Here is a 57,128-nt window from a genome sequence, read left to right as displayed (position 1 = left end):
GCGGGCAATCAACAGGGGGGAAATTGCTGCCACCGCTTCGATAACCCGGTTCTAGGCCTGCCCGGCTTGCTGCTCAATGAACATTCGACATCGGGGAATCGCAACAATCGAACGGCCTGTCGCCGAAATGGTATTTACGGGCGACGGGATGAACGGCGCGGATCCCTGAAGGTGAATGCGCTGTCGGCAACCGACACCCCGTAGCGGTTGTTGCTCAGGCGAACCGTGGTGCGGTGATTCTGCGAATCGAGCGCCACCCAGTGCGTGAGACGCAGACCGCCCGGAGCCGATCCGTCGCGTGCGAAGATCAGCGTGATTGTGCCGAATTCCGGGCGATTTGGATCGCGGACCTCGATGCTGACGACATCGCTGTGACTGGTCGGGACCAGCTTGCCGTATTTCTTCACGTCGCGGCTCGGGTCGAGCAGCGCGCCCAGCGGCGAATTGCTGATCGGCCAGCGCTGGACCTGGTTCACCTCGTAGTCGATCATGTACATCGACTTGCCGTTCGAGACGACCAGCAGCGGCACGCCCTTTTCATATTCGAAACGGATCTTGCCGGGGCGCTTCAGCGTCATCACGCCCGAAACGGCCTGGCCGTTGCGGTCGGTCTGGACGAAGTTCGCCTTCATGGTGGAAATGCCGCGCAATGCCGCGACCGCACGGTCGAGATCGCCGGCCGCCGCCTCGACGGGGGCCGGTGCGGCATAGAAGGATGCGGGGACGCCCACGGATAGCGCAAGCGCCAGTGCGGAGGCGACGGGACGATTCTTGAAGATAGACAAGGTGCTCATGCTCCTGAATTACAGTCGGAGCATTGAACTGTCACTGAACTAAAGGCGTTCCCGCCGTTCAGCTTCCGGACCGCACGGCCCGGCAAGATCACTTGATCTTGGCTTCCTTGAATTCGACGTGCTTGCGCGCCACCGGATCGTACTTCTTGAAGACGAACTTTTCGGTGTGGTTGCGCGGATTCTTCTTCGTCACGTAATAGAAGCCCGTGTCGGCGGTCGAGACGAGCTTGATCTTGACGGTTGCGGGCTTCGCCATGGCGTGTTCCTAAAGATCTTTCGAAAAGGGTCCGCCCCACGCGATGGAGAGACGGCCTAAATAATAAGGGCGGCGCGTGTCGCACCGCCGTCCGGCGCGCCCTTTGTGTGATTCACGGGGAAAAGTCAAGCGCCGGGCGCAGCAGGCATTACCATTCGACCTTGCCGCGTTTGGCCTTCACGTCGCCGCGCACCTTCTTGGCCTTGAGGCGTTTCACCTTGCCCACGCGGTTCACCCTGCTCTTCTTGCGTTTCCTGGGCGGATCAAGCGCTTGATTGACAAGTTGGATCAGACGCTCCCGCGCCGCCTCGCGGTTCTGTTCCTGCGTGCGATACTCGTTGGCGGTGAGGACGATTTCGCCGTTCTTGGTGAACCTGCTGCCCGCGATTTCCTTGATTCGCTCGAAGGTTTCCGGGCTCAGGCCGAGCTGGAATACGTCCACCCGGAGCTGCACCGCCGTGGCGACCTTGTTCACATTCTGCCCGCCCGGGCCGGAGGAAGCGATGAATTTCTCCTCGGCGATCTCCAACGCACGGTCGACGATTCTACCCATCCGCGAACCCGAGCGCCGCGAACTCGCGCGGCAGCGGCGCGGCCGCCTCGATGGCGGGCTTCTTCTCGCGCGGGACCACCAGGCCTGCCGCATGCAGCATGGTGCGCGGCGCGCCCTTGCCACTCCCGTAAACCGGATCGCCCAATAGCGGCACGCCGAGTCCCGCCTCGCAATGAATCCGGATCTGGTGCGTCCTTCCGGTTTCCGGACGGAATTCGAGGAGGGCCTTTCCATCATTTTCCATCAACTTGCGCCAGTGGGTGATGGAGGGCTTGCCCTTCCTGGCGGCGATCATGCGCCAGCCTTTTTCCGCGCTGCTGATCTTGGAAAGCGAGAGCTCGATCGTGCCCTCTTCGCCCTCGGGAATACCTGCAACGACACCGACATAACGCTTGGTCACGAGCCGGTCCTCGAAGGCCTTGGCGAATCGCTTCAACGCCTTGGGATTGCGCGCCAGCAGCAGGCAGCCGCTGGTGTCCGTATCCAGCCGGTGGACCGGCGAGGGATCGCGCTGGAAGCCGAGACGGAGCTGTTCGAAATGGTCTTCCAGACACGGCCCGCCGCGCTTGGGGCGGTCCACGGAAATGCCCGCAGGCTTGTTGATTACCAGCGCTTCGCCGTCTTCGAAAATAATCGGGATGTCGGTCATACGGCTTTCAGTTCGGCGCGCACCATCTGGCGTAGCGCATTTCCGAGGAAGAAACCGTCCTCGAGATCGGCAATGGTGAGTTCGGCTTCGCGCGCCTTGCCCCCATCGAGGAGCGACTGGCGGAACACGCCGGGCAGGAGGCCGAGTGCTGCGGGCGGGGTCAGCCATAGGCCATCGCGCTCGACAAAGATATTGGTGACGCACCCTTCGGTCAGCAGGCCGTCCTCGCGCACGAACAATGCCTCGGTCGCACCATGCCGCCGGGCGATGGCCTGCGCATCTTCATAAAAGCCGCGGTCGGTGGTCTTGTGGCGCAGCCGCCAGTCACCGGAATCCACCGGCAGCGGGAGGATGATGCACGTGGCGGGATTGGGCCAGGCATCGGGCATGCCCTGCACCTCCAGAGCAATGGCGCCGCTGCGCGAAGCCAGCAGACGGATGCGGCCCGGCTCGTCGAGGACGAAACAGCAGGCGTGAAGCTGGTTGCGCGCTTCATGGCGGTCGAACACGAAGCCCAGCTCCGCGGCGCTGTCCTTCATCCGCGAAAGATGGGCTTCGAGCAGGGGGATGCCTTCCTCGGGGGTGAAGCGCATGGTCTCGATCAGGTCGAACTGCGACGCCTTGTGTTCGGGCGACGACTTGCTGGCGAATGCGCCTTTCAGGAGCGCCTCGCGCCATTCCGTACGCGGCTCGCTGTCGGCAACGATCGCGCCGCCCACGCCGAGCACGGCCTTGCCGCGCGCATTCTCGATTTCGGTCAGCCGCAAGGTGCGTATTGCGACGTTGAAAGCGGCATCGCCGTCCGTCCCGATCCGCCCGATGGCACCGCAATAGGGACCGCGTGGTTCGCGCTCCACCGCGTCGATCAGCTCCATTGCGCGGATCTTCGGCGCACCGGTGATCGAACCGCAGGGAAAAAGCGCACGCACCAGATCGACTGCACCCATATCCTCGCGCAGTTGGGCATGTACCACGCTCACCATCTGGTGGACCGTCGGATAGCTCTCGATCGCGAAGGGCTCGTCCACCCGCACGCTGCCCGCCTCGGCCACGCGGGAGAGATCGTTGCGCATCAGGTCGACGATCATGAGGTTTTCGGCCTTGTCCTTGACCGAATTCGCAAGTTCGTCGGCCAGGGCTTCGTCCTGCCCGGCATCGGCGGAACGCGGACGCGTGCCTTTCATCGGCTTGGCCTTTGCCTCGTGGCCTCTCAGGGACACGAACAATTCGGGCGACAGGCTGAGCAGCCAGTGCGATCCGTCGAAGATCACCCCACCATAGCCAGCCCGCGCCGCAGGTCGCAGCGCGGCATAGAGGCCCAGCGGGTCACCGGTGAAGTTACCTGCCAGCGGAAAGGTCAGGTTCGCCTGGTAGATATCGCCTGCACGGATCGCTTCCTGCAACCGCTCGAATGCAACCTCGTAGCCGCCGGGCGAGATTTGCGGCTCCAGCGGGCCGACGCTCCCCGCACCCTGCGCGCGAGCAGCAAGCCATGCGGGCATATCGGTGGCGGCAATGCGCTCCGGTGCGTTGAAAAGGCCAAGCCAGACCAGCGGCCCTGCGCCGCCCGTCTTGCCTTGGGCAAGCTTTGCCAGCCGTTCTTCCAGCGCCAGCCCCGCCTCATAGGCGATATAGCCTGCCAACTCCCCGCCTTCACGTCGTGCGGTTTCGGCAGCGTGAAGCACGGCTTCGACCTCGCCGGGACGATTGGCGATGAAAACCTGCTGCGGGTTCTCATACAGCAGGGCATCGGCAGCGCCGCTCTCGCGCGCATCGTCCAACAGTATGAAAGGATGCCGGCCCGCCATCGTGCCAATGCCTTTACAGCCCTCGTGCTCCAAGTCGAGCCATTGCTTGACCTTGGCGCCCTGCCTGCGCCACATCGGCACATACATCGAAAAAGAACGGGAAGAATATGAGCACGATTTTCCTCGGGTTGGATGCGCATGGCGAAAAGCAGTATTTGCGGCTCGAACAGGCCAATCGCCACGGGCTGATTGCGGGCGCAACCGGGACCGGAAAGACCGTGACATTGCAAGGCCTGGCCGAGAGCTTTTCCGCCAACGGCGTGCCTGTATTCGTTGCTGACGTGAAAGGCGATCTGGCCGGCATATCCATGGCCGGTTCCTCGCAATTCAAACACGCCGACAAGCTGGAAGGCCGCGCGAAAGAACTGGGCATGGACGACTATGCCTATGCCGATAACGCCGCGGTCTTCTGGGATCTCTACGGCGAACAGGGTTTCCCGATCCGCACGACGATTTCGGAAATGGGGCCGTTGCTTCTCGCCCGGTTGCTCGATCTGAACGAGACGCAGGAAGGCGTGCTCAACATCGTCTTCCGCTATGCCGACGAGAACAAGCTCCTGCTGCTCGATCTCGGCGACCTGCAATCGATGCTCAGTTTCGCCTACGACAATGCGAGCGAGCTTTCGGGCACATATGGCAATGTCTCCAAGGCCAGTGTCGGGGCAATCCAGCGGCAGTTGCTCAGTTTCGAAAGCCAGGGCGCGGATATGTTCTTCGGCGAACCCGCGCTGGAGATCGACGATTTCCTGAAGGTGGACGAGCAGGGCCGCGGCATCATCAACGTGCTCGCCGCCGACAAATTGATGCGCGGACCCAAGCTTTACGCAACCTTCCTTCTGTGGCTGCTCGCCGAGCTGTTTGAGACCCTGCCCGAGGTTGGCGATCCCGATAAGCCGAAGCTGGTGTTCTTCTTCGACGAGGCGCACCTGCTGTTCGACGACGCTCCTGAAGCGCTGGAAGACAAGGTCGAGCAGGTCGTGCGTTTGATCCGGTCGAAGGGGGTCGGCGTCTATTTCGTGACGCAGAACCCGATCGACATTCCCGAAAAGATCGCCGGGCAACTGGGCAACCGTATCCAGCACGCATTGCGCGCCTTCACCCCGCGCGACCAGCGCGCGATCAAGGCGGCCGCCGAGACTTTCCGCATCAATCCCGAGCTCGATGTCGAAGAAGCGATTACCGAACTCAAGGTCGGCGAGGCTCTGGTCTCTACTCTCGACGAGGACGGTGCGCCGACGGTGGTTCAGCGCACGCTGATCAAGCCGCCGCATTCTCGCCTTGGCCCCGTCACCGAAAAGGAGCGCAAGATCGTCAATTCGGTTAGCGAGCTGGACGGGAAATATGACGATGCCGTCGATCGCGAGAGCGCCGAGGAAGTGCTTGCCGCCAAGGCTGCCGATGCTGCCGCGACCGCCGAAGAGGTGGCGGAGAAGGGGCGGGAAGAAGTGGCGAAGCGTAGCCGCAAATCGACTTCGATGTGGGGCAGGGCGGGCAAGGCCGCGGCCACGGCTGCGGCAGGGTCGCTGACCTCGATCGCGGTGGCGACGGTACTGGGCAAGAAATCGAGCGCCAATCCGCTGCGGACCGGCGCCACGGCATTCGTGCGCAACATTATCGGCGGATTGATGCGCTAGAGCGGGAGGCGGAATTCCGCCCGCAATCCGCCGCCGGGACGGTTCGACAAATGCAGTTCTCCGCCGTGTTGTTCGGCCACGGCGCGTGCCAGCGTCAGGCCTAACCCCGCCCCGCCGGTGGCGCGGTTGCGGCTTGCCTCGCCGCGGGTGAAGGGCTCCAGCATGTCGGCGATGCGGTCTTCGGGGATGCCCGGCCCGCTGTCCTCTACGCGCAGCACGGCGGCATCTCCTTCTTGCAATACGGATACCCGGGCGCCGCCGCCATAACGCAGGGCATTCGAGACGAGGTTGCGCAGCCCGCGCTTGAGCCAGGTGAGGTGGATGGTCGCGACGATGCGCTGCGTTTCCAGATCGACCGTCTCTCCCATGTCCTCGAATTCCTCGACTACCGAGGCAGCCAGTGCAGCAAGGTCGGTCCTTTCCGGCGCGGCGTCCGACTTGCCGACGCGGGCAAGCGCAAGGATTTCGTCGAGCGTAAGCGTGATGTCCTCGATGCTGTCGACCATGCGTTCGCGCGCCGCGGCATTCTCGACGCTTTCGACGCGCACGCGCAGGGCGGCCAGCGGAGTCTTGAGATCGTGCCCGATCGCGCCGAGCATGACGTCCTTTTCGGCCAGCATGGCACCGATCCTTGCCTCCATCGCATTATGCGCGCCAATCAAACGGCGGACATCTTCCGGCCCGTGTGGCTCCATCGGCTCGGACTGGCCGGGCCGCCGCGAGAATTCCTCGGTTCGCGTCGTCAACTGGGCGAGCGGTCCGGTGATCCGGCGCAGGACGAGCCAGAGGACGAAGGAGAGGAGCAGGGTAAGTATCCCGGCCTGGAGCAAGGGAAAAAGCGGGCCGTATCTTTCATGCGGCTTGCGGATCGGGGCGCGGACCACGTCCCAGCCATTGCCGTCCGTAATCCCGGCGACCGCGATGGAATCGGGCAGGTCTTCCGGCGCATAACCACGGCGAAGGGCAAGGCGCTGCAGGAAACGCTGCGCGATCGGATCTGCCGATACGGGCCGCTCGACCAGCCTGATATCGGTGAATTCGCGGCCGTTCTCGCGCAATGTCTCCGCAAGGCGTTCCTGCAGTTCGGGCATCGCGCGATCCTGCGGCAAGGTCTGGAAGCCGGTTTCTCGTGTGAAATCGGTGCCGGAGAACCGACGGCCCATCCGGCGCGGGCGGTCCTGTTCGCTACGGCGGGACACTTCCCGGCCAGGGCTGATCCGGGCCACAAGTTTTTCCGCCCCGCCTTCCCGGATGCGGGCCGAAGCGACGAGGCGCAGGCCCAGCGTGTTTACCAAGCCGGTTTCGGCGCGATCCTTTTCGATGCTCCACGCCAGAAATCCGTTCACGCCCTGGACGATGAACAGCGTGAGCGCGACTGCCAGCGTAACCTGGCCGAGCAGGCTCTTCGGAAGCCAGCGCGTCACCGGCTATCCTGCGCCATCCGCGTAACTTCGGCGGCGAAGCGATAGCCGCCACCGCGGACGGTCTGGATGAAATGCGGGTTGCGGCTGTCTGCTTCGATCTTTCGGCGTAGCCGGCTGATCTGGTTATCGACCGCACGGTCGAACAGGTGCGCTTCGCGGCCTTGCACCATATCGAGCAGCTGGTCCCGATCGAGGACGCGGCGCGGATGATCGCAGAAGGCGCGCAGCATACGGAATTCGGCGGTCGAAATCGGCACGAGAGTGCCTTCGGGATCGATCAGGCGGCGCTTCAGCGGGTCGAGCTTCCAGCCCTCGAATGCGTACAGCATGTCCTCGGCAGCATCTTCCGGAACGCGCTCGGCACGTCTCAGGACCGAACGGATACGCGCCACGAGTTCGCGCGGTTCGAAGGGTTTCGTCACATAATCGTCCGCGCCGATCTCGAGACCGACGATCCGGTCCATTGCTTCGCCCTTGGCGGTCAGCAGGATGACCGGCGTTTTCTTGGTCTCGGCGAGGTGGCGACAGAGCGAAAGGCCGTCCTCTCCCGGCATCATGATGTCGAGCAGGACGAGGTCGGGCGTTTCCGTGCCGAGCAGACTGCGCGCCATGGCTGCGCTGTCCGCTTCACGCACGACGAAACCCTGGCCGGTGAGATATTCGGCCAGGGGCTCGCGTAGCGTTCGCTCGTCGTCGACGAGCAGGAGGGTGGTGGGCGCGTTATCGTTCATGGATCGGCTTTCGCGCCTACCGTGAGGCTTGCGAGATGCGCAAGCGCCTTACCGGTCGGCTTCGCGCTTCGCCTTCCCTTCGGCGCGCATCTTCTGATGGGCGGCTTCGCGCTCGGCGGCGGTAATCCTCCCGTCGCCATTGGTATCGACCCTAGCGAAATGGGCGGCCTGTGCGGCGTCGAACTCGGCTCGCGTGATCGATTTGTCGCCATCGGCATCCGCCATGCGGATCATCATCATGCCGCCGCGACGACCACCGCGTTTGCCGTGATGGCCACGCTTGCCACGCGCTTCGCGATTTGCCTGCATTTCTTCCTGGGTGAGGCCGCCGGAGTTATCCGTATCCATGTTGGCGAAGCGCTCTGCCATGCGCTCGGCGCGGCGTTCGGCGCGTGCTTCCCGGCGTTCCATCCGCGCATCGCGCCGTGCTTCCATCTCGGCTTGCGACAGTTCGCCGTCGCCATTCGTATCGGCCTTGGCGAACATTTCAGCGCGGCGGGTGGCGCGGTCTTCGGCGTTGATCACGCCGTCGCCATTTGCATCCATTCTGGCGAACATGGCAGCGCCATGGCTGGCCATTTCGGCGCGGGTGACACTGCCATCGCCATCGGTATCGACCTTGCCCATCGGCCCCTGCGAAAGAGCAGCGGTTCCAGCCAATGCCAGTGCGGCGGCGGAAAATCCAATTGCGGTCTTTTTCATCATTCTCTCCAAACTGGGAGAGCTGCGGCGGTCCGTCGGGAGGAGGGGGAGAAACAGGAGGGCCCGCCGCAGCTCGTGTTCCCTTCTAGAGAGGCATTGTCGCAGCTTTATCCCGAAGACAGGCCGAATTGTATCGAAGTGTCGCGTTCAGCTGTCCGCGTTCATTGCCGCGCAAGCCTCAGCGCGGGCGGTGCTGCGTTCCTTCGCCTGCGGTTACGAAAATGGCGGTCGCCCGTTCCGCGACGTCGGCGATGTGCCATACACCGGGCGGATTGATCGCATATTCGCCTGCATGGAGGGTCATGCTCTCGCAGCGACCGTCGGGGAATTCCTGATGCAGTACCATCTCGCCCTCGGTACAGATCACCAACTCGTCGCCAGCCGGATGCATTTCCCAGCTCGGCCAGCCTTCCTCGAAAGTATGCTGGCTGACCAGCCGTCCTTCCCGGCCATCGGCTCCGTGCCGCTCGTCATAGGCCTCGTACCACTCCATCCCGTCAAAAGGAGGCTGGGGCACGGCGGTAGCGCCGAGGCCCAGATGGACGAAGCTGTCGGCGAGACGGCGCGGGCCGGTCATCAGGCGACCTTGTCCATCAGGAAGGCATTGAGCTTGTTGCCGTCAGGATCGCGGAAATAGGCGGCGTAGAACAGCATTCCGTTCTCGTCCGGCTCCCCGCGCGGACCCGGCTCTCCCTCGTCGCTGCCACCATTGGCAAGCGCTATATCGTAGAGGCGCTGGACCTGGGCACGGTCCTTCGCCTCAAGCGCCACCATCGTGCCATTCCCTACGGTCGCCTTTTCACCATCGAAAGGTTTGGTCGCAGCGATACCGGCACCGCCATCCCATTTGCCCCAGGCGATGAAGGTTTCGAAATCCATCATTCGGCCAACCCCGAGTTCCGCAGCGATGGCATCGTAGAACTTAGCTGCTCTTTCGAGATCGTTGGTACCGACCGTAACGTAACCGATCATTAGCTTACTCCTTGGAAAACGACTCGCGACCAGCGGAACGTTACGTGAACAAATGCCGTCCTACAAGGGCTGACATTCGCGTTCGAGCCAGGCAAGATCCTCGCCCTCGAGCTGCGGCGCCAGGATCTCGCGCGTTTTCGCGTGATAGTCGTTCCACCACGCTATTTCACGGTCGGTAAGCATCGATTTGTCGACCAGCCGGCGATCGAGCGGGACATGCGTCAGCGTTTCGAAGGTGAGGTACTTGCCTTCGCTGCCATCTATCTTCGCATCGATGACAAGCACCAGGTTCTCGATCCGGATGCCGAATTCGCCTGCTTTGTAATAGCCCGGCTCATTCGAAAGGATCATGCCCTCCTGCAATGGAGTTTCGGTGCCGGGAAATGCGCCGCCCGGCTTAGAGATACGCTGCGGACCCTCGTGAACGGAGAGATAGCTGCCCACACCGTGGCCGGTGCCATGGCCGTAATCGACCCCGGCCTGCCACAGGTGCATGCGCGCAAGAGCATCCAGCGCGCCGCCCGATGTCTTGTCCGGGAAACGCGCAAGGTCGAGCTCGATATGGCCCTTGAGGACGCGGGTATTGCGATCGACCATTTCGGCGGTGGGCTCACCCGGACCAACCCACACGGTACGGGTGATGTCGGTCGTGCCGTCGGGATACTGCCCGCCCGAATCGCACAGATAGATGCTCGACGGCGGGATCTTGATATTGCTGTCTTCGTCCACCTTGTAGTGCGGCAGCGCGGCATGGCCGGCTGCGGCGCTGATGGTGTCGAAACTGGTATCCTTCATATCCGGGCTCAGGCCGCGAAATTCGCGAAGCTTGGCCGCCGCAGTGAGTTCGTCCACCTCGCCCGAGGGCGCGTTTTCCGCGATCCAGCGCAAATATTTCACGACAGCCGCACCGTCGCGCGCCTGCGCGTCGCGGTGGCCCTGCTGTTCCGCGGGATTCTTGATCGCCTTGGGAAGCACTGCCGGATCGGCATCGCGCACCACCTTCGCGCCGCCCTGTTCGAGCGCGTGGAAAATGCCCGCCACTGCGTGATTGGGATCGACCGCGACGGTCTTGCCCTGGAGACCTGCAAGCGCAGGCTGGAAATCGGCCCGGTCCCGCACGCTGACGGCATTGCCGAGGTGCTTGGTCAGTTCGGGGGTCACCTTTTCAGGGGCTATGAATAGCTCCGCCGTGCCATCGGCATGGGCGAGCACGTAGGACAGCGCGACGGGCGTATTGTCGACATCGGCACCGCGCATGTTGAGCACCCAGGCGACCGAATCGAGCGCGGTGATAACCGTGGCGTCATACCCTTCCTGCTTGAGCCAGTCGGCGATCTCCGCGCGCTTGTCGGCGCTGGAACGACCTGCGAACTTGTCGTCATGCGGCACGGCGGCTGCAAGCGAAGGCTGCGGACGGTCGGCCCAGACCGCATCGATCGGATTGCCGTCGACCGGAACCAGTTCGATACCCTTCTTCGTGAAGAGCTTCTGCGCTTCTTCCGCCCATTCAATGCCGTGAAGCCAGGCATCGTAGCCGATTTTCGCCCCTTTCGGCGCATGTGCGGCGATCCATTTGGCGGGCGAAGTCGCAGGCACATCTTCGTAATCGTAGAGCTTGCCGTCCACCTGCTCGCGCACCTGGACGGTGTAACGCCCATCGGTGAACATCGCCGCCCTGTCCTTCAGCACGACGGCGCTGCCCGCGCTGCCGCCGAAGCCGGTCAGCCAGTGGAGGCGCTGGGCATAGGAGCCGACATATTCGCTCATATGCTCGTCGGAGATCGGAATTACGAAGCCATGAAGGCCGCGCTTGTCGAGTTCGGTGCGCAGCGCATCGAGGCGGGCTTCATGTGTCTGCATCAGCATTGGGAAGAATCCTTTCGTCGGGGCCGCTCGGCATTTGGGCGAAGCGGCGCTTGTCGCGGCTTGGTGCCGCGCATAATCGCTCCCCATCAATAGGGAATTGCGGCCTCTCTTTCCACCTTTGCGCCGCATGAGGAGGGACCATCCGTGACTTTCATTCGACTGGCTGCGTGCCTATCTGCCGCAACGCTGGCATTCGCCGCGCCTGCATATGCCCAGAATAGCGAAGGGAACTCCGTGACCTCACCCACCTCTCCGCCCACTGCCGAGAAGCGCGACTACAGCTACACGCACCACGGGATCACCATCTCCGATCCCTATCACTGGCTGAAGGACCAGAGCTATCCGACGATCGACGACGAAGATGTGCTCGATCATCTGAAGGCGGAAAATGCCTGGTTCGAAACGCGCATGGCGCCGCAACAGGCGCTGGTCGACGAGCTGTACGAGGAAATGAAAGCGCGTGTGAAGGAGGACGATTCCACTGTCCCGCAGCGCCGCGGAGAATGGCTTTACTGGTCGGAATTCGAGGAAGGCAAGGAGTATCGGAAGCATTACCGCAAGCCTGTTTCCGGGGGCGATCCGGTCTTGATCCTCGACGAAAACGGGATGGCCGAGGGTCACGACTATTTCCGCCTCGGCGCTTTCTCGATTTCGCAGGACGGGCGTTATCTCGCCTATTCCACGGATACCAACGGGTCGGAACGCTATACTGCGCGCATCAAGGATCTCGAAACCGGCGAATTGCTGGCCGACGAAATCCCCGGCATCCGCACAAATCTCACCTGGGTCGCGAACGACAAGGCACTCGTTTACGGCGAAGCCAATGAAAACTGGCGCACGCTCAACGCGAAGGTCCACTACCTCGGCACTCCGGCGTCCGAAGATATCGAGATCTACACGGAAGCCGACGAAAGTTTCGGGGTGGGCACCGGCTTGTCCGCACAGGAAGACTGGCTGATCATTGGAACCGGGGACAACGAAACGAGCGAGGTACGCCTCGTGCGGGCAGACGATCCGACCGGTGAGCAGATCCTCATTTCTCCGCGCATCAAGGGCCGCGAATACGATGTCGATGTGCGCGACGGCACACTCTACATCCACACCAACGACGATCATGTGAATTTCCGCCTCGCCACTGCGAGCCTCGACAATCCCGGCGATTGGACCACGCTGATAGCGGGTTCGGACGAATTCTATCTCGACGGCTTCGAACTGTTCAAGGACTTCTACGTAACCGAAGGTCGCCTGCGAGGCCTCGACCAAATCCAGCTCCGGAGCTACGCCGATCCCAATCTGGTGAAGCCGGTGGCCTTCACCGAGGCCAGCTTTTCGACCGGCCTTTCCAACAATCCGGAATACGATCAGGACAGACTGCGCCTGTCCTACGCCAGCATGGTCACGCCGGACTCGGTCTATGATTATCATGTCGCGACAGGCGAACTGGAACTGCTGAAGCAGCAGGAAATACCGAGCGGCTACGATGCCAACCTTTACGAGGTCGAACGCATAGAAATTGCCGCGCGTGATGGAACGATGATCCCCGTCTCGATCGTCAGCCGGAAGGATCGCGAACAGGGCGGGCCGCTGCATCTCTATGCATATGGCGCCTACGGTTTCGCATATCCTCCCAGCTTCTCGACCACGCGCCTGAGCCTGGTGGATCGCGGCTATGCCTTCGCCATCGCGCATATCCGCGGCGGCGACGATCTGGGCCGGAACTGGTATCTGCAGGGCAAGCTCAACGAGCGTACCAACACCTTCAACGATTTTGTCGATGTGGCAAAGGGACTGATCGCGAAGGGGTACACGAAGCAGGGCAAGATCAGCGCGAGTGGCGGTTCTGCCGGGGGCGAACTGATGGGAGTGGTGGTCAACACCAATCCCGAGCTCTGGGGTGCGGTTGTGGCGCATGTCCCCTTCGTCGATGTGCTGAGCACCATGCTCGACAAGGACCTGCCGCTGACGCCGGGCGAATGGCCCGAATGGGGAAATCCGATCGAGAGCAAGCAGGCCTTCGCCTATATCCTGTCGTACAGTCCCTATGACCAGGTGGTCGCACAGGACTATCCGCCGCTGCTCGTAACCGCCGGTCTCAACGATCCGCGCGTAACCTATTGGGAGCCCGCCAAATGGGTCGCCAAGCTGCGCGAACTGAAGACCGACGATAACGAATTGCTGCTCAAGACCAATATGGGCGCGGGACATGGCGGCAAATCGGGACGTTTCGCATCGATCTACGAAGTGGCCGAGGAGTATGCCTTCATTCTCTGGCAGATGGGCGAAGCGGATTGAGCTCGAAGTACCAGCAAAGATTTAGGGCAAGGCCCGAGCACATCGACGAGCTCGGGCACGTCAACAATACGGTCTGGGTCCGCTGGATCCAGGATATTGCCGTGGCGCACTGGGAGAGTGCGGCACGACCGGAAGACAGCGCCCAGTTCTTCTGGGTCGTGACGAGGCACGAAATCGATTACCGCGGGAACATATCCGAGGGGGAGAACGTCACCGGCGAGACCTGGATTGAGGGAGGGCCGCGCGGGGCGACTTCGATACGCCGTGTCGACTTCCGCAACGAGGCAGGCAAGGTGATTGTTTCTGCCGCCACGACCTGGGCCATGCTGGATCGTCAAACCCAGCGGCTGGTCCGCGTGAGGCCGGAGATACTCGGCCCCTTTCGTTCCTGACGGCTAGGCTGCGGCCGGGCGGGGATGTTCGGCGAGAGCCTCTACCTCTCCCAGAGTCTCGGAATGGGTCCGGTTACGTCCCGCGCATTTCGCCGCATAGAGCAATCGGTCGCCCTGGGCGTAGAGCGTCTCGAAATTCGCTTCGGGCTCTGCGGCGATGGCCTTGAAATCAAGATAGCCCATGCTGGCCGTGACGGGGAATTGGACTTCGTCCACCTCGGCCATGATGCGTGCGGTGACGGCCTTTCGGCGGCCTTCCGCCTTTTGCGCCGCATCCTTGCCGCGCAAGAGGAGGAGGAATTCTTCGCCCCCGATGCGGAAAGCGATGAGATCTTCCTCGTCCCCGGGGCTGAGTGCCCAGGCCGCGCTGCGGATTACGCGGTCGCCGACGGGATGCCCCAACTTGTCGTTGATCGCTTTGAATTGATCCAGATCGACCACAGCCATCGCATGGAATCCCTGGCGAACCAGATCGGCATAGCGCGCCTCTAGTGCACGCCGATTGAGCAAGCCGGTAAGATCGTCCAATTCGCTCAGAACTTCGAGATCGCGAGCTGCCATAAGTGCCTTGTCGCGTTCGCGGCGCAGAGTCATGAAGCGTTCGGCGACCGCTAGGGCCGTCGCGACGACTTCGAACAACAGGGCGAAGTTCTGCGGCCAGGTTTCATCGAATTCGAGACCTAGCACCGGCAGATATACACTGATCGCCTGAATGACGACGATCGAGGCGAGAGGCGCAAAGCCGAGGATAAGGTACGGCGCCATCTTGCTGCCGTGCCGTCGCGCTTGCCCCAAGATGGCGAAATAGGCGGCAAGAAGGATCAGGAATACGCCAAAATAGACGTGGTCGATCCATAATCCGAATGCTTCGGGAAAAAGCGTGGTCGACAGCCCGTTGAGTAGCGTCAGCGCCACCATTCCCACTAATATCTTCCTGTGTCCTCGGGTCAGGTGCAGGGGCTCGACAAAATTCAACGCGAACAGGAAAGTCGCGATCACCATCAGATCGAGGCTGAGATAGGTAATGATCAGCTCGGCCTCGAAAGACAGTCCCGAAACGAGCGGAAGCAGGCCGGAGACTGCCGCGGTCTGCAACGAAGCCATGATGCAGAATGCGGCATGGAACAGAGGAAAATTCTCACGAAGCGCCCTGAAGAATACGAAATCGAAGATCATCGGGGCGAGGAACAGGCCGCATAATAGCGCTGCGAAAAGATGGATTACCCCGGCCGTTGCGCGCACCGAGGGTTCGACAACCAATTCGCCTTCAACCAGAGCTTCGGGCCAGTTGCCGTTGTCGAGGACCATCACCATGGCTTCGGTCGGTTCGTCCAGCCGGGGTAGCTCGGCAAGCGACTTCAGGCTCGAGGTGCCTAACTGTGTATCCCTGAAGGTGTAAACACGGGTGGCATGCCCTCCGTCACTGCCCAGCGCGATAATGGTGAGTTTTTCAAACGGATAACGGTCGAACTCTATGAAATGCGGCGGTTTCTTCGACCATGGCCCCTTTTCGAAATCGAAGCGGATGAAGTGCCGTTCCTGCTCCCAGTCGAATTTCGCTCCTTCGCAGGTCCAGCCTGCAGCGTCGACCGCGCGCACCTCAACTCCGACTGAACTCTTGTCGGAGGTATGGCAGATGGATCCGGCAGGGAAGGGTTCACGCGCTGAAACAGGCGATGCCGCAAGCAACTGCATCGCCAAGAAGGCGATACAGATGAGGCGCATCACGCGCATAATCGGTATGGAGAGCACCCCGCCCATTGCTGCCGTTTACATGGCGGCACTTAAAGGAAGGTTACCGAAATACGCTGAGGCGTTAACCCTTGCTGGAGAGCACCTCGGCTACCGGACGGTAATCGTAATTCAACTCCTGCGCCACAGCCTCATAGGTCACCTCGCCTTTATGGACGTTCAGCCCCGCGGCCAGGTGGGGATCGTTGGCCATGGCATTCTTCCAGCCCATGCGCGCGATTCGAAGGGCGTGGGGCAGGGTAACGTTGTTGAGGGCATAGGTACTAGTGCGCGCCACTGCGCCAGGCATATTTGCAACGCAATAGTGCACGATATCGTCAACGATATAGGTCGGTTCAGCATGCGTGGTGGGCTTGGAGGTCTCGAAGCAGCCACCCTGGTCGATCGCCACGTCGACGAGGACCGCGCCCTTCTGCATGTCCTTGAGCATCTCGCGCGTGATCAGCTTGGGTGCGGCGGCGCCCGGAATCAGCACGGCGCCGATGACGAGGTCTGCCCCGCACACGGCATCGTGAAGGTTCGCCTGGTTCGAAAAGCGTGTTGCGGCGCGCGCTTCGAAATGCGTGCCGACCTTTTCCAGCACATCGGGATCGCGGTCGAGGATGGTTACATCGGCACCCAGCCCGACCGCCATTTGCGCCGCGTTGAAACCGACCACGCCGCCGCCGATCACCACGACCTTGCCCGGCATCACGCCGGGTACGCCGCCAAGCAGTACGCCGCGTCCGCCATGCGCCTTTTCCAGCGCCGTCGCGCCCGCCTGCACGCTCATCCGCCCGGCGACCTGGCTCATGGGCTTGAGGAGGGGAAGCTGGCCGCGCGGCCCGGTGACGGTTTCGTAGGCGATTGCGGTCACGCCGCTTTCGACGAGATCCCTGGTCTGCGCGGCATCGGGCGCAAGATGGAGATAGGTGTAAAGGATCTGGCCTTCGCGCAGTTTCTTGCGCTCGCCCGCCTGCGGTTCCTTGACCTTTACCACCATTTCGCATTCGGCGAAGATTTCATCGGGCGTATCGACGATTTTCGCGCCTGCTTCGATATATTGCTGGTCGGTCGCATCGATACCGCTTCCGGCCTGCGTCTCGATCCAAACCTCGTTGCCCTGAACGATCAGTTCCTTCGCGCTCTCCGGTGTCAGACCGACGCGATATTCATGGTTCTTGATTTCCTTGGGACAACCGATGCGCATGGGGAATACTCCTTCTCTGCGCCGGGCCGTTACAAGTGATACCATCGCCCTGCAAGCACGGCAAAACCACTCGCAAGCTTATTGCGGCAGCGCAGCCCATTCGATTTCGATACTGTCGGCTTCGACGCTCTGGACTTGCGAAATCTCGATCCCGGCATCCCGCAAACGGATCGCCAGTTCTTCGGTTTCCTTCTCGGGTCCGCGCAGGACCAGAGGCAGCCCGATTCGCCTTGCGGCCCAGGAAATTGTGCGTTCTGCAACTGCGCCCCGATCGGTAATTCCTTCTTCGTCCAGGCCGATCTCGGGGAGCCTTTGAGGAGGAGGCCGCAAATGGACCGTCCATCCGGGAGTCTTGTCGGCGACGCGTTGTTCGAGTTCACGATATCCAGCAAGCGACAGGCCGGGCAGTGGCCTTGCCGCCGCCGATACCCTGCGTGTCTCCCGGTCGACCAGCACATCCCCGCGCTCGACCCCTGCGGCCATCGCCATGCGTTCGATCATTGCGGCAATCTGGCGTTCGGTCGCAGCAGCCTGTTCTGCCGCGCGGGCACGCGCGAGCTCTGCCTGTTCCGCTGCGCCGGGATCGGCACCGACGCGGAATTGCTCGATCCTCACCGTCAGGTTCGTGCCCAGCCGCTGACGCAGAACGCGGTCGATATCCTCATTGGCATCGGTATCGAATTCGGGGGTTAGGACCGTCGCCGTTATGTTCAGAGGATCGCTGTCCCAGTCGATAGATTGTTCGCTGATCCTTGCGCGCTCTCCGAATTCGGCCTGAACGACATTGGTGACGATCCGCTGTGCATTGGCCTCCCAGGCGATTTGCCGGAGAGACAGGCCAAGCGGGATGGCGAGAGCTACCAGAATAGCGAAAATGCCGAAGTTCTGGAACCAGCCCTGCCTGCTGGAAAGGGTGGTCCGGAAGCCATAGAGACGCGCCATGATCGTTGCGGTCAAAGCTATGGCGAGGAAGTTCGTGAAGAACAGGCCCAGGGCCCCGAAGAACACCGTCCAGTTAAAGGTCGCAAGACCGAACCCGACTACGGCAAGGGGCGGCATCAGCGCAGTCGCGATCGCCACGCCGACGATCGTCCCCTCGCGTCCCCGGATCATGGCGTAGGAGCCCGCGATCGAGGAAAACAGCGCCACCATCAGATCGAACAGGTTGGGCCGCGTACGCGCCGCGATTTCCTCGGTAACAGTTTGCAGAGGTGAAACCACCACGATGAGCGCCGCGAACAACACGGCCGCAATGCTGCCAAGTGCAAGTGACCGAGCGCTGATCTTCAGCCACTTTTGCTTGCCCGTTGCCAGGGCGAATCCGACCCCGAGGATCGGACTCATCAGAGGCGAGAGAAGCATGGCGCCGATCACTACTGCCGGGGAGGACAGCAGCAGTCCGAGAATTGCTATCCCGGCCGACATCATCACCATCAGAATGTAACGTGGCGTAGCCGGGCATTCGGTCGCAATCTTTGCGACAACGTCCTGGTGATCTACTCCCGATCGCACCCTGTTGCGCCAATACTGGCGCAATGGAGCGATTGCGCGCCCGATCGGGGAAAATACCCAGCGTGCGGCACGTTCGGCCTCTTCATCGGCGGATGGATCTGCAGCGTTGACGTTCATCGGCGCTCTTTAGATCGGGTTTCCGTCCTGGTCGCGGAATATCTCGCGGCGGCCGACATGGTTTGCCGGTCCGACCAATCCTTCCGATTCCATTCGCTCGATCCACTTGGCCGCGGTGTTGTAACCCACGCCCATCTGGCGCTGTAGCCAGCTGCCCGAAGCTTTCTGGTTTTCGATCACGATCTGGCAGGCCTGGCGATACTTGCGCTCTTCCGGATTGTCGGAAGCGGTGAATTCGTCTTCGAAATTGAACCCGCCATCCTCCGGTTCCTCGGTCACGGCATCGACATAGTCCGGCTTGCCCTGTTCGCGCCAGTGATCGGCAACACGCTCGACCTCGTCGTCGGCCACGAAAGGACCGTGAACCCGCACGACCGCCCCGGTATTCGGCTTGTAGAGCATGTCTCCCTTGCCCAGCAGCTGTTCCGCCCCCTGCTCGCCGAGGATCGTGCGGCTGTCGATCCGGCTGGTCACCTTGAAGCTAATGCGGGTAGGCAGGTTGGCCTTGATCACGCCGGTGATGACATCGACAGAGGGGCGCTGTGTCGCCATGATCAGATGGATGCCTGCTGCGCGGCTCTTCTGTGAGAGGCGTTGGATCAGAACTTCGATTTCCTTGCCCACGGTGACCATCAGGTCGGCCAGTTCGTCGACAATCAGTACTATCAAAGGCAGCGGTTCGTAATCGAGCTGTTCTTCTTCGTAGAGTTCCTCACCCGTTTCCGGATCGAAACCCGTCTGCACGCGACGGCCGAGCGGGCTGCCCTTCTCGATGGCCTTTTTGACCTTCTCGTTGAAGCCCGCGATATTTCGGGAATTGACGCTACTCATCATCCGGTAGCGCTTTTCCATCTCCTCCACCGCCCATTTGAGCGCGCGGACCGATTTGGCCGGTTCGGTGACCACCGGGCTGAGGAGATGCGGAATGTCGTCGTAGGTCTTGAGTTCCAGCACCTTGGGATCGATCAGGATCAGGCGGCATTCGTCGGGCGTGAAACGATAGAGCAAAGACAGCAGGATTGCGTTCAACCCAACCGATTTGCCCGAACCCGTCGTACCGGCAACGAGCAGGTGCGGCATGGCGGCAAGGTCGGCGATGATCGGTTCGCCCGCAATATCCTTGCCGAGGATCATCGGCAGGCTGCCCTTGTGATCGACGAAGGCGCTCGAAGTCGCCAGTTCCTTGTAACTGACCATCTGGCGGTCGGCATTGGGCAGTTCGATCCCAATCACCGTCTTGCCGGGGATAGGACTGACGCGTGCGCTGATCGCACTCATGTTGCGGGCGATGTCTTCCGCAAGCCCGACGACGCGGCTGGCCTTGATGCCCGGCGCGGGCTCGAGTTCGTACATGGTCACGACCGGACCTGCGCGAACGGCGGTAATCTCGCCTTTCACATTGAAATCGTCGAGTACGTTCTCCAGCAGGCGCGCGTTTCGCTCCAGCGCAATCTTGTCCAGCTTTGCGACCTTCTGCTCCGGCTGGTCGGCCAGCAGTTCATGGCTCGGCAATTGATAATTGGCGAACATATCGCGCTGGCTGGGCTTGGCCGCAACGGAAGTCGCAGGCGCTGAAATGGGGTCTGCGATCTCGGGCACGCGGCGCGGGGCGCGTACCGGCTCGTCTTCCTCGGCCTGTTCGGCCGGCGGTTGTTTCGCCCGCTTCTGCTTCTTGGGGGCTAGCGGAAGATCAATGTCCGACAAGGGCGTGCGCCGTTTGAGGAATTCCGGCAAGGTGAAGAATTGCACCCAGTCGATGGCGAAAACCCTTGTGACGAGCGCAAGCCCACCACCAAGCGCAGCAAGTCCGAGCGCAGCAATGATCCAGCCCGAGAAATCGCCGCCGAACCGGGTGGCAATGGCTTCGATGCTCCCCGCGCCGAGAAGGCCGGCAGTCCCCCCGCCGCCCGCAGGGAATGGCCCGGGGCTTCCTTTGAAGAGCAATGAGATGACCGTGCCGAGCAGGACCATCGCGAGGAGGAGCATGGCGAACGGGCTCCACCATTTCCCCGGGGTTTCTTCCTCGTCGGGGTCTTCGACTCCGGTCCACAGCCTGCGCGCAGAAATCCAAAGCAGCGGCAAGAGCAGGAGTGCCGGCAATCCGAACCACAGGTAGGATTGATCTGCGGTCCAGGCCCCACTCGCCCCCATCCAGTTTGCGATATCTGCGCCAGATGCAGCGGTTGAAGCGCTGGGATCGGTTTGGGTGTAGCTGACAAGCGCCAGGGACAGGAACAACAGCAGCGCAAACAGCGCGCCCGCGCCGACCATATGTATGGCACGCCTCAGCGAGCGGCGAAAAGCCGCGCGCCAATCCGGTTTGGCGCCTGCGCGCGTTGCCATCTCGAATTTCCCTTCTGCCGCCTGAACTACATTATGAATCCTCGGAGAGTCCGAGGTCAAGCGCTCTTCGTCGAGGCGAGACCGTCGATCGCACCCCAACGCGGCCAGTGGAGTTCACGGGCCCGCTCATGCGTCATGCCGCCGAGGGCAATGACCGGTACGGGCGATTGCTGCGCCAGAGCGTGAAATCCCTTTATGCCGAGCGTCGGCGCATCGGGATGCGATGCAGTCGCGAAGACGGGAGACAGGAAAATCGCATCCGCCTCCACCTGGGCTGCCCTGCGTAACTCGTCCTCATTATGCGCTGTCGCCAGACGCAATCCGGGCCCTGCGCGCCTGACATCGCCATAGGTCCCGTCGGCGCCCCAATCCTCCTCACCCGAGAGAATGACCACGTGTCCCATCTCACGAGCGCATTTCGAAAGTTCATCGAAGCGATGCCGGCGCGCTTCGGATTCCAGATGATAGTGGCGAAAAACGAACCCGGAGTCACGGGGCATCGCCTTGAGGGAATCCTGCAGCACGGTGTCGTTGCGTGCATCGGAAAGCAGCCATAGCAGGGGAAGGGTCTGGTGCGAGGACATGCACACGCTATAGCGCGGGGCGATGGAAAAGGCAGACACACCGCTCCACAGCGTACAGCAAAAAATCCGGGAGGCCTGCCGCCGGGCGCGGCGCGGCGCGGATGAGGTGACATTGATCGCGGTCAGCAAGCGACATCCTGCTTCTGCGGTCGAACCGCTTCTGTTCGAGGGTCATCGCCACTTCGGCGAGAACCGCGTGCAGGAAGCGCAGGAGAAATGGCCCGCGCTGCGGGAGCGACATCCCGGGGTGCAGCTTCACCTCGTCGGCCAACTGCAATCGAACAAGGCGGAAGATGCTGCGGCATTATTCGATGTGATCCATTCTCTGGACCGGCCCAGCCTCGTCAAGGCGCTGGCTAAAGCATTCGACAAGACCGACCGGCAAGTACCATGCTTTGTGCAGGTAGATATCGGTGATGAACCGCAAAAAGGCGGTTGCCCGGTCAGCGAACTGCCCGCCCTGCTTGCGCAGGCGCGCGATGCGGAAATTCCTCTCGCAGGTTTGATGTGTCTGCCGCCTGCCGATATCGAACCGGCCCCGTTCTTTGCGCTGCTCGACAAGCTGGCGCGCGATCACGGTCTGGAAGGTCGGAGCATGGGCATGAGCGGCGATTACGAAACCGCGATCATGCTCGGCGCAACGCATATTCGTGTCGGAACAGCGCTATTTGGCGAACGGCCAGCCAACTAAAAAGGGGCACCCGAAGGGCGCCCCTTTCCTCTCCAGATCCGGGATCAAGTTAGAATTCGGCCCGCACCGTCACACCATAGGTCCGCGGCTCCGCAAGGAACGCAGAATAGGTCTGCTGCGGGGCAATGAACGGCGTGTTGAAGGCCACCTGGGTGTAGTCCTCGTCGAACATGTTCTGCACCCAGCCTTCGATCGAGAAACGATCCGCAATGTTGGTCAGACCGATGCGTCCGTTCACTACGATGTAACCGTCCTGTTCCTTGCCGTACAACAGGTCGGAACCGGTATTGTAATCGCCGGTCATGCGACCATTGATGAAGACCAGACCCTTCATGCCCGAATTTCCGATATCCGGGGTCCATGTGAACGAGCTGGTAGCAACCCATTCGGGAGCGTTCGACAGATTATCGCCGGGAAGCAGGCGGAGCGCCGGGTCGAGAGGGGCACCCGAATCGCTGCCGACGAGATTATCCTCATAACTCGTGTCAGCGTAGGTAATGCCCATCGTCATATTCACATTGCGCGTCGGGCTCAGGCTCGTTTCGAATTCAACACCCTGTGAAATCACGCCGGGCCCGACACTGTCCGGATCGCAGGCGCCCGTTGCGGGACTTGCATCCCGATCCAGCCCGCCAAGATCGTCGTCACAGCCATTGATGTTCTGCACGAGGAAGACCGACCCGTTGAAGGTATTCAGCTGGAAATTGCTGAACTCCTGCCGGAAAGCGGTGAGCCCGAAACCCCAGAGTCGCTCTGAATACTTGAGGCCGATTTCAAAGGCATCGACCGTCTCTTCATCGAACTGCAGCGAGGCAGGATCGATGTTCGCGACGTTAAAGGTCACCGGGTTGCCGAGCGCCGAACGGTCGAGGTTGAAACCGCCCGCCTTGTAGCCACGCGAATAGGAGCCATAGACCATGAGATCGTCGACCGGTTTCCAGCTCAACACCGCGGTTCCGGTAAATTCGTTCTCGTCACGCGTGTCGGCGATGGAGACGCCATCCAGCTCGGCAGTCGAGTTACCCTGGCACGACAGGGCGATCAGGCCGCCGGCAAGACCCGCAAGGGGCGTTGCCAAAAGGCCCGAAAGAAGTGCGCGGTTCTGCGGGCAGATGACGTTGTCGTTGCTGAATGTCGCGTCGAAATCCTTGGTTTCGCTGGTGTAACGCAGGCCAAGGGTAAGATCGAGCGTGTCGGTGATGTGGAAGATATTGTGCGTGAAAAACGCGAAATTTTCGCTCGTTTGATTGTAAACATCTCCGGTGCCGCCAAGATCGTTGACATTCGACAAATTGGTGATGCCCTGAAGGATAACCGGCGTAGCCGCGCCGAACGCTCCTGCGCCGCCATTGGCCGCCTGCAGTGCGCCACGCCCGAAGGCGCCGAGGCAATCCTGCTCGGACGGATTTGCAAGAGCCGGATTGATTGCCAGGGCGATACGGCAGCTCACGAATGTGCCATACTGGTCGCCGAAGCGCAGGTTGTCGCGCACCTGCAGCTCTTCGTTAGCGTAATAGCCGCCGATCAGCCAGTCGAGGCGGTCATTGAAGGCAGTGCCGTTGAGCCGGAGTTCCTGCGTGAAGGTACCGAACTCGCGCGCGCCGGCATTGTTGCCGGGCTCGCGATAGAGAATATCCACCTGCGTATAATCGGTATCCGAACCCTGCGTGTTGGAATATTCGCGATAGGCGGTGATCGAAGTGAGCGTGGCATTGCCCAGGCTCCAGTTCAATTCGCCGGAAATGCCGTAGTCCTCGGTTTCGCCGGCATAGCTGCGGCCAGGGGTGACATAGATATCCCGATTATAGGTCGACTGGTTGAGGGCCGCCGGGTTCTGCCCGAGGCCGAGCAGGATATTGGTAATCGGGTTGCTGGTGCTCGTCAGCGCCGGGGAGCCTGGCACGGGACGGGCGAAGGGATCCAGACCGGGCGAAACGCGCGCAAGCGGGGCAACCTCGGGCTGTACGAAAGTCGCGGCGCAGCAAGCCTCGTCCTTCTTGGAATAGTCTCCGACCAAGCGGAAGCTGATATCCTCGCTGGGCTCGAAAAGGGCCTGCGCGCGCACGAGATAACGGTCACGATTGTTGACGTCCGTATCGTTGACCACGTCGTTGTAAAAACCGTCGCGCTGGAAAAATACCCCATCGATCCTTGCGGCGACTGTCTCGCCGAGGGGGGCGTTTACGCCGCCTTCTACACGAATGGCGTCGAAATTCCCGTAGGTGAAATCGGCATAGCCGCCGAAGTTGAATTCGGGTTCGGCGGTGTAAATCGAGATAAGACCGGCAGATGCGTTGCGACCACCCAGAGTTCCCTGAGGACCGCGCAGGATTTCGATGCGGTCAAGCGGTCCGAGTTCGGACAGGGCATTGCCTGAACGCGAACGATAGACGCCATCGACGAAGACCGCGACCGAGCTTTCGAGGCCCGGGTTGTCACCTACTGTGCCGATGCCGCGGATACGGGCGGAGCCATTGGCCTCGTTACCGGTCGAAGAAACGAGCAGCGACGGTGCAACCTGGTTGAGTTCACGAATGTCGCTGGTGCCGGAATTTTCCAATGTCTCGGAAGATACGGCGGAAATCGCGACCGGAACATCGGCCAGAACCTGCTCGCGCCCCTGTGCGGTCACGACGATCACGGGCGCCCCGTCATCTACGTCCGCATTGTCGACCATGTCGCCTTCTTCGGCGACTTCCTGTGCCATCGCCACCTGGGGCAGCAAGGTGAAGCCAGCGCCCAGAATGGCGAGTGTGCGCAACGAATGCTTAGTCTTCCTCATCGGGAAACCCTCTCCTCTGTTTATCTCTCGCAATAATCAGTGGCTGATTCGCAACCCAAGTGCAACAATGTTCCTGCAAACGTATGCTAAGCGTCTTCCAACCGTGCCTGCATTGCATCACCTGCCGCCTCTGCAAGCCTCGCTTCGAGCCGGTTCTGGCGTTCGCCCTCGGCCAGTTTATCGCCCGTCAGGTCCGTTACGTAGAATGTATCGACCGCACGTTCGCCGTAATTGGTGATATGGGCCGAATGGACCACCAGCCGGTGCTCGAACAACACGCGGGCAAGGCGATTGAGCAGCGCCGGTCGGTCGCGGGCATTGACCTCGATCACCGTAAACCGGTTCGAAGCCTTGTTGTCGAACAATACACGGGGGCTCACATCGAAGGCCTTCGACCTGCTGTGCGGCAATGGCCTCTGAGCCAGCCTGGGTGTCAGGTCGATCCGGTTGGCAAGCGCATCGGCAATGCTTTTCTTCAGCCGGTCGAGCTGTTGTTCTTCGCGGAATGGTGCACCATGCGGGTCCTGCACGAGGAAGTTGTCGAGCGCCCAGCCGGATCGCGTGGTGTGAATGCGCGCATCGATGATGTTCCCTCCGGCGAGGTGGATACCGCCCGCAATCCGGTAGAAAAGGCCCGGATGGTCCGCAGCAATCACGGTTACCAAGGTCGCGCCGCGCGCTTCGTAGAATTCGCAGTGCACCGATAGCTGGTGTTCCTGCTCGCGCGCCGCAGCATAATGCACGAGATTGAGTGCGATGATATCGACCGGTTCCGCGATCCAGTAGGCATCGTCGAGCGCTATGCCGAACTCCTCCACTAGGGCTGCTTTTTCTTCCAGGAGGTCGGCGACCTGCGCCTTCTTCGCGGCTACCTTCTCTGCGCGCCCTTGCCTCATGTGGCCGAGCCGGAGCCTTTCCGAAGACGCATCGTAGAGTTCGCCCAGCAGTTGGCCCTTCCAGCTGTTCCACGTGCCCGGCCCGACTGCCCGGATATCGACCGCCGTGAGAATGGCGAGGTGGCGCAGACGCTCGATGCTCTGCACCTGCGCCACATAGTCCTCGATCGTCTTGGGATCGGTGAGGTCGCGCTTCTGTGCGGTATGGCTCATCAGCAAGTGGTTCAGTACCAGCCAGGCGACGAGTTCCGTTTCGCTCTCCGACAAGCCGAACCGAGGGCACAATTCCTGCGCCACATCCGCACCCAGTACCGAATGATCGCCGCCGCGCCCCTTGGCGATATCGTGCAGCAGGACCGCAACATAGGCGACCCGGCGCGAGCCTACCTTGTGGATCAGCCGCGAAGCACGCGGATGATCGTGCTTGAGCTCGCCCTTCTCGATCTTGTTGAGCAGGCCGATCGCGCGGATGGTGTGTTCATCCACTGTGTAGTGGTGATACATATCGAACTGCATCTGCGCATTGACCCTGCCGAAATCCGGCACGAACCGGCCGAAAACGCCCGCCTCGTTCATCCAGCGCAGCACCAGCTCGGGATCGTTCCGCCCGCACAGCAGGTCGAGGAATATGGCGTTGGCACGCGGGTCTTCGCGCACCGCCTGATCGATCAATTTGGCATCCCTGTTGGCCTGCCGCATGGTCTCGGGGTGAATTTCGAGACCTTCGGCTTCCGCAATCTGGAATATCTCGATCAGCCGCACGGGATCCCTGGCAAACCAGTCGTCCGAAGGCGCGGCGATACGCCCTCCGAAGACCCGGTATCCCTTCACCATGCGCGGCTTGGGCTTGAACCCGGCGAAAAACCCTTTCCGCGCAGATCGCTGGGCAAGATCGTCCTCGATATGGGCGAGAAACACGCCCGTCAGGCTGCCCACGCGCTTCGCCTGCATGAAATAGAACTGCATGAACCGTTCGACCGCGCTCTTGCCGGGGCGGTCCGCGTAATTCATGCGCTCGGCCACTTGCCGCTGAAGATCGAAGGTCAATCGGTCCTCGGTACGCCCGGTAAGGATATGCATGTGGCACCGCACGGCGAGCAGGAAACGCTCCGCCCGGCGGAAGCTGCGGTATTCCGCATCCGTCATCAGACCGGCATCGACGAGTTCGGAGGCGCTGGAGACGCGGTGGATGAACTTCCCGATCCAGTAGAGCGTCTGCAAATCGCGCAGGCCGCCCTTGCCGTCCTTCACATTGGGTTCGACGACATAGCGGCTGTCGCCCATGCGCTTGTGGCGCGCGTTTCGCTCTTCCAGCTTCTGCGTCAGGAACGCCTGCTCGCTGCCTCTGACGACCTCGCGCGTATAGCGCTGCTCTCCTTCATCGTAGAGCGAACGATCGCCCCAGACATAGCGCCCCTCGAGCAATGCGGTACGGATGGTAAGGTCGTCCTTCGCCAGCCGGATCGCCTCGTCGAGAGTACGGGTGGAATGGCCGATCTTGAGGCCAAGGTCCCACATCAGATAGAGCATGGCTTCGACCACCTGCTCGCACCAGGCGTTCCGCCGTTCCCCCACGAGGAAGGCGATGTCGACATCCGAATATGGCGCCATTTCGCTGCGGCCATATCCGCCGACGGCCATGACCGCGAGCCGTTCGCCGGCGCTGCGATTGGGGTTGGGATAGGTGTGCTGGGTGACGTATTCGTGGATTACGCGAACGAGCTGGTCGACGAGAAAGGAATAGCCGCCGGCCACGGCATGACCCGCTGACGGATGCTCTTCCAGACGCCGCTCCATTTCGCCGCGCCCCCGGTCGAGTGCCTGCTTCAGCAGCTCGACGACCGGCTGGCGCGACGAATTTCCATGCTCCTCGACCAGCGCTTCGATCCGGGAAGCAATTTCGCGCCGGTCGAAGATCGCGCGCTGGTCGGTGATGACAGGTTCGGTCAAGCGGCGGTGATACTCTGGGCGTAGGTGGATTTCACGCTGCGCTTGTCGACCTTCTGCGTACCGAGGCGCGGCAGGTGGTCACTCGAATGCCAGACGTGGGCGGGAACCTTGAAAGCCGCGATATGCTCGCGCAGGAAATCCTGCAGTTCTTCGGGGCTCAGATCCTTGCCTTCATGGGTGAAATAGACCGCCGCCGGGATTTCACCGAACCGTTCGTCGGGAACGCCGAACACGCTGCATTCCGCAACTGCCGGATGCGCATAGATCGCTTCTTCCACCTCGATACAGGAGATATTCTCGCCGCCGCGGATGATGATGTCCTTCTTGCGATCGACGATGAAGAGATACTCGTCTTCATCGAGATAACCCAGGTCGCCCGTGCGAAAATAGGCATCCTTGGTGTAAGCCGCTTCTGTCGCCTTGTCGTTCTTCCAGTATCCGAGGAAATTGGCAACGGACCGGATGCAGACTTCGCCCACTTCGCCCGTTGCCAGCTTGTTGCCGTCATCGTCGAGGATGGCCATGTCGACCAGCGGCTTGGAGGGCATGCCGGTCGAACCGGGTTTCGCCATGTAATTCTCGTTGAGATTGCCGCAGCCGACCGCGTTCGTTTCGGTAAGGCCATAGCCGAGCAACGGAAAACCGTTAGGGAAGGCCTCCTTGATCTTGGTTACATGCTCGGGCGGACGCGGGGCGCCGCCTGCGGCAAAGCTCTTGCACTGCGACAGGTCGAACTGGTCGCGTTCCGGATGCGTTGCCATTTCGTAGCTCATCAGGGGAACGCCAACGAAATAGGTGATCTTTTCCTCGTCGAGAAGTCTGAGCGCCTCGCGCGCATCCCATTTGGGCATGAGCACCAGCTTGCGCCCGAGCGCGAAGCTCTGGAGAAACAGCGGCACTTCGCCGGTGACGTGGAACAATGGCACCGCAACAAGCGCGCTCGGCTGGACGGTCGGCGCCTCGCCGCGCTCGGTCAGGATCTGGAGGATCATCGCGGTCTGCGCGACATAGTTCATGGTGCCGGACACGACACCGAGATGATCGGAATAGGCACCCTTGGGATTGCCGGTCGATCCGGAGGTATAGAGAATGGTGGCGAGATCGTCAGGCCCGATCTGGCCCAGCATCTGCATTGCGGTGTCGCCTTCCGCCCAGATCGGGGCAAGCCCTTCCGAAGGGACGCCATGATCGAACACGACGATCTTCGACTTGATGTCCTGGCCTTCCATCCGTTTGGCGCGCTGCGGATCGGCAAGCACCAGCGAACATTCGCACAGGTCGATGCCGTAGGCCATTTCCTCGCCGGTCCACCAGCCGTTGAGCAAAGTGGCGCAGCCGCCCGCCATCAGCGTGCCCATATAGGCCAGTATCCAGTTGACGGAATTGCGCGCTGCGATGCCGACGCGGTCTCCCTTCTTCAATCCGTGCTTCGTTACCAGACCATGCGCAACGCATGCCGCGGCGCCATAGACTTGTCCGAAGGTCAATCGCAGCTCGCCATCGACGATGAAAAGGTCGTCCTTCTTCTCATTGGCGAAATGCGCGAAATAATGCGCCAGGCTGGGCGGTGCGTTCTTGAAGGCGGGCATCTCCACGCCGCGGCGTTCGATGGGGGTGGTTTCGAACATCTGGCCCGGTGCAGTCACGGCGGCGGTGAAGCGATGGATATCCTTGTCGAGATCGGTCGGCATTTTCGTGTCTGGTCCTCTCCATTGACGAGCGCGGGCAAAATCGCCCCGTTCCCGCCATAAGCTGGGAACAGTGCGAGACAGGCTTTCCCCAAAAGGCCTGCTATGCCAAAAGCCGCCCCCGAGACGGGTCGCGCGATGCGGCTTTCGATATTCTCTAAGGGGATAAGACCTTGCTGTCACTACTGGCTGCGACTGCGGCTGCATCCGAACCGATCCAGTGGGCGGAACTGGGCCTGCGCCCCTATCTGTTCGAGATCGGCAGCTTCCAGCTGCGCTATTACTCGCTGGCCTATCTGCTGGCGATTCTGTTCGCCTATTGGCATTTGTCGAAAATGATCAAATCGCCCGGCGCGCCGATGGCGCAGCGCCATGCCGACGATCTGTTCTTCTACTGCACACTGGGCGTGATCATTGGCGGCCGATTGGGCTATGCCGCGTTCTATCAGCCCGACCTTTTCGGCGGTGTAGAGCTGTTCCAGCTCTGGAACGGCGGAATGAGCTTCCACGGCGGGGTGATTGGCGTGCTCGTCGCCATCACCTGGGTTGCCTGGCGCGGCGCGCTGAACTGGCTGCGCGTATGCGATTACATCGCGGTCAACGTTCCGATCGGTTACATGCTTGGCCGGATCGCCAATTTCATCAATGGCGAGCTCTACGGCCGCCCGGTCGAAGGCGATCTCGCTTGGGCGATGGTCTTTCCCGGTGGTGGCGAGATCGCCCGCCACCCGAGCCAGCTCTATCAGGCGGGGCTGGAAGGATTGCTGCTCGGCGTGCTGCTGATCGCGCTCTTCTGGACGACACGGGCACGTTATCGTGCGGGCCTACTGGTCGGACTGTTCACGATCGGAATGGGTGCCGGGCGTTTCATAAACGAGTTTTTCCGCGAGCCCGACGCCCATCTTGCCTACCGGGTGGCCGAAACAGGCCTCAGCCAGGGCCAGTGGCTTAGCCTTCCAATGATCGCAGTCGGCGTGGCGGTGATGATCTATGCCTTAGTCAAACCTCCGGTCGGCGGGACAAAAGGCTCGACCACACCCCAGACGGCATGAGCGGCGCCGGGTCCTCAACCGACCTCGCCGCTACCTTTCGCCGGTTGATAGAGCGACACGGGCCCATGCCCGTGTCGCGTTACATGGGCGAAAACAATGCGCGCTATTATGCGGCTCGCGATCCTCTTGGCAGCGCAGGCGATTTTACTACCGCGCCCGAAATCAGCCAGATGTTCGGGGAGATGGTGGGATTGTGGCTGGCCGATCTCTGGAACCGCTCGGGTCGGCCCGATGCTACCTATGTCGAGCTGGGTCCCGGACGCGGGACGCTGGCACGCGACGCCTTGAGGGCGATGGCCAGCCAGGGAATCGCTCCCCCGGTCCATCTGGTCGAGGGGTCTGAGGCCCTGCGGAAACTGCAGGCCGACACGCTAAGCCAGGCACAGTTCCACGACAGTATCGATACCCTTCCCGAAGACCGGCCGCTTTACATCGTGGCTAATGAATTTCTCGACGCGCTGCCGATCCGGCAGCTTGTCATGACGGAGCGGGGCTGGCGCGAACGGATGGTCGCTCTCGAAGACGACCGTGTCGTCTTCGCCGCCGGGCGCAGCCCGATGGACGATGCCGTGCCCGAACATCACCGCAGCCATCCCATCGGTACGGTGATCGAAACCTGTCCCGCCGCCGCCGCCACGGTCGAAGAGATTGCCCGCCGGATCGACATTCAGGGCGGCGCTGCACTGTTCATCGATTACGGTTATCTCACGTCGCAGACCGGCGAGACGTTGCAAGCCGTCCGCGCGCATAAGAGAGTGGGCGTATTCGATGCTCCGGGCGAAATGGACCTTACCGCGCTGGTCGATTTTGCGACTCTCGGGGAAATGGCGAGACGCGCAGGCCTCGCTGTCAATACTGCCACGCAAGGGGCGTGGCTGAGCGCAATGGGAATAGACCTGCGCGCGCAGGCGCTTGCACAACGTGCCCCGGATCGCACCGAGGAGCTTGCCCGCGCGCGCGACCGGCTGATCGGACCGGACCAGATGGGCGAATTGTTCAAGGTCATGGCGCTTACGCCGCGCGGTGCGCCTCGCGGGGCGGGCTTCGGCTGACGTTCGTCCCCTATCTGGCATTTCCGCGACAAGCAGATCGAAGGAATTCCATGAAGAACCTCCTTGCCTTTGCCGCCCTGGTCACAGCCTCACCCTTGCTCGCCGCGCAGCCGGTCGAAGGCAAATGGATGACCGCCGAAGGCGACGCAGTGATCACTATCGGCGATTGCGGAGAGCGTCTTTGCGGGCGGATCACGAAATTCCTCGTTACACCGCCGCAAGGCGCGGACCAGCGCGACGTCAACAATCGCAATCCCAAGCTCCGCAACCGCAAGCTCCTAGGTATGCCTGTACTGACAGGTTTCATCGAGGATGGCGACGAATGGCGCGGCGAAATCTACGATCCGAAAAGCGGCAAGACCTATCGCTCGATCATCCGCAGGAAGAATTCGGCCACGCTTGAAGTGAAAGGCTGTCTCGGTCCCTTTTGCCAGACCCAGACCTGGAAACGCACGCGCTGATCTACAATCCGGCTCGCTCCGCCAACTGCCGCGCCGCTTCTTCGAAGGACAGTTTGTCTTCCTCGCGGTCGACGGAATAGTTGGCCTCGCGCATGGCACCGACATCTATGGCACCGATCAGGGGTTCGAGCGCGGCAATGATTCCCTCATTGCTCCCCGCAGATGGGCTAAGCAGGAGCACCGCGTCGTAGTTCGGAAATGCCCCGCGCGGATCGTCGAGGATGGTAAGATTGTCCGCCTCGATTCGCCCATCGGAGGTATAGGCCCCGATCACATCCGCTTCTCCCGACCGGAGCGCGTTATACATGAAAGTGGGTGAAAAGTTGCGGCGTGCGGCGAAGCGCAGACCATAGGCGTCGCGAACTGCGATCCATTCGGGCCGTTCGAAGAATTCCGGATCGCCGCCAACTGTAAGCTGCGGCGCGACCCGTGCCAGATCCTCGATCGAACCCAACCCGTAGGTTCGCGCACGTTCGCGCGTCACGGCGAGGCCATAGGCATTCTCGAAGCCCAGCCGCCCCAACACATGCATTCCGGTGTTTGCCGTCTCCCACTCGGTAATCTGCCGGTACATCTCCTCACGCGGGAGATTGTCTTCGCGGTTCATCTGGTTGGCCCAGATCGTGCCCGTATAGTCGACATAGATATCGACTTCGCCGCTCGCCGCTGCACTATGCGCCACAGCCGAACCCAGCCCGTCGCGATATTCGACGGCAAACCCTTCCTCCTCCAGCCGCTGCCCTATGAGACGCGCCAGGATATATTGCTCGGAGAAACCCTTGGCCCCGATCACGACCGCATCTTCATCCTCGCCGCTGCCGAATTGTGCGAACAGCGCCGCGCCAATGCCCAGTGCCACAGCCACGAGACCCCCGAGCCAGAGGCTTCGCCGCCGATCGCGAAACCCGCGTTCGATCGTTCCGAGAATGGTGTCTGCCAACAGCGCCAGACCTGCGCTGGCGATGCAGCCAGCAAGGACCAGCGCCCAGTTCTGCGTCTGCAGCCCGGCGAAAATCGGATCGCCCAGGCTTTTCTGTCCGATAGTCGTCGCAAGCGTTGCAGCCCCGATGGTCCAGACCGCTGCCGTACGAATACCTGCCATGATATAGGGGGCGGACAAGGGTGCCTCGACCAGCCACAGGCGCTGGCGGAAGCCCATTCCGACCCCATGCGCCGCTTCGATGACGCCCGGATCGAGATTGGCCTGTGCGGTCACGGCATTGCGCAGGATCGGCAGCAGGGCATAGAGCGCCAGGGCGAGCAGAGCTGGAAGGAAACCCAGCGTCGGCAGTCCTTCTCCTAACACCGATCGCAGCGACAGCAGGATCGGGAAAAACAGCGCAAGCAAGGCCAGGGCCGGAATAGTCTGGACGAGGCTGGCGAAGGCAAGCGAAATGCGGGCCACTTTCTCCGACCGGCTCGCCCAGATAGCCAAGGGCAGCGCGACCACGATCCCCAGTGCGATGGCAGCGGCTGACAGCAAGACATGGGCGGCCAGCTGGTCGCCAAGACCCATCAAGGCGCTCCACACCCCGTTCACCGCGACAGCTCCGCCAGCCGTTCGGCCTGGTGCCGGGGCACCGCGACAAGCGCCTGCGCTATCTCACCGCCTCCACCGCCTACCAGCGCCTGCGGATGCTCGTCCGCGACGATTTGCCCCTCATCCATCACCAGCACGCGATCGGCCAGCAGCAAGGCTTCGGCCATGTCGTGCGTGACCATGACGCTCGTCAGGCCGAATTCCTTGTGAAGCCCGCGTACCCGCTCGCCGAGCGCGTCGCGCGTGACAGAGTCCAGTGCGCCGAAGGGTTCGTCCATTAGCAGCAAGTGCGGATCTCCGGCCAGCGCACGCGCCACGCCGACGCGTTGACGCTGCCCGCCCGAAAGCTCCTCGGGCATTCGCCGGGCCATCTCTGCTTCCAGTTCCACCAGCTCGAGCAGCTCTGCAACGCGCGAAGTGTCGATTTTCTGGCCAGCCAGCCTCGGCCCGATACCGATATTCTCGGCGACCGTCATATGCGGGAACAGCCCGATCGACTGGAAGACATATCCGATCCGGCGGCGCAGGGCGGCCAGCGGGAGACCGGCAACATCCTCGCCCTCGAACAGCACGCGTCCCGCGCTGGGGTCTACCAGCCGGTTGACGGTCTTGAGCAGGGTCGACTTGCCCGAACCGCTTGCCCCGACAAGCGCAACGAACTGGCCCGGCTCGATTTGCAGAGAAACACTCTGAACGGCCTGCGTTTCTCCATAGGATTTCGCGACGTTCTCGAATGCGAGCGCGGGGCCTTTCGAGCCCCTCACTCTTCTTCGTCACCTTCGCTCGGATCCGGTGCCCGATAGGTTATGCGCGTCAGTTCGATCCGGCGGTCTCCCTGCCCGGTAGCAACCATCCTGTCGTCATTCACGCTGCCCGGCTGCCAGCAGGTTTCAACACTATTTTCGCCATCTGGTCTCAGGCATATCTGTTTGCCGTTGGGGCCGTCCGAATAGGTCCATTCCCCCTCCTGCCAGGGGTCGCCGTTACGCAAGTCGCGATAGCGCCCCCCGGCGTCGAAAAAGGTGGCGTAGCGCGCGCCGTCTTCGGAAGTGACGCGCCATGCCGTCTCGGCGAAGCCCTCCGGAGCAGATTCGCCGTCTGCTTCTTCTCCAGACATTTCGAGCGCGGTATCGTCCTGAGAGACTGGCTCGTCCTCAGGCGGCGTGCAAGCGCCCAGACCCAGCGCCATGATAGTCGAAATCCTGAAAAAACCCCGCAAACTTCCCTCCATCCGGTCGAATGGGGCGAAGCATAGGAAAAGGAATGCGGATTGGCGAGTGTCAGTCGCTCAGCGACGAGACCGGGACCGAAATCTCTACATCGAGCCCGTCGTCGGAATAAGAGCGTGTGAACCGCCCTCCCAATTGTCCTTCGATCGCCATCCTCAACAGCCGCGACCCGAAGCCTTCGCTGTCTTTTTTCGGCGCGGTTTTACAGGGCGAAGCCCGTTCTTCCCAGTCGACGCGGATCTGGCCCTCGGCTTCGGTCACAGTCACGGCAACATGACCTTCCTTACAGGATAGTGCACCGTACTTGGCCGAATTGGTGGCGAGTTCGTGGAAGATCAGCGCGAGCGGTGTCGCTGCACGCGCACCTATCTTCACGCCGGGCCCCTTGATCGAGAAACGCTCGCCGCCCTTGGTGTCATAGGGAGCGAGCAAGTCGGTCAATAGCCCCGAGAGCGTTTCTCCGCGCCTATCGCTCATCGGCCTGACATAGTCATGTGCCGTTCCCAGAGCGCGGATGGCATCGGTCAGCTCAGCGGCAAAATCCGCCACCTCTTCACGCCCTCGCGAACGAATGGCGATCAGGCCGGAAACCACGGCGAAGATATTCTTGATCCGATGCGAGAGCTCGCGTGCCAGGAGATCCTGCGATTCCATCATGCGATGGGACTTGTCGATATCGAAGACGGTACCGAACCAGCTGATCGCCTGCCCCTCTTCCACCACAGGTACAGCACGGGACTGGACCCAGCGATAGGACCCGTCCGCCAGGCGGAGGCGCCATTCGTCCTCGAACAGTTCGCCCGCCCCGACCGCGGCTTCAAACTTGGCCAGCGTCGATTCCCAATCATCGGGATGGATCGCTCCCTGCCACCCGGCGGTCGTGGTCGGCGGTTCGAGCCCGGTCAGCTCCTTCCAGCGCGCATTGATATAGGCGAAATTGCCCTTGTCGTCGGCGCGCCAGGCGATGCCGGGGACGGAATCGATCATCCGGCGAAGCCGCGCTTCGCGCAAGGCGATTTCGCTCCTTGCTGCCTCGCTCGCCCGCCTCTGGCCGAAGCGACGCATTACGGCGGCCGCCAGTACCGTCATTCCCTGATGCTGGAGTTCGGTAAGTCCTTCCGGCCGCGGTTCGGTATCGATCACGCACAGCGCGCCCAGCGGAGCGCCTTCTTCGGACACGAGCGGGAAACCGGCGTAGAACCGGATGTTCGGTTCACCGGTAACCAACGGGTTGTCCGCAAAGCGTTCGTCCTGCGTGGCATCGCTCACTATCATCGGCTGCGTTTGCAGCATCGCATGGGCGCAAAAGCTCGTGGAGCGCGGTGTTTCACTGACTTCGAGACCGACCTGGGCGAGAAAGCGCTGCCGCGTCTCTTCGACCACGGTGACTGTGGAGACCGGAGTCTGGCAAAGCGCAGCCGCAAAGGTAACGAGCTGCTTAAGTTCGGGATCGCCGAGGAGCCCTTGTGTGCCAAAGGCTGCAAGCACGTTCAAACGCTCGCCCTCGTCGCAAAATGGCGGAGCAGGTGCGTTGCCCTGGGGCCAGAGAGTCTCTTCGGAAGTGAACATGTCCATCTGCGCACGCTGCAATAGGCGATAAATAGCAGAGATACAACGGTTTTACCTATCGAAGAGGGAGCGCTTGGCCAACCTTCTTTCGGGCGCCGATTCAGAGATTTGCGCCCTTCATCACGCTCGGCTATCGGGCGGCGTAGAAAATGCAGGACCGATTGCCGTCCGCCAAGGAGAGACGATTTTGCGCGCTACCCCCGATTTCGATTTCCAGCTCGGCGAAAGTGCCGACATGATCCGCGAGAGTGTCGGCCGCTTCGCCGATGAACAGATCGCGCCGCTGGCCGAGAAGGTCGACCGCGAAGACTGGTTTCCGCGTGACGAACTCTGGCAGCAGATGGGCGAGCTGGGCCTTCATGGCATCACCGTTCCGGAAGCGGACGGCGGACTGGGCCTCGGCTATCTCGAGCATGTGATCGCGGTCGAGGAAGTGAGCCGCGCGAGTGCATCGGTCGGCCTCAGCTACGGCGCGCATTCCAACCTCTGCGTCAACCAGATTGCCCGCTGGGGCAATGCCGAACAGAAGGCGAAATACCTGCCCAAGCTCATCAGCGGCGAACATGTCGGCAGCCTAGCGATGAGCGAAGCGAGCGCCGGTTCCGACGTCGTTTCGATGAAGGCCAAGGCCGAGAAAGTCGAAGGCGGCTACGTACTCAACGGCACCAAGTTCTGGATCACCAATGCGCCCTATGCCGATACGCTGGTGGTCTACGCCAAGACCGCGCCCGAGGCCGCCAGCCGCGGCATCACCACTTTCCTGATCGAGAAGGAGTTCGAGGGCTTTTCCATCGGCCAGAAGATCGAGAAGGTGGGCATGCGCGGCTCGCCGACGTCGGAGCTGGTGTTCGACGATTGCTTCGTGCCGGACGAGAACGTGATGGGTCCCGAAAACGGCGGCGTGGGCGTGCTGATGAGCGGGCTCGATTACGAGCGCGTGGTGCTCGCCGGATTGCAGCTCGGCGTGATGCAGGCCTGCCTCGACACGGTCATTCCCTACCTTCGCGAACGCACCCAGTTCGGCAAGCCGATCGGGTCTTTCCAGCTGATGCAGGCCAAGGTGGCCGACATGTATGTCGCGCTGCAATCGGCGCGCGCCTACACCTATGCCGTCGCCAAGAGCTGCGACGCTGAGAAAACCACGCGTTTCGACGCGGCAGGTGCGATCCTGCTGGCGAGCGAGAACGCTTTCCGCGTGGCGGCCGAGAGCGTCCAGGCGCTGGGCGGGGCAGGCTACACGCTCGACTGGCCGGTCGAACGCTACATGCGCGATGCCAAGCTGCTCGATATCGGCGCGGGCACCAACGAGATCCGGCGTATGCTTATCGGGCGTGAACTGATCGGGGCGGCGGGATGACCGCACCCGTTCTCACATCCACGCTCGACCGCGAGGCGCCCGACGCCAAGGCACGTTTCGAGCATAACAAGTCGCTGGCCGCCGATTTGCGCACTACCGTTGCCGCCGCCGCGCTGGGTGGTTCGGAAGGCAGCCGCGAGCGCCATGTGGGGCGGGGCAAGCTGCTCCCGCGTGAGCGTGTCGAGCGCCTGCTCGATCCGGGTAGTCCTTTCCTCGAAATCGGCCAGCTCGCCGCCAATGGCATGTATGGCAAGGACGAGATCAACGGAGCGGGACTGATCGCCGGGATCGGGCGCGTGTCGGGCCGGCAGGTGATGATCGTGTGCAACGATGCCACCGTGAAGGGCGGCACCTATTACCCGATGACGGTCAAGAAGCACCTGCGTGCGCAGGAAATCGCGCAGGAAAACCGCCTGCCGTGCATCTATCTCGTCGACAGCGGCGGGGCGAACCTGCCGCATCAGGCCGAGGTCTTCCCCGACCGCGACCATTTCGGGCGCATCTTCTTCAACCAGGCGAACATGTCGGCGCTCGGCATCCCGCAGATCGCCTGCGTCATGGGCAGCTGCACAGCGGGCGGCGCCTATGTGCCCGCCATGTCCGACGAGACGGTCATCGTACGCAACCAGGGCACCATTTTCCTTGCCGGCCCGCCGCTGGTGAAGGCCGCTACGGGCGAGGAAATCAGCGCCGAGGACCTCGGAGGCGGCGATCTGCATGCGAAGAAATCTGGCGTGGTCGATCACTTGGCCGAGAACGACGAGCACGCGCTCACCATCGTGCGCGATATCGTCAGCCATCTGGGCGAAAACCACGCCGCGGCCCAAGGCATCGCACTGCGCGAACCGCGCCCGCCGAAATTCGACGGTGAAGACCTCTACGCCATCGTGCCCGAAGACGTCCGCGCACCCTATGACGTGCACGAAGTAATCGCCCGCCTTGTCGACGGCAGCGAGTTTCACGAGTTCAAGCAGCATTACGGCAGCACGCTGGTCTGCGGCTTTGCCCACATATGGGGCATGCCGGTGGCGATCCTCGCCAACAACGGTGTGCTGTTCTCCGAAAGCGCACAAAAGGGCGCGCATTTCATCGAGCTTGCCTGCCAGCGCCGCATTCCGCTGCTGTTCCTCCAGAACATTTCCGGCTTTATGGTTGGCGGCAAATACGAGGCGGAAGGCATCGCCAAGCACGGCGCCAAGCTGGTCACCGCAGTCGCCACCGCGACCGTGCCCAAGGTCACCGTCGTCATCGGCGGCAGCTTCGGCGCGGGCAATTACGGCATGTGCGGGCGCGCCTACTCGCCCCGCTTCCTGTTCACCTGGCCCAATGCGCGGATCAGCGTGATGGGCGGCGAGCAGGCGGCCTCCGTACTCGCCACCGTCCACCGCGATGCCGACAGCTGGAGCGATGAGCAGGCGGAGGAATTCAAGGCCCCTATCCGCCAGAAATACGAAGACGAAGGCAATCCCTATTACGCCACCGCCCGCCTGTGGGACGACGGCGTGATCGACCCGGTCCAGACGCGCGATGTCCTGGGCCTCGCCTTTGCTGCGACACTGGAAGCCCCAATCGCGGAACGCCCGCAATTCGGCGTGTTCAGGATGTAAGCGAGGAACTTCACAGGCCTTTCAGACATTCCTCTTTCATGCCCGTGGGGGTTGGGCCGCGAACAGGAGAATGCCCATGGAAGGCCAGGAAGTCACCATTGCCATCGTGCTCATCGTCCTCGTGGTGGGGGCATTGCTTGCGTGGCTTTTCATCCAGCGCAACCGCACCAGGGAATTGCGCGACCGATATGGCGAGGAATATGATCGCACGCTCGAAGCCAAGGGTGGTCGGCGCAAGGCCGAATCCGATCTGATCGAGCGCGAGGAACGGGTCAAGAAGCTCGAAATCCGGCCCCTTACGTCGGAAGAGCGTGATCGCTTTGCCGGGGAATGGAAGGATACCAAGGCGCTGTTCGTCGACAGTCCGATGGAAGCCGTCAGCCGGGCGGATCGCCTGCTCACCGACATCATGAATCTCCGCGGATATCCGATGGCCGATTTCGAGAAGCGCCATGCCGATCTCACCGTCGATCACGGCGACGTGGCCAAACACTACCTCGCCGGGCACGAAATCGCCGACCGGTCGAGCGATGCCACGACCGAGGAATTGCGCCGCGCCATCAATCACTATGAAGCGCTCTATGGCGAACTGACCAGCGAAGTGGCCGACCGCGACGGGAACGGTGTGGATGACCCGCTGGAATCCGGCACCGGCGCACCCACAAGGCCCAGCATCGACCCGTCATTGGCGGAGCGCGACCGGGTCTGACGCCGCAGTTCCTCTCGCTTTCCCGCCCGGACCTGCTAACCGGACGGGAGGAGAGAGAATGCCGAGCGCCACGAATCGCAAGCCATCGCTGCTGAGCCGTCTCGTTCGGCGACTGCTGATCTTGCTGTATCGCTGGAAGGGGTGGCGCATCGACGGGCGGCGGCCCGAGGCGCGCAAATTCATAATCCTCGGTGCACCGCATACCTCCAACTGGGACTTCATTTTCTTCATCGGCGCCACGCACGAACTCGGCATCCGCCCGAGCTTCATGGGCAAGAGCAGCCTGTTCAAATGGCCGATGACCGACTTCATGCTAGACATGGGGGGCATCCCGATCGATCGCAGCAGGCGGGCGAATTATGTCGAACAGGTCGCGGCCGCATTCGCCGCGGCGGATGACCTAGCACTGGTGATCGCGCCCGAAGGTTCGCGCACCTTCAAGGGCGACTGGCGCAGCGGTTTCTACCACATCGCCATGGCCGCAGGCGTGCCCATCGTGCCCGCATGGGTCGACAATGCGAAACTGGTTGGGGGCATGGGCGAGCCGATCATGCCGACCGGCGATTACCGCGCCGACCTGGCGAAGATTGCCGCCTTCTATCGTGAAAAGCGGCCCGATTGCGATCGCTTCGTCGCACTCGAAAAGAGCACCCAGACCGTGGGAGAGATGAAGAAATGATCGACGCCCTCCTCGTCAACGCTGCGATTCTGGTGGGCGTCACGCTGATGCTTTGGCTCGTTTCCGTGAAGATCGGCGATGTCTCGTTCATCGATTCCTACTGGGGCGCAGGCATGGCGCTGATGGCGCTCACAAGCTGGCTGCAGCTCGAACAACGGGGACTACTCGCTCACCTGCTTCTAGGAATGACCGCGGCGTGGGGACTCAGGCTCGGCATCTATCTCTTCCGCAGGTGGCGCGCGGAGGGCGAAGACAAGCGCTATGCCCGTATGCTCAGGAAAGCGCGTGAAGAGGGCCGGTTCGCTTCGACCACGCTGACCAAGATCTGGCTGGGGCAGGCCGTCCTGCTGTTTCTCGTAAGCTCACCGGCGCAGGCTGGGATCCTCGCCGCAGGGGGAGAAAACCGCCTGACAGTTTTGGCCATCGTCGGCACGGTGCTCTATCTGGTCGGCATCTTCTTCGAATGGGTGGGCGACTGGCAACTCGCCCGGTTCAAGGCGAACCCTGCGAACAAGGACCTGGTGATGGACAGGGGGCTGTGGCGTTACACCCGCCACCCCAATTACTTCGGCGATGCCTGCGCCTGGTGGGGTATCTGGTTGGTCGCTTCCGGCATCAGCTGGGAAGTCGCCCTGTGGACCGTGGCGGGTCCGATCTTCCTTACCTTCACGCTGATCAAGTGGTCTGGCGCGGCCCTGCTGGAAAAGGGAATGAAGCATTCGCGCCCCGGTTACGAGGAATACAAGCGCCGGACCTCGGCCTTCGTCCCGATGCCTCCAAAGAATACCGATTGATTCGATGCACGGGGGTTTAACCCCGCTCCTGATCCTCTAAATGGGCACGAACACGCTTCCAATGGAGCCGGGACAGGTGGGCGAGAAGGATATCGATCAGCAGCGGAGGCGCTTTGCCCTTGAGGCAATGCAGCTTCTCGAACGCACGGGCGAGGAAGTTACGCGTGCGCGGCTCGCGGCCGAGCTCAAGATGGCACGCGCGCGGGTGGAAGCTATCTTTCCCGAGGAAGGCGATTTGTTCGAAGCGATCACCGCCGAATGGTTTGCACCCAAGATCGCGGTGATGGACGCTGTGATGGGGAGCAATCTTCCGCCGCGCCGCAAGATGTACGAATTCTTCGCGCGCCGCTTCACGCTGCTGCGCAAGAATTTCCAGGACGATCCCGCCACCTTCCGCCTCTATGTCGAAATGGGTGAGCGGTATTTCGAATATGCGCAGAGCTATATCGATCTCGGCGACCACTATCTGTGCGAACTGATCGCCGAAGCGCAGGCGGACGGCCACCTCGCCGGGATGGACGTCGACTATGCCCGGTCGGTCATCAACCAGATGGTGCTCAGCTATATACAGCCCTATCTCATCGCGATGATCGGAGACCGTCTTTCCGAGGACAAGCTGGCCCATATCGTCGATGCGATCTTTGATGGTCTCGACGCGAAGGACGGCGGTGCTCGGGGGACCGGTAAGCTCCACGCCGCTTAGGAGGGGGATTAAATCCCGCCTCCGCTTGATGCATGCGCTGCTTTGCGGAATCACAGGTGCATGGCGATTCTTTCCGACAAATGGATCCGCGAAGCGGCCACGACACGCGACATGATCGAACCCTTCGTCGAAAGCCAGCGGCGTGACGGGACCATCAGCTATGGCCTGTCTTCCTATGGCTACGACGCACGGGTGGCGGACGAGTTCAAGATCTTCACCAATGTCGATAATGCCGTGGTCGATCCGAAGGATTTCGCCGCAACCAGCTTCGTCGATCGCCAGACCGATGTCTGCGTAATCCCGCCCAACAGTTTCGCGCTCGCCCGGACAGTCGAATATTTCCGCGTGCCGGAAGATGTACTGGTCATCTGCCTCGGCAAGAGCACCTATGCCCGCTGCGGCATTATCGTGAACGTGACGCCGCTGGAGCCGGGCTGGGAAGGCCATGTGACGCTCGAATTCTCGAACACGACGCCATTGCCTGCGAAAATCTACGCCAATGAGGGTGCGTGCCAGTTCCTGTTCCTGCAGGGTAACGAGCGGCCCGAAGTGACCTATGCCGACCGCGCAGGCAAATATATGGGCCAGCGCGGAGTGACGCTGCCAAGGCTGTAAGCGCCTCCGCCGCTGTGTCTTCTGCCAGCGATGGACCGGCCGTTTTCCTACAGGTCGCCAAGGCGCTATCGCATCGGCTTTTGCCAACCGGCGGTGAAGCCCATGCCTCGCATTCCTATGCTCCCCATCCCAGTCGATGACCGAGCCGTCCATCTGCAAAGGTCACACCCGCTGCGCCAAGCTGACACTCAAGCCCCTGATTATGCGCGAAAACCGCGAAAGGTCACGGGTCTGAAAAGAACGTCCACCGTCAACACTTCGCCACTGCTCCCGGCCTCGCAAGCGCTCATGACGTAGCGGCTTTGACTCCCGCGGTTTCACGGCGCATCACCTCGTCCGAAGGAGAGATTGCATGACCGATGCCAACCATGAAAACAGCCGCGAATTCGATATCATCGTATATGGCGCGACCGGTTACACGGGCCGCCTCGTCGCCGAACATTTCGTGCGCGAATACGGCAATAGCGATCATGGCCCGAAATGGGCGATGGCCGGTCGCAGCGAAGACAAGCTCACCGCGGTACGCGAAGAAATCGGCGCGCCTTCGACCACTCGCATGATCGTCGCCGATGCCGACGATCCGGCCAGTCTCGAAGCCATGTGCCGACGTACCCGGGTGGTCCTCTCGACGGTCGGCCCCTACCAGCTTTATGGCAATGCGCTGGTCGAATCCTGCGTGAAGACCGGGACCGACTATGCCGATCTCTGCGGCGAACCGGCCTGGATGGCGGAGAAGATCGTCCAGCATCACGAAGCCGCCAGGGCCAGCGGAGCCAGGATCTGCTTTTCATCAGGCTTCGATTCGATCCCCTTCGACCTCGGCGTACTGATGCTTCAGAAAGAGGCAGCCGCGCGCCACGGTTCTCCGGCGCCCCGCGTAAAGGGCCGGGTTCGCACGATGAAAGGCACCTTTTCCGGCGGGACCGCAGCCAGCCTCGGTGCGACTATGAAGGCCGCGATGAAGGATCCGAAGGTCATTAGCGCACTACGCGATCCGTTTGCGCTCACGCCCGGATTTGAAGGGCCGGAGCAGCCCTCGGGCATGGTGCCGCACTATGAGGAAGACACTGGCAAATGGGCGGCTCCCTTCGTCATGGCGCCGATCAACACCAAAAACGTCCACCGCACCAATTTCCTCCGCGGCCACCCCTACGGAAAGGATTTTCGTTATGACGAGATGGTGCTGACCAGCCCGGGGGATGCAGGCAAGGCCGCCGCCAACGCGATGGTCGAATTAATGAAGAACCCCTTCGGTGCCAAACCGCCGAAGCCGGGTGAAGGGCCGACACAGGAAGAGCGCGAGAACGGGTTCTATGACGTGCTGTTCATCGGCGAGTGGCCCGATGGAAAGCAGATCAGATATGCGGTGAAGGGCAAGTTCGATCCGGGATACGGTTCGACCAGTCGCATGCTCGGCGAAACCGGCATGGCACTATTGCAGAGCAAGGCCGAAGACGGGGTAGGAACACCGGGATCGTTTCTGGGGGAGGAACTGGTCGAAAGGCTGCGCGAACACGCGCATCTCACCTTCGAGATCGAAGAATAGAGAAGGGGGGCGGCGCCCCCCTCTCACAGTTACAGGCTCATGCGCACCGCGACGCTGATGTTGCGGCCGGGGAGCGGGACGAAATCCTTCGTGAAGCTGGAATGGCGCCTGCCTTCCTCATCGAACATGTTCTCGGCCTTCAGGATCACCGCAAGGGCGGGGTCGCTCGCCAGCGGACGCCATGTGGCCGATGCATTGACGAAGGTGAATCCTTCGGTTGCCGTCTCGAACGGCGCGACATCGTTCTGATCGTCGAACCATTCGACCTCGCCGCGCAGCGTGAGGTTTCCGGTATCCGCTTCCAGCGCGCCCGTCAGGCCTAGCGGCGGAATGCGCGGCACGTTGAAGCCGTTATCCAGTTCGGCATCGATATACTCGCCGCGCAAGTCGGCGGTGAGGTCGAAGCCGGGGGTGTCGATAAAGGTCCAGGCAATCTGGCCTTCGACGCCGGTATAGGTCGCATCCTGCTGGAGGTATTCGAACACCGGAAGACCGTCTTCTTCCAGGCCGGTTTCGCTGAGGTAGATGTAATCGTCGAACCATGACCGGTAGGCGGCCACTGAAAGGTCGACAGGGCCAAGGCTGCCACGCGCAAATAGTTCGACACCCCAGGCTTTTTCCATGCCGAGGTCGGGATCGCCGATCTCGAACTGCTGCGTCGCGATATGCGGCCCTTCGGAGAACAGCTCTTCCGCACTTGGAGCGCGGGCCACTCGCGAGAGGTTCACACCGGTACGGAAGCTCGGCGTTGCCTGATAGGCCAGACCGACCGCGCCGGAGACGCTGTCGAAATCGCGTTCGATGCCGAGCGGGACGGAGTCCACGTCGGTCATCTCGTAGCGCAGTGCCCCTTCTAGCTGGAGCGGGCCGTTGCCGTATTCCTGCAGGGTGAAGAATGAAATCTGTTCGGTCCGGTTCGGCGCGACATAGGCTTCCGCACCTTCGGCGGCGAAATCGCGGAAGTAGTATTGGGTCCCGATCGACCCGCGCAGGATGCCGTCCTGATTCTGGAGCAGTTCGGCCCTGGCCTCGATGCCCTGCACGTCGAATACGGTGCCGACTTCATCGCCCTCGAATTCGGTATGCGTGTAATCGGAATATCCGGCACGGATCTTGAGGCGCTCGAAGATACCGTCGCCCAGCACGATGTCGCCGCGCAGGTCTGCGCGGTACTGGCGCAGTCCGATGCTGACCGTTTCGGGAGCTTCTTCCTCCTCTTCGGAGTGGTCCTCACCTTCATGGCCTTCCTCGCCTTCTTCCTCGTGGTGATGGTGGGCGCCGGGCAGGATGGGGACACCGTAAAAGGTATCATAGACCCCCACGGAAACGCCGAGGCTCGAATCGTTCCGGAAAAATGCGAGGCCACCGTTGGCCGACCAGGTTTCCGTACCGCTGTTGAACAGCGTGTCGCTGGCGTTGGCCACCTCGCGAAGCTCTCCCGCCTCCTCGAGATGCCCCTCGTCTTCCTCTTCGGCAGCATCGGCGAGCAGGTCGGCGCGAAGATCTTTGGACAGCACGAAACCGGGGACCTCGAGATCATCGGTCTGGCGATAAAGCCCATCGGCATGAACCACGAAGCCGCCACCTAGCGGGACATCGAGCGAGGCACCGCCTTCGCGTAAATCCTTCACCGTATCGGCGCGGACCAGGGCATCGAGGTGGAAGTCTTCAGCTGGAATCCGGCGCGGGATTCGTTTGTCGATGACGTTAACGGCACCGCCGATGGCCTGGCTGCCATAGAGAAGCACTGCCGGGCCGCGAAGTACCTCGATGCTTTCCGCCGTTAGCGGGTCGATCGAAACCGCATGGTCGGCGGAGGTATTCGATACGTCGATCGCGCCGATACCGTCGACGAGGACCTTGACCCGTTCGCCCGAGAAGCCGCGCAGGATCGGGCGGGAAGCGCCCGGTGCGAAACCGGTTGCCGTAACGCCGGGAATGCTGGTCAGGACTTCGCCCAGCTGGCCGTCCATATTGGCATCGAGCTCTTCGCCTTCGATCACGTCGGTGCCGGCGAGAAGATCGAACTCGCGCAAGGCTTCGGCACTGACGATGATCGTACCGTCGGCAGCAATGCGGCGATTGTGCAGATCGTCTTCTGCGCTGGTGACCTCGGCCTCGTCTTGCGCGGGGGCATCCTGTGCAATCGTCGGCGCAGCTTGGGTCAGTGCGATCAGGGAAATGGAAGTGGCAAGGCCACGGCGAAGCGAAACGGTGTGATACAACATAACGCGCTTCATAGCGACGCGAAGTCGGAACGCAACCATTGCCGCGATAAAATGCAAATTAGCGCGACGAACGACTTCGCACAGTAAGCCGGACATCTCTTGTCGATAGGAGAAAATGGAGCGGGCGAGGCGATTCGAACGCCCGACCCCAACCTTGGCAAGGTTGTGCTCTACCCCTGAGCTACGCCCGCTCACTGACGCTCGCCGAACCGCGTGGTCCGGTGGGGAGGCGCGCAACTAGCAACGGCTTGTGAGTCCCGCAAGCAAAAAAGTGCGGTTTTCGCATGAGGGTTGCGAGCGACACTCCGGCCCTTCACATTGGCGGAGAAAGGCCCACATGGGCAGCCTGGATTTCAACGCGCAGAAAGGCGGTTTACGTGGCGAGCATGGGATTGAGCATCGACGAGCAGAAGGCTGTCGAGAAGTTCAAGCAGGATGTTGTCGAACCATCGACGACAAAGCTCGTCATCCTCGATTTTTATGCGGAGTGGTGCGGCCCGTGCAAGGCGCTTGCCCCGATGCTGGAAAAGGTCGCGGGCGAATATGCCGACAAGGGCGTTGTGCTGGTGAAGGTCGATGTCGACAAGGAACAGTTCATCGCCGCACAGTTTCAGGTCCAGTCGATCCCGACAGTGTATGCCATGTTCCAGGGGCAGCCGGTTGCTGACCTCACGAATGCCCGCAGCGAATCGCAGCTGAAGCAGACCCTCGACCAGATCCTGTCGCAGCTCCCGATCGATGGAGGCGACGCAGACAGTCAGCAGGCACAGGCCGCGCAGCAAGTAGACCAGTTCGTCGCGATGGGCGAGCAGGTACTGTCCGAAGGCGATGCCGCGCGCGCCGCGGGTATCTTTGCGCAGGTTGCCGAAATGGCGCCCGACAATGCCGCCGCGCATGCGGGCCTCATCCGCGCACTCGCGCTGGCCGATCGGGTCGAGGAAGCGAAGGCGGCGCTCGCCGCTGTCGAGGCCAACCCTGCATTGGCGAAAGATCCGCAGGTCGAGAACGCCAAGGCGGCACTGGAACTTGCGGGCAACAAGGTCGATGACGACGAACTCGCCGCCCTGCGCGAGAAAGCGCAATCCGATCCTTCCGATATGGATGCGCGCCTGGCCTATGCCGAGGCTGCTTTCGCTGCAGGCGAGCGCGATGCCGCCGCCGACGAATTGCTCGCGATGATCGAAACCGACCGCGAGTGGAACGAAGGCGCGGCACGGACCAAGCTGATCGACATTTTCAACGCCGTAGGTCTCGAAGATCCATGGGTCGTGGCAACCCGGCGGCGGCTGTCCAAGCTGCTGTTCGGATGAGGCCGGTTTGAGCGTCCGCCTGTCCATCTTTCCCCTGCCCGGGGCGATACTGTTCCCGGCGCTGCAATTGCCGCTGCATATCTTCGAGCCGCGCTACCGCGAACTGGTCGGCAGCGCACTTGCCAAGGACCGGCTGATCGGGATGATCCAGCCCCAGCGAAATTCGGAGGGCTCGCCCCTTTACGAAATCGGCTGCGTCGGTCGCATCGGCGATGTCGAAGCGCTCGAAGACGGACGCTACAACATTGTTCTCGAAGGCGTATCGCGTTTCAAAATGGTGCGCGAACTCGATGTCACCACCGCATTCCGGCAGATCGAAGCGGAGTTGATCGAAGACCCGAAGGACGAAGTACTCGCCAGCGTAGAACGGGCGGGGTTCGAATTCGAGGCCAAGCGTTTCGCCGCGATGCAAGGCTATTCGGTGGACTGGGATTCGGTCGAGCGCCTCGATGACGAGACACTGATCAACGGCGTCGCGCAAATCGCCCCGTTCGATTCTGCCGCCAAGCAGGCGCTGATCGAAGCGAAAACGCTGTCGGAGCGCTGCGAACTGATGATCCAGTTGATGCAGTTCTTCGCCCTGCGAGACGATGGTGACGAGATCGTTACCCTGCAGTAGGGTTCAAACCCCGAAGCTGCCACGCAGGCCGTCGATCACATATTGAGCGGCAAGGGCTGCGAGCAGTACGCCGAGCACGCGGGTGATTGCCGCTTCCACCTTGTCCCCGAACAGCCGCATGATCGGACCTGCCGCCATCAATGCGAGCATGGTGATTATCAGCACCGAAGCGAGCGCTCCGAGCACGGTGAATGTCCCCGTCACATCTTCGGCCTCGTTCATCAGCAGCATGATGGCCGCGATGGCGCCGGGTCCTGCCAGCATCGGTATGGCCATCGGGAAAATGGAAACATCCTCGACTTCGGGTGTGGCGGCCACTTTCTCGGCCCGCTCTTCGCGCCGCTGAGTGCGTTTCTCGAATACCATCTCGAAGGCGATCCAGAACAGCATCAAACCGCCCGCGATGCGAAAGCTGTCGAGTTCGATGTGCAGCGCCGCCAGCAACTGTTCCCCGAACAGTGCGAAGATCAGCAGGATCACACCTGCGATCACCGCCGCGCGGATCGCCATGATACGCCGCTGGGCAGAGGTGGCGCCTTTGGTCAGTCCGGCATAGATCGGGGCACATCCGGGAGGGTCGATCACCACGAACAGGGTGATGAACGCCGACAGGAAAAGCTGGGTCACTTGCTACCCTCCATCGGCCATTGCCTGTCCAGAACAAGTTTCCAGGCACCTTCCGTCCAGGCGTAAAGGCGGAAGATGCGCTGAGGTCCGGACATGCTCCAACGCCAGGACAGACGGCCATCGGGCGAAAGCGTTTCGCGCATCGACGCTGCGTGTGGTGGAGGCGAACCGGCAGGTCGTTCGCAATCGGTCACATGACCCTTCACCGAAATCAGAGCTTCGACCACGATCTCGTCGTCTCTCGGGGCTTCAAGCGGGGTATTCTCCGGCTGCGGATCATCGAGGGCTTTCGCATTATGAACCCAGACATAGTCGCCTGAAGAGTCTTCGCGCCAAGTGGTTACATAGTCGCCCACCTTGCCGTCCGCCGCAGTGAACCGCCCGTCGGAAACGGCGAAGCGGGCATCGCAGCTCACCCAGACAGTCTTGGGAGTCCACGCGGCAACACGGCCATCATCGCGCAGCGTACGCAAGTCCGATACCGGGATCTCGCCTGTCTCTGCCAGAACCATGGCGCCATCCGCTGCGAATTCGGCCATGGCCTCGACCTGTCCGATTTCCTTGGCTCGCTGGAGCATCGCAATCTCGCTTGCCACTATCTCGCTTGGTTGGGCAGCACCCGGAGCATTCGCAAGCACCCGGGAAAATTGTCCTCGAGGTGCCCCAGCCGCGCAGCCAGCCACCAGGCTTGCGCATGCAGCCACCAGGAAAGCGCGGCCGATCATAGCCCGTCCGGAACCTGGAGATCGGCGTTGCGATAGGCAGCAACCAGAGTGTTGCGCAGCAGAACCGCTATGGTCATCGGCCCGACACCGCCGGGCACTGGCGTAATCGCGCCCGCCACACTCTTTGCTCCGGCATAGTCCACGTCGCCGACCAGACGCCCTTTCTCCTCGCCGTCGGTGGGGGGGAGGCGATTGATGCCGACATCTATCACCGTGGCGCCATCCTTCAGCCAATCGGCCTTCACCATCTCCGCGCGGCCCACGGCGGCGACGACGATGTCCGCGCGTTTCACCACGCTGGGCAGATCCTTCGTCCGGCTATGCGCAATCGTTACGGTAGCATTGGCGTCGAGCAGAAGCTGCGCCATCGGCTTGCCGACGATATTCGATCGGCCGATGACCACTGCCTCGAGGCCTGACAGATCGCCAAGACGTTCCGTCAGCAACATCATGCAGCCCAGCGGAGTGCAGGGCACGAAACCGCTTTGCCCGACAGCGAGACGCCCGGCGTTCGTGACATGAAAGCCGTCGACATCCTTGTCGGGGCTGATGCTGGCGATCACCGCCTGCTCGTCGAGATGGTCGGGCAAGGGAAGCTGCACGAGGATGCCGTCGACCGCTTCATCGGCATTGAGCCGATCGACCAGCGCAAGCAGGTCCTCCTCGCTCGTGTCAGCGGGCAGCCGATGCTCGAAGCTCTCCATGCCTGCGGCCACGGTCGCCTTGTGCTTGCTGCGCACATAGACCTGGCTGGCCGGGTCCTCGCCCACCAGCACCACGGCGAGCCCGGCCTTTCGCCCCGCCGATGCCTCGAACTGCGCGGCGTGTTCGCCGACGCGTTCGCGCAGGCTGGCAGCGAAAGCTTTCCCGTCGATCCGCTCTGCTGTCATACGGACATGATGATATTGCGGAGAACGATCAGGATGATCTGCAGCAGGATGATCACCACCAGCGGCGAAAAGTCTATCGCGCCGGTGTTGGGCATCAGGTTGCGGATCGGCCGCAATACCGGCTCGAGCAGGCGATTGATCGCGTCGTAGAACCCCATCAGGAATTCGTTGCGACCCACCACGTTGAAGGCGAACAGCAGGCCGATGATAAACTGGATGATGATCAGCATCACGAAGATGGACGTGATCATTTCGATGATCTGGTAGAGGGTAATCAGCACTTAGGTCGAACCCCGTTTTCTAGAAAAATGCAGTCCCGATGGTCATGCCTCTACAAGAGCGGATGACGCCTCGCCACCCCTAAGGCGCGCTTATCAGCGTTCCCGCGCCGCGTGCGGTGAAGAATTCGAGCAGCATGGCGTGGGGGACCCTGCCGTCGAGCACGACTGCAGCCTCGCAGCCCGCTTCCACAGCGCTGACACAGGTTTCCAGCTTGGGAATCATCCCGCCGCTGATCGTGCCATCTTCGCGCAGCTTCGCGATGTCTACCGGGGTGAGGTCGGTAAGAAGCTTGCCCTCCTTGTCCAGCACCCCGTCGACATCGGTGAGCAGGAGCAGGCGCGCCGCCCCCAGTGCCGCGGCGAGCGCGCCAGCCATGGTATCGGCGTTGATGTTGTAGGTATGCCCGTCCTCGCCGCTGCCGATCGGGGCGATGACCGGGATCATCCCCGCCGCCGTGGCGGTTTCGATGATCGTGGTGTCGATCGCGCTCGGTTCGCCCACGAAGCCGAGGTCGAGCACTTTCTCGATATTGCTTTCCGGGTCCTTCGTGGTGCGCTCCACCTTGCGGGCGGTGACAAGGTTGCCGTCCTTGCCCGAAAGCCCGACGGCCTTGCCGCCTGCGCGGGCGATGGAGCCGACGATCGCCTTGTTGATCGCGCCCGAGAGGACCATTTCCGCAACTTCGGCGGTCGCCTTGTCGGTTACGCGCAGGCCGTCGACGAAGCGGGTCTCCACGCCCAGCTTCTCCAGCATAGCGCCGATCTGCGGGCCGCCGCCGTGGACCACCACCGGGTTGATGCCGACCGCCTTGAGCAGCACGACATCTTCCGCAAACTCGCGCGCGGCATCATCGTCGCCCATGGCGTTGCCGCCGTATTTCACCACGAAGCTGCGCCCGGCATAGCGCTGGAAATAGGGCAGCGCCTCGATCAGCGTCTGCGCCTTGGCGCTGGCATCGCGCCTGTCGGTGGCTTCGGTCTGGGTCATCAAATGCAAATGCCTGCGCTATTCCATGGTGGAGAGCGCAGGCGTTAGCCCGACCTTTTCACCGGCGAAAGCCCTTTGGCGTCAATCGGGCGTTTCGTTCGCTTCGGGCGGGTCCACCACTTCGACTTCGCCGCCTTCGGCTGTGACGGTGTTATCGCTTTCTGCGCCGCGGACCGGGGGCAGGTCATCACTGGGTGCCAGAGGCAAGTCCTGGTTCAGCCGCTCTTCCTGCGTCGTGGTCGCATAATCGGGGATGTTCTCGATGTCGCCCTGCTGCGATCCGAACAGAATGAAGCCGATGAAAGCGATGGCGAGCAGGGCGATGACCCCCACCCACATCCAGCGGGTCTTGGGAGCCTTGGTGTCGGGGACGGGATCGGTCATGGCGATGTTTCTCCTTCGTGTCCTACCCAACCAATGAGTCGCCATGGCGCCCGTTCCGTTCTTTGGCCCTTCCGCCGCGAGGCAAAGGCGCTAGGGTGGCCATATGAGAACCCTTCCCCTGCTCGCCGCGCTTGCCCTGACCGGCTGCGCCTCCGCCCCCGACGCACCGGCGCTGCCCGCTTCGCAGGAGGCGTTCTGGTCCGCGCTGCAAAGCCATTGCGGGAACGCCTATCGCGGCGAACTGGCCAGTAGCGACAGCCGCGATGCCGATTTCCGCGGGCGCGCCATGATCGCGCATTGGGCGGAGTGCAGCGAGACGCGCACGGCAATCGCCTTCCATGTCGCAGCGGCTGACGGTTCCGGCTGGGACCGGAGCCGCACCTGGCTGGTCACCCGCACTGCCGACGGCCTCCGCCTCAAGCACGATCACCGGCACGAGGACGGCACCGAAGACGCGGTCACCCAATATGGCGGCGATACGCTGTCTGCCGGCACCGCGCGGGTGCAGGATTTCCCGGTCGACGCCTATTCCATCGCCATGTTCGAGCGCGAGGGGCTGGACGTGTCGGTCACCAATGTCTGGCGCGTCGAGGTCGATCCGGCGGGCACCGCCAATGCGCGCTATGTCTATCAGCTGACCCGCCGCAACGATCCCACCCGCCTGTTCCGCGTGGAGTTCGATGCGAGCGATCCGGTGGAAGCGCCCCCGCCCGCCTGGGGGTGGTAAACCCGCCTGTCCCGCGCCGTTGTGGAACGCATAATCGGGTTTTCGAACCCGTGACTTTCCCCATTCGCCGCCCGTTCCCTGATAGCCGCGGCGAAGCGCGACGAGATCGCAGAACAGCGCAGAATCGCCGGATTTCCGCCGTATCGCGGTGAAGCGGCTGCGGTATATTGCAGTCTGCAACCGGACCGGGCGATGGCGCCTTCCGGCATCGAACCCTGTGACTTTCGCGGAAGGCACGTCCGCGGGCCGATGCGCCTTTCCCGGCACCATATCCCACGCCGCGGCAAGATCCGGCGCGCAGGGCCACGCCGCCGGTTACGAGACCGGAGCGCGGCTGGCGGGGCGGATAATGCGTCATCGGCAAGGATGGAGCAGATTTTGCAAGTGTAGGAAATCCGCCCCCCGAACGACAGCGGCCGCCCCGATATGGAGCGGCCGCCGAATTGCGCCGACTGGCGTGGCGCTATGGTATGAGCCTACCTGTTCTGGTTCGGCTTCCGGTCGGACTGGCCGCCACCCTGCTGCTGCTTGCCGCCTTCGTTCTGCTGGCGCTGCTGCTGGTCACGGTCGGTCTGGTTCTTGTCGCCCTGCTGGGGCTGGCCGGGTTTCTGGTTCTTCTGGTCCATGGGTTCCTCCTTTGAAGGAATGTGGCGCGGGAAAAATGCCGACCACACCGGATCAAGCCACGGATGACGTTACGGTTTCCTGCCTTGCGCCAGTACGGGCGGGGAATGAGGCAAGTGACGGGAAAGGCGTGAAAGAGGGGCCGCGCTGCCCGCTTCAGGGCACCTGCGCGCCTGCAGGCGGATATTCGGCGGCGGCGGCGTGATCGTAGCTCAGGCTTTCGGTCAGACGAAGCCGCCCCTCTTCGGGCATCCAGCGCCAGACATGGATATAGCGTGCGCCGCCGGTCATCACCCATCCGCGATCCGCACCGCCCCATTCGAAGAAAATATGCGCACCTTCTTCGAGCGCGCCCCAATCGCCGAGCGGGCGGACGATCCGCGAAGCCGGGACGGACAGGCGGCGGTTGCTATAGCCTTCGTTCTCTCCTCCCGGACCGCGAGCGGCGCATTGCTCTTCGAGGATGGCGATAAAATTGGCGCGGTCGGTCACTGCCAGCCCCCCCAGATCGTGGAGCATCCGGAAATCTTCGGTCAGCAGGTCTTGCAGCGCAGCCGGGTCGCAATCTTCGAATGCAGCCCAGAACAGGGCGGAATCCCTGGCGACGATTTCTGTGCGAAGCTCTTCGAGATCGGGGATCGGCGCCGGAGCCGGTTCGAGGGCGGCAGTCTGCGCAAGCAGGGGAAGAACAAAACTGAACATTGGGTCGATCCTCTCGATGTGTATTGCAAGACTAATACACGCAGCGGCATCGAGGTCAATGGAGGACGGTTCGCGGTTTGGCCCGGCGGTCCGCCCGCAGCATGGATGCAGGGACCGGCTTTCGCTTGCGCCGGTGCGACGGGCGCGTCATTTCGTGCGGGATGGGCAGACGCGCACGCTTCAAACCAGCCGGATTTCGCCCGCGCAAGAGGCGTGGCGGGGCGAGGTGGATAGTGGTGCTGTTGCTGGTCGCGGGCGCGTGGCTGCTGCTGCGCGACGTGTTGCAACCCCCGCCGCCGGTAAGCGCGGTGGATATGCGCTTCGGGATTTGCGGGGAAGGCGCAAGCGCGGCCTGCGTAATCGACGGCGACACGCTGGCGATCGGCCAGCGCCGCGTCCGCCTGACCGGCTATGACGCGCCGGAAATGGACGGGGCCTGCGCGGCGGAACGGGCGAAGGCGGTGGAAGCGCGCGATGCGCTGTCCGGCTGGCTGGCGCAGGGCCGCTTCAGCTGGACCGGCGGCGCGGAGCCGCCCCGCGACCAGTATGGCCGCGAACTACGCGAGGCGCGGCGGGGGGAAGACTTGCTGGCGGACCACATGATCGCTGCCGGACTGGCCGAGGGCAGCGGATGGGGTGCGGAAGAACGTGACTGGTGCTGAGGATCGAGGACGCAAAAACGCTAGGAGCCAGCGTCCTCGATGTTCTGAGGCCGGAAGTACTCTACACCGCCGCCGCAATCGACCGACTGCCCGTCTGCCGAGAGTTCGCAAGCCAGCAAGGCTTCCTCTTCCATGATCTCCGCCTCACCCTCGATCGGCATCTCGCAGGTCATGGTATCGCCTTCCACTGAGATGGCGCATTCCTCCTCCATCACCTCGGCTTGTTCAGAGTCCATGATCAGATCAGCCACGGCTGAGGCGGCGGCCTCCGATTCTGCACCCGGCGGAATTTCGCCTTCACCGTCGATTGCGCGACGCATGATCGTATTCCATTCCTCGTTCGGCCCGGCCAACTGGCGTTCGATGTCGCTCGCCATCAGGGCGGCGACGGGATCGTCTTCGCGGGCGCGGAGCCGGTCGCGCTCTGCCTCGAGCAGGGCCTTGCGTTCCGTCGGATCGGATTCCAGCACATTCGCGTAGAAGCGGGTCAGTTTCATCCAAGGTGCATCGTCACGGATGACGTCTTCCGCCCAGCGCGAGAAGGCGTCGCCCGCCGGAGCCCAGTCGCCATCACGTCGTTCGAGGAAGAACAGCGCGGTCGTGCCTTCAGGGAACATATAGCGGATGCATCCGCCGATATAGCTCAGCGGGTGCGCGCCTTCGAGTTCGTACGGATTGCTGAGAAGGCCGAAGCCGCGCTCGTCCTGCGATGGGACCAGTCCGCTGCCGGAAATTTCGATGGTGCCGGAAGGCATCTCTCCCTTGAGCGCCTCGACCGGTTCGACCAGCAGGCCCCTTTCCCATTGGTCCTCGCCCGTAGTTTCGCCGACCACACGCGCGCGCAGGATTAGCTCCGACTGGCCGACCAGTTCGAGATTGGTCGGCACGCGGTAGTCCGAGACAACCGAACAGGCCTGCGCCGAAGCAGGCAGGATCGCGCCAAGCGAAAGCGCGGCGGCGGCGAAGATGTGGTGGTGTTTCATTCGTGAAAGCTAGCGGAACAGCTTACTCTGTAAAGAGCCTACTCAGGGCGATAGTTCGCTTATTGGAACAGACACCCGCCTACCTATCGCGTCGGATTGAGTGAGTTGTTGAACGCCAATGCTAGAATGGCCTCTTCGGTGTAGCGGCGCTGAAACTTTAGATATGCGACAAGCGAAAAGACCGAGAGTGTCGAAAGAGAAAACCATTCGATCAATCCTGCGCCTCTCCCGACCCCCATTTCAGTGAGGCCAAGGGGCCACGTACCGAAAAATACGTTAGTAATTAGAAAGATTATTGTTAGCCAAGACGACCACAAAAATAGAAAGCTCAAGCTACGGAATAGACCGGCCATGACGAGATAATTGTACATTCTGGGAACAGCATCCGGAACGTTGTTAATCACATAATACTCTAGGGATTTATACCATTTGGTATCCCTCCGAATATGTGAGCCAGGCACGACCAAATTTGTATATCGGAGTTTTGCTCTGTCGAAAGCATCCGGGGGAATTCTCGTATCGAGGTATCCGAATATACCTGTCTTATATACTAACAGGTAGTGTAATGCGTTCGGGAGGTGAAAAAGGCCTCTGATGACAGAGGGGAAAATAGCGTTCTCTATTTTAATACGTTCGGCCTGCTTCTTGAACATTTCCCTTAATTCAGTGTCTCGTTTAGCCTTTGAACTCTCTAGCGACACGATTATCGCAGTACTTATCTTTCTAATGAAACGGTCTACAGTTTTTTCGACTAATTGGCTGCTCAAGTAAGCGATCAAATGACCGGTCACGTATACAGCCATCAAAAGAGCTAGGCCCTGTTGACAAACTGATTGGTCCAGAGGCGGGCGGCGGCGATATGTATGAAGCCGAGATAGCTTGCTGAGG

At 61.8% G+C, this 57,128-nt stretch carries 52 protein-coding genes and 1 tRNA gene; 19 read left to right on the top strand and 34 right to left on the bottom strand.

The window, feature by feature from the left end; all coding sequences use genetic code 11:
- Window positions 1-134 precede the first annotated feature (134 nt).
- The 5 genes from K3180_RS10550 to pabB all read right to left on the bottom strand — a co-directional run bounded on the left by K3180_RS10550 (window position 135) and on the right by pabB (window position 4,060).
- Window positions 135-794 (bottom strand): LolA family protein, encoded by a 660-nt coding sequence (locus K3180_RS10550; protein WP_221540672.1) that lies wholly within the window; start codon window positions 792-794, stop codon window positions 135-137.
- An 88-nt stretch (window positions 795-882) separates the two neighbouring features.
- Window positions 883-1,050 carry a 50S ribosomal protein L33 gene (rpmG, locus tag K3180_RS10545; RefSeq protein ID WP_006832561.1) on the bottom strand — a complete coding sequence of 56 codons (168 nt, stop codon included), beginning with the start codon at window positions 1,048-1,050 and terminating at the stop codon, window positions 883-885.
- Between the two features lie 148 nt (window positions 1,051-1,198).
- On the bottom strand, window positions 1,199-1,603 hold the full coding sequence (gene arfB, locus K3180_RS10540; RefSeq protein WP_160728373.1) for an alternative ribosome rescue aminoacyl-tRNA hydrolase ArfB: 405 nt from the start codon (window positions 1,601-1,603) through the stop codon (window positions 1,199-1,201).
- Complete coding sequence (locus K3180_RS10535) at window positions 1,596-2,252, bottom strand: RluA family pseudouridine synthase (protein ID WP_221540670.1); 657 nt, start codon at window positions 2,250-2,252, stop codon at window positions 1,596-1,598. The genes arfB and K3180_RS10535 overlap by 8 nt, the downstream gene beginning before the upstream one ends.
- Window positions 2,249-4,060: an aminodeoxychorismate synthase component I gene (pabB, locus tag K3180_RS10530; RefSeq protein ID WP_221540746.1), complete on the bottom strand. Its 1,812-nt coding sequence runs from the start codon at window positions 4,058-4,060 to the stop codon at window positions 2,249-2,251. Before pabB ends, K3180_RS10535 begins: the two co-directional genes overlap by 4 nt.
- A 107-nt stretch (window positions 4,061-4,167) precedes the next feature.
- Here pabB and K3180_RS10525 point away from each other — a divergent pair, with 107 nt between their 5' ends.
- Window positions 4,168-5,694, top strand: coding sequence for a helicase HerA-like domain-containing protein (locus K3180_RS10525; RefSeq protein WP_221540668.1), 1,527 nt, complete (start codon window positions 4,168-4,170; stop codon window positions 5,692-5,694).
- Here K3180_RS10525 and K3180_RS10520 read toward each other — a convergent pair.
- From K3180_RS10520 to K3180_RS10495, 6 genes are all read right to left on the bottom strand, one after another.
- Window positions 5,691-7,118 carry a sensor histidine kinase gene (locus K3180_RS10520; protein ID WP_221540666.1) on the bottom strand — a complete coding sequence of 476 codons (1,428 nt, stop codon included), beginning with the start codon at window positions 7,116-7,118 and terminating at the stop codon, window positions 5,691-5,693. The two genes, K3180_RS10525 and K3180_RS10520, sit on opposite strands and share 4 nt — an antisense overlap.
- Entirely contained in the window at window positions 7,115-7,849 is a 735-nt protein-coding gene (locus tag K3180_RS10515; RefSeq protein WP_221540665.1) for a response regulator, read from the bottom strand. The genes K3180_RS10520 and K3180_RS10515 overlap by 4 nt, the downstream gene beginning before the upstream one ends.
- A gap of 48 nt (window positions 7,850-7,897) precedes the next feature.
- Window positions 7,898-8,551, bottom strand: a complete 654-nt coding sequence (locus K3180_RS10510) for an EF-hand domain-containing protein (protein ID WP_221540664.1) — start codon at window positions 8,549-8,551, stop codon at window positions 7,898-7,900.
- Between the two features lie 178 nt (window positions 8,552-8,729).
- Window positions 8,730-9,128, bottom strand: coding sequence for a cupin domain-containing protein (locus K3180_RS10505; RefSeq protein ID WP_221540662.1), 399 nt, complete (start codon window positions 9,126-9,128; stop codon window positions 8,730-8,732).
- Window positions 9,128-9,523, bottom strand: coding sequence for a VOC family protein (locus K3180_RS10500; protein ID WP_221540660.1), 396 nt, complete (start codon window positions 9,521-9,523; stop codon window positions 9,128-9,130). The genes K3180_RS10505 and K3180_RS10500 overlap by 1 nt, the downstream gene beginning before the upstream one ends.
- Before the next feature lie 60 nt (window positions 9,524-9,583).
- Complete coding sequence (locus tag K3180_RS10495; protein WP_221540658.1) at window positions 9,584-11,389, bottom strand: aminopeptidase P family protein; 1,806 nt, start codon at window positions 11,387-11,389, stop codon at window positions 9,584-9,586.
- A 186-nt stretch (window positions 11,390-11,575) separates the two neighbouring features.
- Between K3180_RS10495 and K3180_RS10490 the strand changes: the two genes are divergently transcribed.
- Together K3180_RS10490 and K3180_RS10485 are read left to right on the top strand one after the other, a co-directional pair.
- Window positions 11,576-13,681, top strand: a complete 2,106-nt coding sequence (locus K3180_RS10490; protein WP_425594524.1) for a S9 family peptidase — start codon at window positions 11,576-11,578, stop codon at window positions 13,679-13,681.
- Entirely contained in the window at window positions 13,678-14,073 is a 396-nt protein-coding gene (locus K3180_RS10485) for an acyl-CoA thioesterase (RefSeq protein WP_221540656.1), read from the top strand. The genes K3180_RS10490 and K3180_RS10485 overlap by 4 nt, the downstream gene beginning before the upstream one ends.
- A 3-nt stretch (window positions 14,074-14,076) precedes the next feature.
- On the opposite strand, the gene K3180_RS10480 is transcribed toward K3180_RS10485, so the two are convergent.
- The 5 genes from K3180_RS10480 to K3180_RS10460 form a co-directional block, all read right to left on the bottom strand.
- Window positions 14,077-15,798: a sensor domain-containing diguanylate cyclase gene (locus K3180_RS10480; RefSeq protein ID WP_221540654.1), complete on the bottom strand. Its 1,722-nt coding sequence runs from the start codon at window positions 15,796-15,798 to the stop codon at window positions 14,077-14,079.
- 91 nt (window positions 15,799-15,889) lie between these two features.
- Entirely contained in the window at window positions 15,890-17,014 is a 1,125-nt protein-coding gene (gene ald, locus K3180_RS10475; RefSeq protein ID WP_221540652.1) for an alanine dehydrogenase, read from the bottom strand.
- A gap of 78 nt (window positions 17,015-17,092) precedes the next feature.
- Window positions 17,093-18,643: a DUF389 domain-containing protein gene (locus tag K3180_RS10470; RefSeq protein WP_221540650.1), complete on the bottom strand. Its 1,551-nt coding sequence runs from the start codon at window positions 18,641-18,643 to the stop codon at window positions 17,093-17,095.
- Window positions 18,644-18,652: 9 nt separating this feature from the next.
- Complete coding sequence (locus K3180_RS10465; protein WP_221540648.1) at window positions 18,653-20,986, bottom strand: FtsK/SpoIIIE family DNA translocase; 2,334 nt, start codon at window positions 20,984-20,986, stop codon at window positions 18,653-18,655.
- Between the two features lie 56 nt (window positions 20,987-21,042).
- Entirely contained in the window at window positions 21,043-21,570 is a 528-nt protein-coding gene (locus tag K3180_RS10460; protein ID WP_221540646.1) for a thiamine phosphate synthase, read from the bottom strand.
- Window positions 21,571-21,592: 22 nt separating this feature from the next.
- On the opposite strand from K3180_RS10460, the gene K3180_RS10455 reads away from it, so the two are divergent.
- Complete coding sequence (locus K3180_RS10455) at window positions 21,593-22,261, top strand: YggS family pyridoxal phosphate-dependent enzyme (protein ID WP_221540644.1); 669 nt, start codon at window positions 21,593-21,595, stop codon at window positions 22,259-22,261.
- Between the two features lie 49 nt (window positions 22,262-22,310).
- Here the strand turns inward: K3180_RS10455 and K3180_RS10450 are convergent, their stop codons facing one another.
- The 3 genes from K3180_RS10450 to K3180_RS10440 all read right to left on the bottom strand — a co-directional run bounded on the left by K3180_RS10450 (window position 22,311) and on the right by K3180_RS10440 (window position 29,580).
- Window positions 22,311-25,043 carry a TonB-dependent receptor gene (locus K3180_RS10450; RefSeq protein ID WP_221540643.1) on the bottom strand — a complete coding sequence of 911 codons (2,733 nt, stop codon included), beginning with the start codon at window positions 25,041-25,043 and terminating at the stop codon, window positions 22,311-22,313.
- 86 nt (window positions 25,044-25,129) lie between these two features.
- Window positions 25,130-27,889, bottom strand: a complete 2,760-nt coding sequence (locus K3180_RS10445) for a [protein-PII] uridylyltransferase (RefSeq protein ID WP_221540641.1) — start codon at window positions 27,887-27,889, stop codon at window positions 25,130-25,132.
- Window positions 27,886-29,580, bottom strand: coding sequence for a class I adenylate-forming enzyme family protein (locus tag K3180_RS10440; RefSeq protein ID WP_221540639.1), 1,695 nt, complete (start codon window positions 29,578-29,580; stop codon window positions 27,886-27,888). Before K3180_RS10440 ends, K3180_RS10445 begins: the two co-directional genes overlap by 4 nt.
- Window positions 29,581-29,750: 170 nt before the next feature.
- Here K3180_RS10440 and lgt point away from each other — a divergent pair, with 170 nt between their 5' ends.
- From lgt to K3180_RS10425, 3 genes are read left to right on the top strand one after another with little or no spacing between them, the layout of a single operon-like run.
- Window positions 29,751-30,629, top strand: coding sequence for a prolipoprotein diacylglyceryl transferase (lgt, locus tag K3180_RS10435; protein ID WP_221540637.1), 879 nt, complete (start codon window positions 29,751-29,753; stop codon window positions 30,627-30,629).
- Window positions 30,626-31,681: a class I SAM-dependent methyltransferase gene (locus tag K3180_RS10430; protein ID WP_221540635.1), complete on the top strand. Its 1,056-nt coding sequence runs from the start codon at window positions 30,626-30,628 to the stop codon at window positions 31,679-31,681. Before lgt ends, K3180_RS10430 begins: the two co-directional genes overlap by 4 nt.
- Window positions 31,682-31,731: 50 nt before the next feature.
- Window positions 31,732-32,142, top strand: coding sequence for a DUF2147 domain-containing protein (locus tag K3180_RS10425; protein ID WP_221540632.1), 411 nt, complete (start codon window positions 31,732-31,734; stop codon window positions 32,140-32,142).
- A 1-nt stretch (window position 32,143) separates the two neighbouring features.
- Here the strand turns inward: K3180_RS10425 and K3180_RS10420 are convergent, their stop codons facing one another.
- The 4 genes from K3180_RS10420 to K3180_RS10405 all read right to left on the bottom strand — a co-directional run bounded on the left by K3180_RS10420 (window position 32,144) and on the right by K3180_RS10405 (window position 36,486).
- Window positions 32,144-33,682, bottom strand: a complete 1,539-nt coding sequence (locus K3180_RS10420) for an ABC transporter permease/substrate-binding protein (protein ID WP_221540630.1) — start codon at window positions 33,680-33,682, stop codon at window positions 32,144-32,146.
- Window positions 33,679-34,446 (bottom strand): ATP-binding cassette domain-containing protein, encoded by a 768-nt coding sequence (locus tag K3180_RS10415; RefSeq protein WP_221540628.1) that lies wholly within the window; start codon window positions 34,444-34,446, stop codon window positions 33,679-33,681. The genes K3180_RS10420 and K3180_RS10415 overlap by 4 nt, the downstream gene beginning before the upstream one ends.
- Entirely contained in the window at window positions 34,443-34,871 is a 429-nt protein-coding gene (locus K3180_RS10410) for a hypothetical protein (RefSeq protein ID WP_221540627.1), read from the bottom strand. The genes K3180_RS10415 and K3180_RS10410 overlap by 4 nt, the downstream gene beginning before the upstream one ends.
- A 91-nt stretch (window positions 34,872-34,962) precedes the next feature.
- A complete protein-coding gene (locus K3180_RS10405; protein WP_247710489.1) occupies window positions 34,963-36,486 on the bottom strand; it encodes a sensor histidine kinase in 1,524 nt (507 codons plus the stop codon).
- 181 nt (window positions 36,487-36,667) lie between these two features.
- On the opposite strand from K3180_RS10405, the gene K3180_RS10400 reads away from it, so the two are divergent.
- The 8 genes from K3180_RS10400 (at window position 36,668) to K3180_RS10365 (ending at window position 44,490) form a co-directional block, all read left to right on the top strand.
- Window positions 36,668-37,837, top strand: coding sequence for an isovaleryl-CoA dehydrogenase (locus K3180_RS10400; protein ID WP_282098559.1), 1,170 nt, complete (start codon window positions 36,668-36,670; stop codon window positions 37,835-37,837).
- Window positions 37,834-39,444, top strand: a complete 1,611-nt coding sequence (locus K3180_RS10395) for a carboxyl transferase domain-containing protein (RefSeq protein ID WP_221540625.1) — start codon at window positions 37,834-37,836, stop codon at window positions 39,442-39,444. The genes K3180_RS10400 and K3180_RS10395 overlap by 4 nt, the downstream gene beginning before the upstream one ends.
- A 76-nt stretch (window positions 39,445-39,520) precedes the next feature.
- Window positions 39,521-40,153, top strand: a complete 633-nt coding sequence (locus K3180_RS10390; protein WP_221540622.1) for a hypothetical protein — start codon at window positions 39,521-39,523, stop codon at window positions 40,151-40,153.
- A gap of 58 nt (window positions 40,154-40,211) precedes the next feature.
- Window positions 40,212-40,832 (top strand): 1-acyl-sn-glycerol-3-phosphate acyltransferase, encoded by a 621-nt coding sequence (locus tag K3180_RS10385; protein ID WP_221540620.1) that lies wholly within the window; start codon window positions 40,212-40,214, stop codon window positions 40,830-40,832.
- Complete coding sequence (locus K3180_RS10380) at window positions 40,829-41,626, top strand: DUF1295 domain-containing protein (RefSeq protein WP_221540619.1); 798 nt, start codon at window positions 40,829-40,831, stop codon at window positions 41,624-41,626. Before K3180_RS10385 ends, K3180_RS10380 begins: the two co-directional genes overlap by 4 nt.
- A 40-nt stretch (window positions 41,627-41,666) precedes the next feature.
- Window positions 41,667-42,329 (top strand): hypothetical protein, encoded by a 663-nt coding sequence (locus tag K3180_RS10375; protein ID WP_221540617.1) that lies wholly within the window; start codon window positions 41,667-41,669, stop codon window positions 42,327-42,329.
- A gap of 60 nt (window positions 42,330-42,389) precedes the next feature.
- A complete protein-coding gene (gene dcd, locus K3180_RS10370) occupies window positions 42,390-42,944 on the top strand; it encodes a dCTP deaminase (RefSeq protein ID WP_221540616.1) in 555 nt (184 codons plus the stop codon).
- Between the two features lie 352 nt (window positions 42,945-43,296).
- Window positions 43,297-44,490 carry a saccharopine dehydrogenase family protein gene (locus tag K3180_RS10365; RefSeq protein WP_221540614.1) on the top strand — a complete coding sequence of 398 codons (1,194 nt, stop codon included), beginning with the start codon at window positions 43,297-43,299 and terminating at the stop codon, window positions 44,488-44,490.
- A 29-nt stretch (window positions 44,491-44,519) separates the two neighbouring features.
- Here the strand turns inward: K3180_RS10365 and K3180_RS10360 are convergent, their stop codons facing one another.
- Together K3180_RS10360 and K3180_RS10355 are read right to left on the bottom strand one after the other, a co-directional pair.
- Entirely contained in the window at window positions 44,520-46,730 is a 2,211-nt protein-coding gene (locus tag K3180_RS10360) for a TonB-dependent receptor (protein ID WP_247710488.1), read from the bottom strand.
- Window positions 46,731-46,834: 104 nt separating this feature from the next.
- A tRNA-Gly gene (locus K3180_RS10355) sits at window positions 46,835-46,909 on the bottom strand.
- Window positions 46,910-47,104: 195 nt separating this feature from the next.
- Here K3180_RS10355 and K3180_RS10350 point away from each other — a divergent pair.
- Window positions 47,105-48,028, top strand: coding sequence for a tetratricopeptide repeat protein (locus K3180_RS10350; protein WP_221540735.1), 924 nt, complete (start codon window positions 47,105-47,107; stop codon window positions 48,026-48,028).
- A gap of 7 nt (window positions 48,029-48,035) precedes the next feature.
- The gene (locus tag K3180_RS10345; RefSeq protein WP_221540613.1) at window positions 48,036-48,647 is read left to right on the top strand and encodes an LON peptidase substrate-binding domain-containing protein; all 612 of its coding nucleotides are present in this window, start codon (window positions 48,036-48,038) and stop codon (window positions 48,645-48,647) included.
- A gap of 3 nt (window positions 48,648-48,650) precedes the next feature.
- Here K3180_RS10345 and K3180_RS10340 read toward each other — a convergent pair whose 3' ends face one another.
- The 6 genes from K3180_RS10340 to K3180_RS10315 all read right to left on the bottom strand — a co-directional run bounded on the left by K3180_RS10340 (window position 48,651) and on the right by K3180_RS10315 (window position 52,542).
- The gene (locus K3180_RS10340) at window positions 48,651-49,274 is read right to left on the bottom strand and encodes a MarC family protein (protein WP_221540610.1); all 624 of its coding nucleotides are present in this window, start codon (window positions 49,272-49,274) and stop codon (window positions 48,651-48,653) included.
- The gene (locus tag K3180_RS10335) at window positions 49,271-49,870 is read right to left on the bottom strand and encodes a hypothetical protein (protein ID WP_221540607.1); all 600 of its coding nucleotides are present in this window, start codon (window positions 49,868-49,870) and stop codon (window positions 49,271-49,273) included. The genes K3180_RS10340 and K3180_RS10335 overlap by 4 nt, the downstream gene beginning before the upstream one ends.
- A 125-nt stretch (window positions 49,871-49,995) precedes the next feature.
- Complete coding sequence (gene folD, locus K3180_RS10330) at window positions 49,996-50,889, bottom strand: bifunctional methylenetetrahydrofolate dehydrogenase/methenyltetrahydrofolate cyclohydrolase FolD (protein WP_221540605.1); 894 nt, start codon at window positions 50,887-50,889, stop codon at window positions 49,996-49,998.
- Complete coding sequence (locus K3180_RS10325; protein WP_337191073.1) at window positions 50,886-51,170, bottom strand: YggT family protein; 285 nt, start codon at window positions 51,168-51,170, stop codon at window positions 50,886-50,888. The genes folD and K3180_RS10325 overlap by 4 nt, the downstream gene beginning before the upstream one ends.
- 79 nt (window positions 51,171-51,249) lie before the next feature.
- A complete protein-coding gene (gene argB / locus K3180_RS10320) occupies window positions 51,250-52,158 on the bottom strand; it encodes an acetylglutamate kinase (RefSeq protein WP_221540603.1) in 909 nt (302 codons plus the stop codon).
- 81 nt (window positions 52,159-52,239) lie between these two features.
- Window positions 52,240-52,542, bottom strand: coding sequence for a hypothetical protein (locus tag K3180_RS10315; protein WP_221540601.1), 303 nt, complete (start codon window positions 52,540-52,542; stop codon window positions 52,240-52,242).
- A 103-nt stretch (window positions 52,543-52,645) separates the two neighbouring features.
- Here K3180_RS10315 and K3180_RS10310 point away from each other — a divergent pair, with 103 nt between their 5' ends.
- Window positions 52,646-53,269: a hypothetical protein gene (locus K3180_RS10310; protein ID WP_221540599.1), complete on the top strand. Its 624-nt coding sequence runs from the start codon at window positions 52,646-52,648 to the stop codon at window positions 53,267-53,269.
- 476 nt (window positions 53,270-53,745) lie between these two features.
- On the opposite strand, the gene K3180_RS10305 is transcribed toward K3180_RS10310, so the two are convergent.
- Window positions 53,746-53,895 carry a hypothetical protein gene (locus K3180_RS10305; RefSeq protein WP_221540597.1) on the bottom strand — a complete coding sequence of 50 codons (150 nt, stop codon included), beginning with the start codon at window positions 53,893-53,895 and terminating at the stop codon, window positions 53,746-53,748.
- Window positions 53,896-54,049: 154 nt separating this feature from the next.
- On the bottom strand, window positions 54,050-54,595 hold the full coding sequence (locus tag K3180_RS10300; protein WP_221540596.1) for a nuclear transport factor 2 family protein: 546 nt from the start codon (window positions 54,593-54,595) through the stop codon (window positions 54,050-54,052).
- 161 nt (window positions 54,596-54,756) lie between these two features.
- Between K3180_RS10300 and K3180_RS10295 the strand changes: the two genes are divergently transcribed.
- A complete protein-coding gene (locus K3180_RS10295) occupies window positions 54,757-55,257 on the top strand; it encodes a thermonuclease family protein (RefSeq protein ID WP_221540595.1) in 501 nt (166 codons plus the stop codon).
- A 20-nt stretch (window positions 55,258-55,277) separates the two neighbouring features.
- On the opposite strand, the gene K3180_RS10290 is transcribed toward K3180_RS10295, so the two are convergent.
- The gene (locus K3180_RS10290; RefSeq protein ID WP_221540593.1) at window positions 55,278-56,240 is read right to left on the bottom strand and encodes a hypothetical protein; all 963 of its coding nucleotides are present in this window, start codon (window positions 56,238-56,240) and stop codon (window positions 55,278-55,280) included.
- Window positions 56,241-57,128: the final 888 nt, after the last annotated feature.

The organism is Qipengyuania huizhouensis, from assembly GCF_019711635.1.
Lineage (GTDB): Bacteria > Pseudomonadota > Alphaproteobacteria > Sphingomonadales > Sphingomonadaceae > Qipengyuania > Qipengyuania huizhouensis.
The sequence above is the reverse complement of the archived record's forward strand: the minus strand, read 5'-3'. Positions and strand labels throughout refer to the sequence as shown.

Coding starts and splice junctions, on each gene's coding strand:
- K3180_RS10365 (WP_221540614.1), top strand. CDS start 43,297: ATGACCGATGCCAACCATGAAAACAGCCGCGAATTCGATATCATCGTA.
- K3180_RS10480 (WP_221540654.1), bottom strand. CDS start 15,798: ATGCGCCTCATCTGTATCGCCTTCTTGGCGATGCAGTTGCTTGCGGCA.
- K3180_RS10525 (WP_221540668.1), top strand. CDS start 4,168: ATGAGCACGATTTTCCTCGGGTTGGATGCGCATGGCGAAAAGCAGTAT.
- K3180_RS10470 (WP_221540650.1), bottom strand. CDS start 18,643: ATGAACGTCAACGCTGCAGATCCATCCGCCGATGAAGAGGCCGAACGT.
- K3180_RS10500 (WP_221540660.1), bottom strand. CDS start 9,523: ATGATCGGTTACGTTACGGTCGGTACCAACGATCTCGAAAGAGCAGCT.
- K3180_RS10515 (WP_221540665.1), bottom strand. CDS start 7,849: ATGAACGATAACGCGCCCACCACCCTCCTGCTCGTCGACGACGAGCGA.
- K3180_RS10460 (WP_221540646.1), bottom strand. CDS start 21,570: ATGTCCTCGCACCAGACCCTTCCCCTGCTATGGCTGCTTTCCGATGCA.
- K3180_RS10450 (WP_221540643.1), bottom strand. CDS start 25,043: ATGAGGAAGACTAAGCATTCGTTGCGCACACTCGCCATTCTGGGCGCT.
- K3180_RS10295 (WP_221540595.1), top strand. CDS start 54,757: ATGGGCAGACGCGCACGCTTCAAACCAGCCGGATTTCGCCCGCGCAAG.
- K3180_RS10385 (WP_221540620.1), top strand. CDS start 40,212: ATGCCGAGCGCCACGAATCGCAAGCCATCGCTGCTGAGCCGTCTCGTT.
- argB (WP_221540603.1), bottom strand. CDS start 52,158: ATGACCCAGACCGAAGCCACCGACAGGCGCGATGCCAGCGCCAAGGCG.
- K3180_RS10390 (WP_221540622.1), top strand. CDS start 39,521: ATGGAAGGCCAGGAAGTCACCATTGCCATCGTGCTCATCGTCCTCGTG.
- ald (WP_221540652.1), bottom strand. CDS start 17,014: ATGCGCATCGGTTGTCCCAAGGAAATCAAGAACCATGAATATCGCGTC.
- dcd (WP_221540616.1), top strand. CDS start 42,390: ATGGCGATTCTTTCCGACAAATGGATCCGCGAAGCGGCCACGACACGC.
- folD (WP_221540605.1), bottom strand. CDS start 50,889: ATGACAGCAGAGCGGATCGACGGGAAAGCTTTCGCTGCCAGCCTGCGC.
- K3180_RS10550 (WP_221540672.1), bottom strand. CDS start 794: ATGAGCACCTTGTCTATCTTCAAGAATCGTCCCGTCGCCTCCGCACTG.
- K3180_RS10310 (WP_221540599.1), top strand. CDS start 52,646: ATGAGAACCCTTCCCCTGCTCGCCGCGCTTGCCCTGACCGGCTGCGCC.
- K3180_RS10465 (WP_221540648.1), bottom strand. CDS start 20,986: ATGGCAACGCGCGCAGGCGCCAAACCGGATTGGCGCGCGGCTTTTCGC.
- K3180_RS10305 (WP_221540597.1), bottom strand. CDS start 53,895: ATGGACCAGAAGAACCAGAAACCCGGCCAGCCCCAGCAGGGCGACAAG.
- K3180_RS10505 (WP_221540662.1), bottom strand. CDS start 9,128: ATGACCGGCCCGCGCCGTCTCGCCGACAGCTTCGTCCATCTGGGCCTC.
- arfB (WP_160728373.1), bottom strand. CDS start 1,603: ATGGGTAGAATCGTCGACCGTGCGTTGGAGATCGCCGAGGAGAAATTC.
- K3180_RS10405 (WP_247710489.1), bottom strand. CDS start 36,486: ATGGACATGTTCACTTCCGAAGAGACTCTCTGGCCCCAGGGCAACGCA.
- K3180_RS10535 (WP_221540670.1), bottom strand. CDS start 2,252: ATGACCGACATCCCGATTATTTTCGAAGACGGCGAAGCGCTGGTAATC.
- K3180_RS10380 (WP_221540619.1), top strand. CDS start 40,829: ATGATCGACGCCCTCCTCGTCAACGCTGCGATTCTGGTGGGCGTCACG.
- K3180_RS10495 (WP_221540658.1), bottom strand. CDS start 11,389: ATGCTGATGCAGACACATGAAGCCCGCCTCGATGCGCTGCGCACCGAA.
- K3180_RS10315 (WP_221540601.1), bottom strand. CDS start 52,542: ATGACCGATCCCGTCCCCGACACCAAGGCTCCCAAGACCCGCTGGATG.
- K3180_RS10290 (WP_221540593.1), bottom strand. CDS start 56,240: ATGAAACACCACCACATCTTCGCCGCCGCCGCGCTTTCGCTTGGCGCG.
- K3180_RS10375 (WP_221540617.1), top strand. CDS start 41,667: ATGGGCACGAACACGCTTCCAATGGAGCCGGGACAGGTGGGCGAGAAG.
- K3180_RS10350 (WP_221540735.1), top strand. CDS start 47,105: ATGGGATTGAGCATCGACGAGCAGAAGGCTGTCGAGAAGTTCAAGCAG.
- K3180_RS10455 (WP_221540644.1), top strand. CDS start 21,593: ATGGAAAAGGCAGACACACCGCTCCACAGCGTACAGCAAAAAATCCGG.
- K3180_RS10430 (WP_221540635.1), top strand. CDS start 30,626: ATGAGCGGCGCCGGGTCCTCAACCGACCTCGCCGCTACCTTTCGCCGG.
- rpmG (WP_006832561.1), bottom strand. CDS start 1,050: ATGGCGAAGCCCGCAACCGTCAAGATCAAGCTCGTCTCGACCGCCGAC.
- K3180_RS10425 (WP_221540632.1), top strand. CDS start 31,732: ATGAAGAACCTCCTTGCCTTTGCCGCCCTGGTCACAGCCTCACCCTTG.
- K3180_RS10300 (WP_221540596.1), bottom strand. CDS start 54,595: ATGTTCAGTTTTGTTCTTCCCCTGCTTGCGCAGACTGCCGCCCTCGAA.
- K3180_RS10510 (WP_221540664.1), bottom strand. CDS start 8,551: ATGAAAAAGACCGCAATTGGATTTTCCGCCGCCGCACTGGCATTGGCT.
- K3180_RS10360 (WP_247710488.1), bottom strand. CDS start 46,730: ATGAAGCGCGTTATGTTGTATCACACCGTTTCGCTTCGCCGTGGCCTT.
- pabB (WP_221540746.1), bottom strand. CDS start 4,060: ATGGCGGGCCGGCATCCTTTCATACTGTTGGACGATGCGCGCGAGAGC.
- K3180_RS10410 (WP_221540627.1), bottom strand. CDS start 34,871: ATGGCGCTGGGTCTGGGCGCTTGCACGCCGCCTGAGGACGAGCCAGTC.
- K3180_RS10440 (WP_221540639.1), bottom strand. CDS start 29,580: ATGCCGACCGATCTCGACAAGGATATCCATCGCTTCACCGCCGCCGTG.
- K3180_RS10395 (WP_221540625.1), top strand. CDS start 37,834: ATGACCGCACCCGTTCTCACATCCACGCTCGACCGCGAGGCGCCCGAC.